A 57,671-nucleotide genomic window follows, 5' to 3' on the forward strand; every position below is an offset into this window, starting at 1 on the left:
ACTGGGGATTGGGTAATGGGTAATGGGTAATGGGTAATGGGTAATGGGTAATGGGTAATGGGGATTGGGGATTGGGAATTGGAGATAAATAACTTTTGACCCTTGACCCTTGACCCTTGACCTTTGACCTTTGACCCTTGACTCTTAACCAATGACAAACTAACTAATAATTAGCCGTACAGGTTTGTTTTGGAGTTGGGGAGTAATCAATTTCACTCGTTCAACTACAGAAATCATGTACTGGTAATCTGGGATTTTCCCATTGGGTACATATCCAACTTCTTGCGCTAATACTGAAGGAAACTCGCTCATGGCTTTGCGGATAAACTCTTGGCGGTTGCGTTCCACATTGGGGCCAATCAAAACTACACCCGGTGGTACATAGTGCGGGTCTGTGTAGAGTACGCGAAATTCAGTTTGTTGTAATTGTGATTTATAGAGATTAAATTCCGCAATTGACAGCGCACCAGCTGTAGCCTTACCTATAGCGACCCATTCCATAACGGTTTTGGGAGTAGGTGCAGAAACTACCTCAGCCAGTATCAATCCATAAAGATTAAATAGGGGGAAATAATATCCTGTGGCTGAACCCTGCTGACCTAAAGCTACTGTTTGACCTTGTAGCTGTTTCAAGTCCGTGATGGGGCTATCTTTGCGAACCACAAAAATCGAGCGCAAATTACTCACACCTACTAAAGGAAATAATGGCAAGTATTGATAACGCGCGATCGCAATTGCTGCTAACCCTGGTGGTGCAAATACTAAAGACCATGCACGGGATTCCAAGCGCTCAATAGCTTTATTCTCATTAAAAGCAGGCTCTAGCTTCACGTGTGATTTGGTTTTTTCAGCTAAGTAGCGATTAAATTTCGCGAATTGGTTAATTATTTCTTCACCGCCACCGTAGCTAATACTACCTACTGTTAATGAACCAGAAGGCTGCTGTTTTGATTGACATCCTTTTACTGCCAAAAACAGCATTTCTAACAGAAAAATTCGCCGATATAATTTACGAGACATTACTAATTTTGTTTATCAAGAAGTATTTTGATTTTTGGCTAAATTTCTCTAAATCTAGCCATAGAGTACTGTAAATTAATATTTGTTTACTTTTGAAGTATCTGCTCTAAACCAGTTATAAGTAAATTTAGAAGTAAGAATTAGCGGCGTTATCTTTAGGTGCTAATCTGTAAAATTTTGTATAGAAACAATAATTATGCTTGACAAAATTAAAAACTTAAAAATCGGTACTAAGTTTAATTTGCTGTTGATTATCGTTTTTATCATTAGCATTGTAGTCAGTGGTACTGCATTATCAAGTGTACTGCAGAGGAGAGCGCAGAATGAAGTTACTGATAAGGCACTAATTCTCATTAAAACCATGAGTTCAGTGAGAAAATACACACAGGATCGTGTTAATCCCTTACTAGCGCCTCGCCTGGAGACTGAACCAGTATTTATCTCAGAAACAATTCCAGCTTTCTCAGCAACGGAAGTATTTGAAAATTTGCGTAAGAATGAAGAATATAAAAATTTTCTTTATAAAGAAGCGACTCTGAACCCTACTAATTTACGCGATAAAGCTGATCCTTTTGAAGCTCAAATTGTGGAGCGATTCCGAAACAATCCTAAACTACAAGAAATTTCAGATTTTCGAGAGTTCCCTGAAGGAACAGTATTTTATATTGCACGGCCTTTAGCTGTAACACAACAGACTTGTCTGCGATGCCATTCTACTCCCGATCAAGCTCCTAAAAGCCAATTGGCTACTTATGGTTCGACTAATGGCTTTAACTGGAAACTGAATGAGATTGTAGCTGCTCAAATTATTTCCGTCCCTTCAGAAGAGGTTTTTAATAATGCTCAAAAAACTTGGGTTTTGCTGATGGGGCTGTTAATTGTTATCTTTGCTGTGGTAATTGTGCTCATTAACTTTTTAATCAAAAAAACTGTAATTGAGCGCATTAGAAGAATAGAAAGAATCGCTCAAAAAGTGAGTACAGGTGACATGGAATCTAATTTTAATGAAGATTATAAAGATGAAATTGGTGGATTAGCAGCAGCTTTTAACCGCATGAAATATAGTTTAAAAATTGCTATGGATATGCTGAATCAGCAAGGTCAGTAACCAAGTAAATTACTCAACATCAACAAAATAAACGCTGTTGAAATTCCAACGATTTTTGGCGATCGGGAATTTGTGCAGATAAAAGATTTACCAGTTCTAAAGGTGTAATATTTGGCGAAGATTTTATCGCTTTTTGCACAAGAAAAGCACCCATTGGGCCAATTAAATTTACTAATTCTTGCTCGCATTTGCGGACAAAACTATCGCTAATGGTTGGGGTGGTGGTTTGAGGTGCATTCTTCGGCTGAGATTGCGATTTATTAGTAGTTTCTCTCAGAATTAATCGAGACTTCTCTTCAAATTCAGTTTTCTGTTGTCCAGCAAGATGCTGGGTCAAATTATCTATTACCTCTTGGTAGCTATTTGCAGATGCAGCGATTTTCCTTAATAAAGTTGGTGCGAGAGGCCCGACAAGTTCTAACAGCATATCTTCTAAATGCTTCTGTTGTTCAGGAGTCAGAACTGAAGCTGTGGGCTGCTCAAATGTATTTTGTGATGATAAAATCTGCGGTAGCTGAATCGCTGATAATGGCGGTTGCGTGAATTGATTTTCGATTTCTGTATCACTATTAATCTCGAGATTGCGTAACGCCTCTAAAACTTCGGCAGCAGATTGATAGCGTTCTTTAAAATGGTATAACACCATCTTAGATAACACGGCAGCTAAACCAGGGCTGACGTTAGCTTGATTTTCCCAAAGAATTTCTCCTGTATTGGGATCTTCCTGAAGTTGTCTCGGATGTAACCCAGTCAAAGCTTGGATACCAATAATTCCCAAAGAATAAATATCACTATTAGGACGGGGTTTACCTTGTCCCTGTTCTGTAGCCATATATCCAGGGGTACCAATGGCAATTGTAGTTTCTACATGTCCTGTAATTGCTGTTCGTAATTGAGTTTGAATTTGCTTAACTGCGCCAAAGTCAATTAATACTAACTTAGAATCAGTTTGCCGTCTGATAATATTATCCGGCTTGATATCTCGATGAATAACTTGATGCCCATGAACAAAATCTAAGATACTCAAGATTTGTTGCAGAAGTTGAACAACTTGCTCTTCTGTCCAACGTCTACCTGGTAGCAGTTCTGCTTTCAAAGAATATCCTTCAATGAATTCTTGCACCAAAAAGAACTCTTGATTTTCTTCAAAGTAAGCTAAAAGCCGAGGTATTTGGTCATGATAACCCAGTTTTTCCAGGGTTTCTGCTTCGCTGGTAAATAAACGTCTAGCGGTGGTGAGGAATTCAGGATTTTGGGTAAAAGGTTTCAAATGTTTGACAACGCACCTGGGTGAACCTGGCCGATGAGTGTCTTGTGCAATATAAGTTTGACCGAATCCTCCTCCTCCGAGAACTTGGAGGACTTGATAGCGTCCGTCTAGTAAATTTCCTAACATAGTATGACTTGTCTAAGTCCTCACCTTAATCTTGACATAAGTACCACCTTAGGCAGCTCCTATTGAGCAAGAAGCCCCAGACTTGTATCGCTACTAAGTCAGTCAACCATCAAAATGCCAATTTTTTGGGCTTTTAACCTTTTTTAGTTAGTTTTGTGATCTTTCTGCAATGGTGATAGTTACGCAAACCATTCAAAATCAACAAAAAGCTTACTCTATCTTAATTTTGAATTTTGAATTTTGAATTTTGAATTCCGCCTTGCGGTACTAGCCTTTTTTTGAGTTTTCCCATGACGCGCATCCATACTATGACCACAGACAAACACAAGCTGCCAGATGCAACGTCTATCTCCATCATGGTAACCTCAAAAATTGTAGAGTGCGATCGCGTATTTTCTGCAAATGCATCACTTTTAATCTAATTTTGTGCTGGATATATGTAAATACTCAGCTAGGTTAATAAATATTATCTTATCTTGTAAATACAATCAATTATTAGCTTATTCACTAAAATCAATATTAGTTCGCGCTGCAAATGAACTAAATTGCCACTACCATTAAGTGTAGTTATTTTCTTCCCAAAAGAATATTGAAAAGTTGTGATATCGCATTAATAATTATACTTATGGTCTATATCCGCTCAGATATTGTCTGGAAGTTTAGCTAAAAATTAATCAGTTGATTATCTCGAGCAATACTTTTTTTACTGTTTTTCTTAAGCAATGCATCAAATTATTAATTCATAAATCTTATAAAAATATTTTCATATTAAATTTTCTGGGCAATTACTGGAGTCTCTCGACAATACCTAAAAAATAATTTTGAGTTTATTAATTTGTGATAGCTGAAAAGCTAGCTTTGCCCTATCCCCGTTAAAAAATCAAATTTATGTATCTTCAACCTCTATCAATAAAAAGGTTTATTTAGAACTAAGCATTGCTCCTCGGCAATCCGCTAGTTACAATGGTAAAGAACAGCTACATAGGAATAGATTTGCGGGAAAAATACTCACTATTATTGCAAATGCTTGGACGTTGAAGTAATCACAACACTGAGCACTATTCTTGGTGGCAACTGAAGAAGCTGGTTTACCAAATACTATTAAACTTTAACCAAATTATCTGAAAAAAAGAGTATCTTATTGTACAAAAATCAATTACTAGTATAAGTTTGCGTAAATAAAGCTACAATTTTAAATATGCATAAGCCGCGATATTTGACTACAAGGTGTTACTAGTTTGATACCCAGATATTTCTGATATTGGTTAACCAAATGCTTTAATAATTAGCATTCTAGAAATTAGCTTGCTATATTGTACTAAATAACTATTCTGGTGAGGTGGGGAAAGCTGTGCGGGATGATTTACAAGGGTTGGAGATTAGTCCGAGAGATCTACAAAACCTGACTAATCTGCCTGTTAAAGATGAACTCATAAATATCATTAATCCTCTGGGACGCTTTGCCAAGCAAGTTATAGAAAAAATTAAAGGCACTGAAGGCGCAACTGTAGTTTTTATTAGTTTTTCTATTTTGGTTGGTTGCTATCTAATATTCGATTTTATTATTAGATTATTTGACCTATGGCTGACTGCACCTTCTTGGTTAGTGTTTATTGTCTTGGGTTTCTGGGCTGGGGGAGTGACACAATTAGTTTTATATCTTGTGTGGAAAAGACGAGCTAAGTTCCTCAAAGCAAATATGACAAATTCTTTGCGGATTCTCTTAAATGATGTTGATAGATACAATGCCATTATTAAAGCTATAGATATTAATGACCAAATCGAAGATGCTGGTAATCCAGAGGTAACCATTCATCAAAGGCACAGAGTGATTGAAGCTTTAAAACTTACCAGAACCGATTTAGTACGTGCGCTCAAAACAGAAAAGGTTTTGAGAGAAAATAAAAATTTTATTCTCAAAAATAGCGAGCTTTTTGTGAATAATTTAGCCACTTTAACAGCAATGCAAGTAACCGAACAAGCTACTGAACATGGAAGATTACTCAATGAAGCTTTGCAAATTGCTTTAGATGTGCAACACGAAATGAAAAGGTTACAAAATCAGTCGGAAGGTTAATAAGGTTTGTCATTTGTCATTTGTCATTTGTCATTTGGTAATTGGTAATCGGTAATTGGTGTTTGTTATTTTTCCCCCTGCTCCCTGCTCCCTGCTCCTCTGCTTTTTCCCAGTCCCCAGTCCCCAGTCCCCAATCCCCATTACCCCTTATCCCCAGAGGGGGCCCCGAGTTCCCCAGTCCCCAGCTTTTTTACCCAAACGCACCATAGCGGCGATTCCCGTTTTAACATAAAGATGTGTTAAGTAAGCGATCGCCTATCGGCATGGACTGGAAAGAAATTCAAGGTAACTGGGTACTCGTCCCCCTCAATCCCATCGGTATCATCCATTTCCTCGGAGGTGCATTTGTCGCTACTGCACCTCATTTAACTTACCGTTGGGTACTAGAACAACTAGCAGAAAAAGGGTATGTTGTCATTGCTACACCTTTTGTTAATACTTTAGATCATATTGCGATCGCAAATTCTGTACTGCTCAACTTTGAGCGAGCCTTAGAACGTCTCCGCGATTCTTCTTCTTTACGCAAGCTGTATCTTCCTATTTATGGAATTGGACACAGTATGGGTTGCAAACTCCACTTATTAATTGGTAGTGTTCTGGGCGCAGAACGTGCAGGTAACATTCTCATATCCTTTAATAATTACGCTGCGAAAGATGCGATTCCTTTAGTGGAACAATTAAATTCTGCTTTAGCAATTGAGTTTACCCCCACTCCCCTAGAAACAAATAAGCTGGTGCAAGAACGCTACAATGTGCGTCGCAACTTACTGATAAAATTTAGCAATGACACCCTTGACCAATCAGCAGCATTAAGCAAAATATTACAAGAACGCTTTGCGGAGATGGTAACGGTACAAACCTTGCCAGGAACTCATACTACACCTTTAGGCCAAGATTTGAAATGGCAAACAGGAGCATCTTTCACACCTTTGGATGCTCTGGGACAATGGTTTAAGCAAGAAGCATACCGTGATTTGAATCAACTCAAAAATGCTATGCTTTTGTGGCTAAATCCGCTTTCGCCGCCATAATTTTTTATGGCTGTTAAAAGAGAATGAACCCTAACTTCATGAATTATTGATTGCTGTTAGGGGTTTGAGTCAATACAGTTAGGTTAAGGGGGAAAGGGAAAAGGGGAAAAGGATTGAATCCACCATTACCCTTTTCCCAGTTCCTGATTACAAAAATTATTCAGGAATTATATACAACTCATATTTAATTTTTGAAATCAACTCTATGTCCTTTTTGCTTATTACCTTTCTCCGCAAGTGATTTTAGCAACCATACATAATTGCTATAGCAATTACTAACTAGTGCTTCTTGCTTTTTTATGTTTAAAATACTAGTAATTGACGATGACTATTCAATAGTAACCTTCCTCAAAAGAATGTTACAAAAGCAAGGGTATGAGGTAGTCACTGCTAGTAATGGTGAGGAAGGAATTGCCAAAATACTAACTTTTCATCCGGCATTAATTATTTGTGATTGGATTATGCCTGGGTTGAATGGTTTAGAAGTATGTCATCGAATTAAAACAGATCCCAAGCTATCTACTATCTTTTTTATTCTCTTAACTTCTCTAGATTCAGTTGCCGATCGCGTCAAGGGTTTGGATGCTGGAGCCGATGATTTTATCTCTAAACCTATTGAGCAATATGAGTTACTAGCCAGGGTAAGAGCCGGATTAAGATTACATATATTGAGTCGCGATTTGCAAACTCAAAAGCAGCTGCTAGAAGCAGAATTGGCAGAAGCAGCAGAATATGTGCGATCGCTTCTACCGCTACCGCTAACGGAACCACTAACTATTAATTCCCGTTTTATTCCCTCACGACAACTCGGCGGCGATTGTTTTGATTACTACTGGCTTGATTCCGAGTCTTTAGCAATTTATCTATTAGATACAGCCGGACATGGACTCAAAGCCACCCTCCCCTCAATTTCTGTACTCAATTTGCTGCGATCGCGCGCTCTTGGTAACCTGAATTACTATCAACCAAGCTGTGTACTAAAAGCCCTCAATGAGACTTTCCAAATTAATGAGCAAAACGATAAATACTTTACTATTTGGTATGGAGTATACAACAAAGTTAAGCGACAGTTAATTTATGCAACTGCTGGACATCCACCAGCAATATTAGTATCTGGCAAATCTGTTAAGAATACTGAAGTTCAACTTTTGAGAACCCCTGGTATGCCAATTGGAATGTTTCCCGAGGCGAAATATATTGATGGGTTTTGTAATGTTGAAGCCTACAGTAATCTTTATATTTTTAGTGATGGTGCTTACGAAATTACTAAACCAGATGGGAAACTTTGGAGTTTAGACGCATTTATTCAGCTCATTATTAGCTTACGCAATAATGTTGAATCTCCTCTTGAGGAATTATTAAATTACCTCATGGCTTTGCATTCCCAAGAATCTTTTGAGGATGATTTATCTATTATTGAAGTTAACTTTGATTAATTTTTAGCCAGTAAAGTTTGATGAAATTCAGCCTGATTAGGAAATATTTCAAACACTTGATCCATACTTGTCAATTCAAATAATATTCTTACTTGCTCATTAAGCGAGCAAATAGCCAGCTTGCTATCTGAGGCTCTCAATGTTTTAAAAGCTAATACTAAAGTGCCTAAACCAGAACTATCCATAAATGTGACATCTTGAAAATCAACTAATATCGTTTTTGCACCCTTTTCTATTAATTGATTAAGACTTTGACGTAAATCTTGAGATGTCGCTGAATTAATAACACCACTAAGTTTAACCACTTCTACACCTGGTTTAAGCATGATATTTTTATCCTTGATTTTTGTAAAGAAAAGCGTTTGTTATTGTATATTATTATATAATTCTAAGTCATTTCATAACCTTTAAGACTGATTAATGACCATCAATTATCAATGATGGCTATCAGTAAAATCTGAATCTATAACTACAAATTATCAACAAATCAATAACTACTCGTCATAAGCTGCATACAACACCCCCAAATCTTAGCAGCCGGGGTCAAGGGTAGATTGCTTCTATATTTTATCTTTCCCAAAATTAGCAATTTATTTCAGAGGTTATCTGAAATTTTATAGATCTACTTGCTTGATTCTCTATCAAATAATCTAGTTTCATACAGTTAAAGAAAAATATACTCAAGTAAAAATTAAGTTAACCTATTGTTAACCGTTTGCCTATAATGCACGGAGATACAAGATTTTAAGGCTTTTCTCTTGCTATATAAAATTACAGTGATTTTTATTCCTCAATAGGGTTGACTTGAGCTCGATATAATAGTTTGTTGCCTTGTCGGTAACCAATGTTACAAACTTTAACTAGTTCTCCAGGTTGTGAACTTCCTTTTTTCAGTTGGTGCCATTGAGGATCGTAAGGTACTTCTTCATCTACAGATGCGATCGCTTCTATTCCCCAAAGTTGTAATAATTTTTCTAATGGCTTTTGCACCAATGGTACAACTTTAATAGCTGCTAGCTGCTGATTCTCCTTTGCTCTCTGTGCTGCTGTGGGCCATTGCAATAATAAAGGTTCTAAGATTTGTATACTCGTCTGCTGAAACTCTTGCTGCAATAACTCTCGCTGTTGTGCTAACGCTAGTTGCGATCGCTCATATTCTCTTTTTAAATTATCAATTTCCTGTAATAAATTTTGCTCATCAGTTCTCAGTGCTGAGTTATGATTCCTGAGTCCTGAGTTACTTGAATTTTCTTCTTGCTCGCTTGAAACTGAAAAACTATTTACTAAATCATTTAATGTAATTTGTAGTGCTTGCGACAATTTAAGCAGTATATCTACTCGCATCTGCTTTACCTTTCCCTGACGCAGTCGCAAAATTTGGCGCTCTGACACACCAGCAGTACGACTCAGCTCTTTAAAACTGGAAATACCCACTTGTTGCATTAAATCCTGCAACAAATGGGTGAAATTATTATTTGGCATTTGGTATTAGGTGTTTGGTGTTGGGTAATTGGTAATTGGTAATTGGTAATTGGTAATTGGTAATAGAAAGTTCTTCCTCATGTCCCTCATCCCCAGTCCCCAATCCCCAGTCCCCAGTCCCCAGTCCCCAGTCCCCAGTCCCCAGTCCCTATTCTTCCAACAAACTTCTCAGCATCCAAGCTGTCTTCTCATGTACTTGCATCCGTTGCGTTAGCAAATCGGCGGTAGGTTCGTCATTGACTTCATCGACTACAGGAAAGACAGAACGCGCAGTTCTGACTACGGATTCTTGTCCTTCTACTAAGAGGCGAATCATTTCTGTAGCTTTAGGAACTCCAGGAGTTTCAGGAATTGAACTAAGTTTTACATATTCACTGTATGTTCCAGGTGCGGGGTAGCCAAGTGCTCTGATGCGTTCGGCAATTAAATCCACTGCTAGGGCTAATTCTGTATACTGGGTCTCAAACATTAAGTGCAAGGTTTGGAACATTGGCCCAGTTACATTCCAATGGAAATTATGCGTTTTGAGATACAGGGTGTAGGTATCAGCCAACAGCCGAGACAATCCCTCAGCGATTTTAGCTCTACTAGCATCATCAATACCAATATTTAGAGTTTCTGGTTTAGATGGCATAATTTTCTCCTAATCGGTTATTAAATTTAGTTGTCTGTTGTCTCTTGCTGCTTTTTTTGATTACCCATTGACATTGAATCATGCTAAGTGCATCTTGAGAACGCTACGGGGAGCTTTACGGACTCTAGCTAAGATTGTTTCTTTACCTAGACGCTGGCAAGCTTCATACCTATGGCAACCTGAAAAGCCATAATAGAGTCCTTCTACTTCAAGGACATCAATAGGTTCTTGTTGTCCGATCGCAGCAATCGATTCCATTAAGGCTTGTACTTTCTGCGGATCGTTTCTCCGGGGCAACGGCCGCTTTATCTGGTTGAGTGGAATTTCTTGGATTTTAACCATAAGGGTTTGTCTAGCTAATTCCCTTCTGTGACTATATATAAATCATAGTCGTTATGACTTCGTTTTGCAACCTTTGGGGCAAAACCGGTAATGGTATCATTGGAGCAATCATGCGACAAAACCAATTCGTTACAAAGCAACGAGCAAACCTGCCCCAACGCCGCACAGCGAGGGATAATCAGCTTTCTCATAAGATTTTGTACTGGCATTTCCCCCGGACTCTACTAATAGGGTTTTGCCTATTAGGGCTAACTGCGGCATCTGGCTCTGAGAGTAGAAGCAAGGATGTAGTATTAAAAATTGGGATTGTGCAAAGGTTTGGAGAGCAACCCACAGCCAAGCTGCAATTAGAACCAAGTAAAGGCGATCGCTTAAAGCTGAGATTTAAGACAGGTAACCGGGAGCAAACTTTAGTTACCCAAAACCCTGTCAAGCTAGAAATAGCAATGCAAGCTTTACCCCAAGCAGCAGTTGATGAGGTATTAGTTTTAGGCACCTTCCGTACCTTTGAAACGGCTGAAGATAGCGCTCAAAAATGGCGCGAACAGGGAATAGAGGTAGAAATTGCCCAGCCGGAACGCTGGCAAGTTTGGGCAAAACGAGATGTTTACAATACTCCCTTACTAAGAAGGTTGCTATTGCAGAGCTTGCAAGCTTCCGATCAGAATAATCTGATATACCTGGATACCAAAGTTTCCCAAAAAACGCCGTTAGTGAGTTGGGTAATCAATGGCAACCGCTACAGCCGGAATAATGTAAAAATTAGCACTGATAAAAATTTAATTCGGGTAAATAAAACTGAAAATCCTGATCAGGCTCGGCTTTATGCTGGTGAGATGAACTTACAGCCTAACGCTTATGGTACGTATACTCTGGTTAATCTAGTACCATTAGAAACATATTTGCGGGGTGTTGTCCCTAATGAAATTGGTGCCAATGCACCAAAGGCATCTTTGGAAGCACAAGCGATTCTAGCTCGTACTTATGTTTTAAGGAATTTACGTAGATTTGCGGTTGATGACTACGAATTATGTGCTGATACGCACTGCCAAGTTTATTATGGGTTAAATGGCGTAGCACCCAATACGGATAAAGCGATCGCAGCTACTAGGGGTATGGTGTTAACTTATCAAAACCAGCTAGTAGATGCTCTCTATTCCTCCACTACAGGCGGCGTGACTGCTTCTTTTAGCGATATTTGGAATGGGGATGATCGTCCTTATCTCAAGCCAGTAGTTGATGCTTCTTTGAATATCTGGGATTTATCTAAACAGAATTTAGCAGATGAAAATAACTTTCAGAAATTTATTACTCTTGAAAAAGGATTTAATGAAAGCGAGTGGGATCTATTTCGTTGGCGCAAAGAAAGCAGCATAGAAGATATTACTAAGGACTTGCAGAAATTTTTGCGAGTGAAGAAAAGCCCCTACAGTAAATTGAAAAGTATTCAAGCCATGTCTGTAGTCAAGCGTTCTGCTAGCGGACGCATTCTCGATTTAGCCATCAAATCAGACATTGGTGTCTTCACTTTACATAAAGACGAAGTACGTAGCGCCTTTGCTGCTCCTATTAGCACGCTATTTTATTTACAACCCCTCAACAAAGGCAAACCAGAACTGTGGGGATACGCCTTTGTGGGTGGAGGATTTGGACATGGAGTTGGCTTGAGTCAGACTGGCGCGCAAAACCTAGCTAAGTTAGGTTGGTCAAACCAAAAAATTCTGCAATTCTATTATCCGGGAACGCAAGTCAAACTTCTCAGCGATGAAATTAAACCGTAAAACTGTTGTTGAGTAGAGACGCGATTAATCGCGTCTCTGCAACTTTTACCGCCTGAGTATTCATCTAGAGGCTGCGCGTTTGATTGCAGCACTAGATGAATGCGGGAATTAAATCAACCTTTTAACAGATTTGTGATTCAGGCGGCTAATTCTTAGTACAGTTCTTCTTCTTTGTGAGTTTCGATGGTGCAATCAGACGTTGGATAAGCGACACAGGTCAGAACATATCCAGCTTCAATTTGATCGTCATCTAAGAAAGACTGATCGCCTTGGTCAATAGTACCTTTTACGAGTTTACCTGCACAGGTAGAGCAAGCACCAGCGCGGCAAGAATAGGGTAGGTCAAGACCAGCTTCTTCAGCAGCGTCTAGAATATAAGTATCGCTATCAACGTCAATTGTTGTGTTAATGCCTTCAGCTTCGCTGACTAATGTTACTTTGTAAGTCGCCATTTCAGTAATCCTCTCTTTTTGCAAACGGCAGTATAAGTTATCCTAAAGCAAAGGTAGGCAAAGCCCACGGCTGCTCTTATGGGATTAGCCGCATTTAAAATTTGCTTCAATTCTGATACTACGAGAAAAAGAAAAGGATGTAACTGGAATTTGTCCGCGATTAGTAATGAAATTTAGTTATTTAATCCTAATAAGTTTTGCTTATATATTTAATCCCTTATTAAGGCTGTTATTAGAAAAAGTTATCGTTACTCTCAACAAAGATCAATGATTTGATGGCGGGGCATTGGGCATGGGGCATTGGGCATTGGGCATTGGGCATTGGGCATTGGGCATGGGAAAGACAGATTGTTAGGTATTTCCAAGGAATAAATTATTCCATCTTGTGGGGCGGGCATCTTGCCCGCCACATAAACTGGGCGGACAAGATGTCCACCCCACAATAAATACTGGGATATTTTTTTATTTGAAAGTCCCTTATGCTGGGTTGTGCAAAAGCTGACAATCGTTCCTTGATGGTATAAGCCCCCCTTTCCCTTTTCCCTCGCCCCACCTTTGGGTTTGAGTCCCACGCCACAGACATTCCCTGTTGCCCGTTAATCCAAAATCCTCTCTTGGAAAGTCTGAGCGGAGGTTTCCTCCGCTCAGACTTTCCGCAAAATCTAAAATTGTTTGACGTGGAGATACTCGGTTTTTTCAGGACTTCTACAAAACCTTGCTTTACGTCCAACCCGCAGGATATGGTATCGTTATTTGCGCCGTCTAAAATCTCTGTATGTAATTAGCTTTATAGGCGGAATAACTTTGAAGAGTGCTGAGTTAGAATACCGCCCACAAGGAAGTTTACTTTTATCCTGGGGTTCAGTAGTTCCCAATAACGGAAAACCCGTCTTTTGGGCTACTTCACTAATTACATGAGTTTGAGTACTTTTTCTGCACTCAGGACTCAGGACTCACTGCTCAGTACTGGCTTTACCCATACAGAAAAACTACAAACAGAACTAGTAACTGTCATGTACAATTCCGAGGCATCTTCAAAAACAGCAAAAGTGCGGGTAGGGCTGGTTGGTACAGGGTATGCGGCAAAGTTTCGCAGTGAGGCTTTGTTGCATGATGCGCGATCGCATTTAGTGGCGATCGCGGGCAATGAATTAGCAAATACGGAAGCCTTCGCGCAACAATACCAGGCTGAAGCTGTGAGTTCTTGGGAACAGCTAGTAGAAAGAGACGATATCGATTTGGTTATTATTTCCACCATTAACCGAGATCATGGAACGATCGCTCGTGCTGCCCTCACTCATGGCAAACACGTGATTGTAGAATATCCCTTAGCTTTGGATGTCGTAGAAGCTCAGGAAATTATCGCTTTAGCCAAAGCCAACAACAAAGTATTACACGTTGAACATATTGAAATTTTAGGTGGACTGCATCAAGCTTTACGGCAACACATAGAGAAAGTGGGGCATATCTTTTATGTTCGCTACAGCACAGTTACTCCACTGCATCCAGCACCCCGCAAATGGACTTATAACCATGAGTTTTTCGGTTTTCCGCTAATGGGTGCGCTTTCGCGATTACATCGCCTCACAGATTTATTTGGTGAAGTCTTTTCAGTGAATTGCCATCAACGCTTTTGGCAAACAGAAACAGACTATTTTCAAACCTGTTTTTGCATTGCACAATTGTGCTTTACTAGTGGATTATTAGCGCAAGTAGTTTATGGTAAAGGCGAAACCCTGTGGCAACAAGAACGCAAATTTGAAGTTCATGGTGAACAAGGCGGATTAATTTTTGAAGGCGAAAAAGGATTGTTTGTGCAAGCAGGGGAAACAACACCCATAGAAGTTGGAACCCGTCGGGGTTTATTTGCTAAAGACACTACTATGGTGTTAGATCATATTCTTGATGGCACGCCTTTATATGTCACTCCAGAACAGAGCTTATACACCTTAAAGGTTGCTGAAGCTGCCAGACGAGCTGCGGATACAGGCTTAACTATATTTATCAAAGATATTTAAGACATTAACTAAACTCTATGAGAACCGAAACAATCGTTATTTTATCTCAACGTGAAATCGAAAAGATGCGGAAGGCGGGACGTTTAGCAGCCCAGCTTTTACAGCATCTCGAACCAATGGTGAAGCCTGGGGTGAGTACTCAAGAACTTAATGATGAAGCCGAACGCTGGACACAAGCACATGGAGCCAAAAGCGCACCTTTAGGTTACAAAGGCTTTCCCAAATCTATTTGTACAAGTGTGAATGAGGTGATTTGTCACGGCATTCCCAATGTTAAACAAATTCTCCGGGATGGTGACATTATTAACATTGATGTTACGCCAATTGTTGATGGTTACCACGGCGATACATCGAAGACATTCTTAGTAGGTAATCCTGCACCAAAGACGAAAAAATTGGTAGAAGTGACAGAGGAATGTCTGCTGCGAGGAATTGCGGAAGTCAAACCAGGTGCGCGCATTGGCGATATTGGTGCAGCCATTCAAGAGTATGCAGAAGCACAAGGCTTTTCTGTAGTGCGTGATTTTGTCGGACATGGCATTAGTAACGTATTTCACACTGCGCCAGATATTCCCCACTATGGTACACGTGGCAAAGGTAAAAAGCTGAGAGCAGGGATGGTATTTACAATTGAGCCAATGATTAACGAAGGTACTTGGGAAGTTGAAGTTCTCAGCGATAAGTGGACAGCGGTGACGCGCGATCGCAAACTTTCAGCACAGTTTGAACATACGATTGCTGTGACTGAAGATGGTGTGGAGATTCTCACTGCACTTTAGGGAATTGGTAATTGGTAATTGGTAATTGGTAATTGGTAATTGGCTGTTTAGTCATTACCATTGCCAATTGAATTTAAGTAAGCATTGAGCTTAGGGGATAATTCTTCGATGATTGGTTTGAGAATATTTACTTGTTCATTTGTTAAGAGATTTCGCCTATAAGCTAGTCGCATCCAATGAATTGTTTCATTCATCGAACCTCTAGCAATTTTCACAAATCTTTTATTATCTTGAAAGTTATAACGTCCTCTTCCCTCTGCAATATTGGCTCCAATACTATCTGCTGCTCGTATAATCTGTTTGCCAATTGTATCTTTCGGAAAATTATCCCATCTTAAAACTATTTTCCAAATTTCATTACCTAACTTTTCAGATAATTTATAAACCTGTAAATCTTCAAAATCAGGCCGCCCCATATTATTTCTCCAATAACTAATCACCCATTGCACTACTTATAGTTTTCCCAGAAAAATACCTAATCTTGCCTCAGTATGCCCGTAAAATGAAAATTTATTTCAAGTAGTGGAAGGGGAAAAGGCAAGAGTCAAAGGGAAAATTGCAGAGGAGTCATCACAACTCCTCTTTACCAATTACCAATTACCAATTACCAATTACCAATTACCAATTACCAATCACCAATTACCAATTACCGCCCCAACTTATTAGGAATACCCTCACAACCGCCAGGAATTGTACTTCTAGATTGTTCGCCACACCAAGCGCAGCAATAATAACGTGCTGAATCAGTCATTCGCTGCACATCTGTAAAATCGGCATTTTCTACGACAGCGCCAGTGTGTTCGCCAGTGTGATAATTTGGCGGTTCGGTGCGGCTGCGGGGTGATGCTTTTTCTACTGAACCATAAAAGAGACGTACTCCGTTTAAATCGGCGTTGCGGAGTTTGGCATCATATAAAATGGTACGGGAAAGGTTGGCTTTGACTAAATCACAACCGCTGAGGTCGGCGCGGACAAGATTAGCTTCGCTGAGATCAGTCCAGCGTAAATCTGTACCAGCTAAATCTGCGCCAGCTAGCATTACGCCTAAATCGATGACACGCACACCTTCGAGACGGTCTTCAGCATATCCACCAATACCGTTAAGAATAGCTCTTCCCAAACGCCGATCGCGTTTTAGGGGTGTAAGTAATTTGGAACGGGAAAGAAAGCGGAGAATCTTCGCTTTTCCGCTACCATCAACACTACTAAAAATTGCGGCTGTGCGTCCTTCTGCAATTGACCTTTCTTGCGGCCAATCTTCTAATAGTCCTTCTTCATCTAAGACTAAATCGGAAATACCTTGAAAATACGAGTCGATTGTTTGCTGCTGAGTAATGATATTTTGTTGCACTGTCAGCAGATTTTGCTGAATTGTTAAGTCTTTGGAAATGACGTATTGTCGCCAAGCTACGTAAACAGCAATGATGGCGATGAGAATTTGTCCCAAAGCGCCGAACCATTCCGCCAAAGTTCCAGAAGCTTCCCAATTAATTTTGCGTCCGGTGGCTAATAAGCGATCGCCTAAACCCGAAAATCTCACAAAGCCAATGAGCGCTACAATTAGTCCGATAAACGCAATGAACAGCGTTCTATCTTGGGGTGTGAACCACTTGATGAGCAGATTTTGCACCCAAGGCCAGAGCATCGCTAGGGATAATATTAAGGTGATCAGCGTTCCGAAAGCACCAATAAACCAGTTATTCAGGATTAATCCCAGGATAGTAATTGCGATCGCTAATAAAGTAAGTACTAATGCTCTGGTTTTGACAGAAAATTGATTGCTCTTTGCTGGCTGGAAAAAAGAACGAGCTTGTTTAAGTGCTGCGGTATTTTGTGGCGATTGCAAAGCGGAAATTGCAGCTAAAGCCTGTTGTGTCGCCAATCCTTCTGGTGTCAGGTGATGCTCACCTGTACCACCATCAAAATCATCTGGTTGTAAATCATCTTCTGAGAAGGGTTCTGGGGTTGGGATGTCGGAAGAGTTGGAATCATTCGTCATTCTTTCTATTTTGCCCCACCATACTCAGTTCAGCGTGATATGCGTCTAGACAAATATTTTCTCGTTAGGGCTGTCCACGGTCAAGAGTCAAGAGTCAAAAGTCAAAAACTACACCCGTGAGTTGATCAACGAATACTATAGAATCGCGAATGAGGCTTTTTTGCTCGTCAACGAGGTTATTTTGCTCGTTAATGAGGTTATTTTGCTCGTTAATGAGGTTATTTTGCTCGTCAGCGAGGTTATTTTGCTCGTTAATGAGGTTATTTTGCTCGTTAATGAGGTTATTTTGCTCGTCAGCGAGGTTATTTTGCTCGTCAGCGAGGTTATTTTGCTCGTCAATGAGGCTTTTTTGCTCGTTAATGAGGTTATTTTGCTCGTCAGCGAGGCTTTGAGCTTCATTAGACTTCTTGCACAAATACAAAACTTACCCTCATCCCCCAGCCCCCAATACTGCTTGGTTAAGGATTTTCAACTCGGAATTTGGTTTGGGGAAAAGGTGAAAGGGTAAGGGTTAAAGGTTTTTCTTGCCCCTTTTCCCCTTCCCCTTTTACCCTTAACCGACAAGTATTGCCCCAGCCCCTTCTCCCGAAATTGAGAGAAGGGGAGTCGATATCAAAGTCCCTCTCCCATGCTTGAGAGAGGGATTTAGGGTGAGGGCAAAGATTCATGCAAGAGGTCTATTTTCAAGGTAAGGTGCGTTACGCCGTAGGCTAACGCACCAGAAATTCTCATGTTACTGGAAGCCAAAACAATCACATACCCAACAATTCCATTGTCTACCTAGATCTGAAAGTTTGCGATAATATGGCGCTAAAATCAGCAACTCAGATTTATGACGCAGGATTTTGCATTATTAAAGCGGATATACAATGCTTTTGACCCATTTCGCCCCTTACCCGCAGGAGATCCGGCTTATGTTGATTGTACAGAAGTGCGGGGAGATGGGGACATATTAGTAGAAGTCGGCAGAGAGATTTTATATTCAGATAGAATGACCTCGCAACTGTATGCAGGTCATCGCGGTGCGGGGAAATCTACAGAATTGCTGCGGTTACAAAAATATTTAGATGAGCAAGGTTGCTTTGTAGTTTATTTTGCCGCCGATGAACAAGATATTGAACCAGAAGATGCCCAATATACTGATATTCTGTTAGCTTGTACCCGCCATTTACTAGAAGCATTAAAAGATAGTACTTCTCCAGCTAGTTTGTTGAACTGGTTAAGCGAACGTTGGCAAGATTTAAAAGATTTAGCATTAACTGAAGTTTCCTTACAAAGCTTAAGTATAGAAGGACAAATTTCCCAATTTGCTAAATTAACGGCAAATTTGCGAACAGAACCCACCCAACGCCAAAAAATTCGCGAGCGTGTCAATCCGCATACAATTACTTTGATTGCAGCATTAAATGAATTTATTCAAGATGCTAAAAAGCATTTACCTGCAGGATATTCTCAACTTGTATTAATTGCTGATAACTTAGACCGGATTGTACCGATAGCTCAAGAAGATGGACGCAGCAATCACGACCAAATTTTTCTTGACCGTAGCGAACAACTGCAAGCTTTAGATTGTCATTTGCTGTACACAATACCCATTTCTTTGCTGTATTCCAATCGCGCTGCAGACCTAGCCAATATTTATGGTAATACTCAAGTATTGCCGATGATAATGGTGCAAACGCCAGATAATCAACCATATCAACGGGGAATTAATAAAGTTACAGAAATTCTGCAAAAGCGTCTGAGTTTAATCGACCCAAGCTTATCGATAGTCGATATGTTTGAGCAGCGAGAAGCTTTAGAAAGACTGTGCCTGATGAGTGGAGGTCATGTGCGAAATTTATTATTATTAATGAAGGAGGCGATTAAATACACTAACAGCTTACCCATTCCTACCAGAGCTTTACAGCGCTCATTTAGTGAGTTGCGAAATACTTATCGAAATACAGTTTTTGCTAATGAATGGGAAGCACTGACAAATGTGTATCATTCTAAAGAAATAGAAAACGATTCATTGTATCGAGGTTTATTATTTAATCGCTGTATTTTAGAATATCGTTATTTAAATGGAGATGGAGAAAGTCAAGTTTGGTATGATATTCATCCTCTCATTAAGGGAATTAAAGAATTTCAAGATACCTTTAATCGATTGTATCCAGCATAGAAATAAATACAGATGTTATGAACAATACTTTCACAAAAATGCAAGAACCTAGTACTAGCTGCAAGATCCCCGACTTCTTGAAGGATGCAGCTGGCGAATAGGGGGTAAGACCCCTCAAATAAACGATAAAACAAGGCTTTCAAAAGGCGATCGCATTATGAGGATTGCGTCTTAAACCCTATAAAATCGTGGTGGTGAGGGGTGTCACCTACCATTCGCCAGCTGTATCCTTGAAGAAGTCGGGGATCTGACCCCTCTTTACCCTATCAGGTATTACACAGCTAAGATTATGACCCTAAAACTGACTGATTGGGATGAGGATTTACCATCAGAAGAAGATGAAGAATATCAAGCTTTAGTCCGTACACTGAATTTTACAGAAAGTTTTGGCTTATTATTTGTCCGTTGCTCTCCGGCTGAAGGTGAGCAGTTAATTGCTAAAGTAAAAGAAGATATTTCCAATAAAAATATTGAAGTACTACGACTTGAACAAGACGTTGATAATTTATATGAAATAATTAATACTTTAGGCAATAAAGAACAAATAAATATTTTATTTATTACAGGGTTAGAGCATTCGTTTTATAAATATGAAGAATGCAAAAGCTTAATGGGTTGGAATAGTAGAGATATTTATTTATATAGTTGGAATGGTGTTCCGCCTGTTTTAATTAACTTAAACCAACAGCGAGAACGGTTTAAAGAGAACTTTAATATCTGTTTTGTGTTCTTGCTACCGATATTTGCAATTAAATATTTTATTCAACGTGCGCCAGACTTTTTTGATTGGCGTTCAGGCTTGTTTGAAGTTCCTATAGATTCAGAAACTTTAGAACAAGAGTCATCACGCATTATTCAGGATGGAAATTATGAAAAGTATCTCGCTCTAACTCCAGAAGAAAGAACTCAAGAAATACTAAAAATTCAAGAATTAATAGCACAAACCTATCAAACGCCTGATCGTCAATATTATTTACTGATTAACCTGGGGAGTTTGCACTTAGCTGGACAAGATTACAAAGAAGCGATGGATACCTACGAAAAAGCACTAGAAATTAAACCAGATGACCGCTATGCTTTAAACTTAAGAGGAATTGCGCTATTAAATTTAGGACGCTATGAAGAAGCAGTTGCATCCTATAACAAAGGCTTGAAGATTCAACCAGACCAGTATGCTTGGTATTTCAGGGGGAATGCGCTCAGGAATTTAGGACACTATGAAGAAGCGATTGCATCCTATGACAAAGCACTCGAACTTAAACCTGATTACCACCAAGCTTGGTATTTCCGGGGGAATGCGCTCAGGAATTTAGGACGCTATGAAGAAGCGATTGCATCCTATGACAAAGCACTCGAACTTAAACCTGATTACCATCAAGCTTGGTATTTCCGGGGGAATGCACTAAGTGATTTAGGACGCTATGAAGAAGCTATCGGCACTTACGAGCAAGCCATCCAGATTAAACCTGATTTACACCAAGCTTGGTACAACAAAGGCAATGTACTGTCTGCTATAGGACGCTATGAAGAAGCTATCGTATCCTACAACAAAGCATTGGAATTTCAACCTGATGATCACGCAACTTGGAAAAGCAGGGGAATTGCACTCCAAAATTTAGAACATTATGAAGAAGCAGTTGCATCCTACAAGAAAGTGCTAGCAATTAAACCTGATGACCACCAAGCTTGGGGCAATAGGGGAATTGCACTAATCCGTTTAGGACACAATCAAGAAGCAATCACATCATTCGATAAAGTATTGGAAATTCAACCTGATGACTACCGAGTTTATTACAATAAAGCTTGCTGTTATGCACTTCAAAGTAATATTGAGCAGGCATTAGAAAATCTGCGACAAGCAATTAACCTAAATCCTGATAAATATCGAGAAATGGCAAAAACTGACTCTGATTTTGATAGCATTCGAGATGATGAGCTCTTTCAAGCATTGATTCAAGGATAGCTAATGAGTAATGCATCTAATCTATAAGAGATAAAACCCCACCGCTACAATATAAATACAATCAACATTTTGCTAGTTACCTTATGACTCTCAAAGAACTAGAAAATCAAATCCTTGCACTACTGCCAACAGAAAAGGCGGCAATTATCCAAAGCCTAACTCAAAGCATCAATATTGGAGCAAAAGGTATTACTAAAACTCCTGGTGTTTGTGGTGGAGAAGCCTGTATCGCTGGAACTAGGATTGCAGTTTGGCTATTAGTCGAAGCACGCCGTTTGGGAATTACTGAAGTTCAAATTTTGCAAGATTATCCACATATCAGCGCAGCAGATTTAGTTAATGCTTGGATCTATGCAGATGCTTATCCTGAAGAAATTGAAGCAGCTATCCGTGCTAATGAGGCTGCTTAAATCATGGCACGTTTATATGCTGATGAAATGTTCCCTCAGCAAGTGAGTGAATTATTACGCACGATGGGGCATGATGTTTTAACAGTACAAGAAGCTGGTAATGCAAATTTAGGTATTCCCGATGAGGAAGTGTTAGCTTTTGCAATCAGCGATAATCGAGCTGTTATTACACTAAATCGTCAAGACTTTATCAAACTGCATAAAAGCTTACCAGAACATTTAGGTATTATTGTTTGTACAAATGATGCTGATAGGTCGCGAATGGCAACTCGAATTAGTGAAGCAATTAATCAAGAAGAAACATTAACAGGTAAGTTGATTCGCGTTGTACGCCCTAGCAATTGAAAGCGATATCAAATTTGCTCTCTCACCCATTTCCTAAATGCTCTTAATGCTGGACTTCTCCCCACAGTTCGGCTTTGTTCAACAAAACGAAGAATTGTTTCCACAATAGGCAAATTAGGAAAATTAGGACTAATTTCTGATTGAATATATTTACCATTCCGAAAAAGATTAATTTGTAACTTGCCATCTTCATATAACCAAAGTTCAGGAACTCTTAAAGCCTCGTAAGCCTCCAGTTGAGTTTTAGAAGTAACATCAACTTCAATTACTAAATCGGGTGGTGGATCAACTGTTAAATCGATGCGCTCTTTACCAATCATTTGAGCATGATTTTGAATGTAAAATGAATCATCTGGCTCTACACCACAAGCCATATCTTCACGTTTAAAGGTGGTTGAGCCAAAACTTTCGCAATCAATCTCTAACTCCTCTAGCAAAATTTTGACTAAATCCCCAATAATAACTTTAGCTACTTCATGCTTTGGTAATGGCATTCTCATCTCCAACGTTCCCTGGCTGTAAGCTAATCGCGCTGCTCGATGGTCGCCAAGTTCTTCTAAAATTGCTTGAAATTCTTGCCAATTAACATTGTGAAGTATCACTCTGTGTCCCGGCGGAACACTTAATTGTCGTAATTGAAGTGTTACCATTACTAACCACTAAATTGAAGTCGTAGGGTGTGTTATGCCGTATGCTAACGCACCATCCGAGATTTTCGGTGCGTTAAACTTCGTTATAACGCACCCTACTAAAATAAATCTCTTCAACAAATCGCCCTGCACTTATGAGCACAGGGCGATGATTTTAGATTAATTGTAAATCCCAACAAAATTATTTGCTGTTACCGTTACCGTTGCCGTTAGCATGACCATTGGTATTGCTTTGCAGTACACGTTCAGCGAGTTTTTCTGGTACTTCTTGCAGATGGTCATATTCCCAGTGGAAGGAACCAACGCCGAGAGTGAGCGATCGCAGTTCTACAATAAAGTCATGCATCTCTGCTTGGGGTAGGTATGCGGAGATATTATCCCAACCTTGCCAATCGTTTCTGCCTTCGTAACCTAAGATTTGCCCCCGTTTACCACTGAGTAGTTGCAAGGCTTTGGAGGTAAATTCGCTGGGTGTGGTTACTTGCACTTTCAAAATCGGTTCTAGGAGGGTAGGTTGGGCTTGGGGTACTCCTGTTTGCATTGCCAACCTAGCAGCTTGTTTAAAGGCTTGTTCGGAACTATCAACGTTGTGGTAGGAACCATTGGTTAGAGTTACCGCCACATCCACAACTGGGAAGCCCAAAGGCCCATGTGCTAGAAATTCTCGCACACCCATTTCCACGCCAGGAATATACTGTCTGGGAACGACACCGCCCACAATGGTTTCCCGGAAGTTAAAGCCTTCGCCACGGGGTAGGGGCTGAATATCTAGGAACACATCACCAAATTGCCCATGTCCACCGCTTTGGTGCTTATAACGCCCATGAACGGCTGCTACAGGTTTGCGGATGGTTTCTTTGTAAGGCACTTGGGGCATATGGGTAGTCATTGGCAGGTTATATTTCCGCCGCAGTCTATCTAAGGCGACTTGCAAATGAATTTCGCCTTGTCCCCACAGAATTACTTCATGGGTATCGCCGTGCTGTTCCCAATTGAGAGAAGGATCTTCCTCTAATAGTTTGGTGATGGCGCTGCTGAGTTTTACTTCATCGTTGCGCTTTTCGGGAGTAATCGCCAGGGCGTAAACGGGTTCTAACTGTTCAGCTTTCGGTAAATCTGCTTTTAACTGTGCATCTGGAGATAGAATATCTCCGGTTTTGATGCCTTCTAAACGGCTTACAGCTACAATATCGCCAGCTAAAACTTCATTAACTGACTGCTGTTGTTGTCCCATTAAGCGATAAAGCCCACCAGCACGCACGCCATTGAGGACAATGCCATCAGTTAATTTGCCTTGCCAAACACGGACTAGGGAGAGTTTGCCACCTTGGGGAGTGTAGAAAGTTTTTAATACTTGGGCAATTGGGCTATTGCTGGCTTTAGTTAAGCGACGTTCGGCTGTAGTTTCTGGTTCTGGTGCTTCCCGTACCAAAGCTTCTAATAAAGGTCTCACACCATAATCTTGTTCTGCCACACCAAAGAAAACGGGGACTACTAAATCTGCCCCTAATTCCATTTTTAAATCCTTGAGGATTTCTTCTTGGGGTGGTTCAATATCTTCTAAAAGTTCTTCCAATAAGTGATCGTCAAAATTTGCTAAAGCTTCGAGCATTTCTGCTCGTGCAGTATGTTCTTCTTCTTTTAAGTTTTCGGGGAACGGAATTAAGTCTGCTGGTGCGCCTGGATGATATTGATATGCTTGTTCACTCACCATATCAATAAAGCCTGTGAGCTGTTCCCCTTGCATGATGGGATATTGATGGGCAACTAGGGGACGGCTGGAAACGGCTTTGAGGGCGTGTAATGTTTCGAGAACATGAATATTTGCCCTGTCCATTTTATTAACAAAGACGATGTGGGGAATTTCCCAATCGTCTAGGAATTTAAATAGAGGAGCAAGGGTGAGGACGCGATCGCGGATGGGTTCGCAAACTACAATTGCCGCATCGACTCCCATTAAGGCATTATAAGTTTCTTGGGCAAATTCAACACTTCCGGGACAGTCCAGAAAGTTAAAGCGCAAGTCGTTATATTCAGTGCTAGCAGCGCTGACTTCTACACTCATGTGGCGATCGCGCGATTCGTTCGCACTATCTCCAACTGTGTTACCATCCTTAACACTGCCTTTACGGGAAATAGCCCCTGTGACAAATAACAAACTTTCTAATAAGGTTGTTTTTCCACTTAAATAAGGGCCGACAATTGCAACATTCCGCGAACCCGATTTTACTTTTTCGTTCATAAAACCTCCCTGGCGGTAAGTCACCACTAACCGCATTATCCTGTGTATTCAGGCATAGAAAATGGTTCTCTTTAAGTACGCAACTGGTACAGCTATCTTGTGGTTTAAGAGTCAAGAGTCAAGAGTCAAAGGTCAAGGGTCAAAAATTCATGTTTTTTGGACTTTTGACTGTTGACTTTGGACAGCCTTCACGAAAAAGATGTGACACTTGCGTAAGTCCTTAAGTTGAGAATCATCTCCTCTTTAATCAGTTATTATCCTCCCTTTAATCAATGCAACGAAAAATTGTAGCCTGTTGTAAGATTTAGCTAAAGAAAAGTTAATTAAATCAAACTTTAATACCAAGAGTTGAACTTTTGTAAAATCAATCCCTATCAGAAGAATCTTTGTGAAGAAAAATTAACTAAAGGCGGAATTATTCAGGATAAAGCATGAAAGATGAAACTAACAGACACAGCAGTTGTCATCAGTGGTGTAGGTAAAATCAAGAAAAGTTAATCTATAAAATGTTTTGCTATTTTAGGAAATACCAAAAAATCAATTATCCGGCAAGTAGGGGCATAATATCCACAGAATTTCGAGCAAATAGACCCTTACTCCCTGCCTTGCCTCTACAATTATTTATGTATTGTTTTAATAGTAAATCTCTGCAATCTTTATATAATTTCCGCCTAAGTATATTAATAACTTTAACTTTGCTCTGGGGTAGTTCTATCTATATTTCCACTAGTTTCGCCATCACCCCACCGGAGTTATTAGCACAAACTACTAGCCAAGGAGCAGTAGACTTATTAAATCAAGGCTTACAGGCAATTCAAGCTGGCAGAGTACAAGATGCGATCGCTTCATTTAGAAAAGCTATCCTGCTAGATCCCAAACTAGCCCCCGCCCACTACAATTTAGGGCTAGCATTGCGGCAGACTGGACAATTACAACCTGCAGCAGATGCATTTTATCAAGCAACCCAAGCAGATCCGAAATTTGCGCCCGCTTTTGCTAATTTAGGCGGAGCTTTATTAGAAGGGAATAATTTGCAGTTAGCGAATGATTACTTACAACGAGCAATCGAACTCGATTCTAAACTCGGTTTTGCCCACTATAACTTAGGATTGCTGCGAGAACAGCAACGAGATTGGGAAAGAGCGATCGCATCTTTTAAAAAAGCGATGCAATATAGCCAAAATGCCCCAGAGCCAGCCTATCATTTAGGATTAGTTTATCTGCAACAAGGCAAAGTTGATCAAGCTAGAGAAGCCTTTCGCCAAGCATTAAGAGTTAATCCCCAATATGCGGAAGCACATTACAATTTAGGTTCAATTTGGTTTCAACAAAGTAAATGGCAAGAAGCCTTAGAAGCCTTCAGAAAAGCAGCCACAGCTAACTCAAATTATGCCAACGCTTATTATGGTGCAGGTTTAGCATTTATGCAATTAAGGCAATATGCACAAGCCGCCCAAGTCTTTCAATATGCCAGAGATTTATACAATGCTCAAGGCAATCCTCAATGGGGAAAAAATGCCCAGCAATTGTTACAACAAGCACAGAATTTCAATTACCAACCTCGCTAAGGTGCGAAGGATAGATAGTAAGCAACAACAAAATTATCGGATGAACTAGAACACCGATTGCTTAATTAAAAATAAAGAATTCTGCGAGGATAGGCACTTTTAGGTATTACGTTTTCAGCCTAATGATAACTGGTGCCTACACTACAAGTTAAAGAATAATGAATCGATATTCTAGTTGGTAATTCTCAATCTGTCACCATTGTCATGGTATGCATATGCAAAAGCGCGTTAAAAGCCGATTTCTATTTTGCGATCGCTGGTTTGATCGCCATGCGATTGTTCGCAACATGGAGGCTTTTCAAGACTTAATTGTTATAGTCTTATGTTTAGGTTTATTTGCTGTCATGTTACTGCAATTATGGGGGATATTAATTGCAATTACACATCAACTTGACTACAAAATAGTGACAGCAAAAATACTATTTATTCTGATTTTGGTAGAGTTATTTCGGCTGCTCATGGTTTATTTACAAGAGCATAGTATTGCTGTTGGTGTCGCAGTCGAAGTCACAATTGTATCAGTTCTACGAGAAGTAGTTGTTCACGGTGCCTTAGAAATCTCTTCAATTCAAACAGCAGCAATTTGCGGCTTATTATTCATTTTGGGTGCGTTATTAATAGTGTGTGCAAAAACACCACACATGGATTGCATGAGCGCTAACACAAAATTTTGCCCTATTGTCTATCAAGGAAGTAGAGAAAAGCAAAATCTAGAGTTTCAATACTCACGTCGATGTGATGAAAATCAGCCTTTGGTGTAGGGGTTTGGCGTTTGTCATTTGGTAATGGGTAATTGGTAATTGGTAATTGGTAATGGGAATTTATATTCGTCTCCCAATCCCCAGTCCCCAGTCCCCAATCCCCAATCCCCAGTCCCCAATCCCCAATCCCCAACTCAGGAGTAATTTTTTCTACGCTTCTGGGAAGATGAAGCCTCCTTTGACGGTAGGTAGAAATTAGTTAAGAACCTAAAGGAGGGTAAATTTTATGGCTACAGGTAACGGACAATCTCAACAACCGATTAGCAACCTAGAGTACGATTTTGTGACTGTGCTGCACAATAAAGCAGAAGCAGTTAAAGCTTACGATGTTTACATTAAAGACGCGCAGGAAGCTAACTCTCAGCCCTGTGTAGAATTATTCCAAAAATTGCGGCAGTCTGATGTTGAGCAAGCTCAAGAAATCCGCAATCATCTGCAACAAGTAATGCAGCACGGTAAAATGTAATCTATTCGGGGCATAGGGGATAGGGCATGGGGCATGGAAAAGAATAAAAATACCCTGTCCCAAGTCGGCTTTCCTGCATTCTCTAATTAATAGACAGCAAGCCGCAGGCGCTATCAACTATGCTGATTCCCTGCGGCTTGTTGCACTTGTTGCACCGTCAAATGTCAAGCTTGGGCTAATTGCAATACTTGTCGGTTAAGGGGAAAAGGGTCAGGGGAAAAGGAAAAGAAAAAACCTTTAACCCTTACCCTTTCACCTTTTCCCAAACTAAATTCCGATGTTAGTTATCTTGAATTGCACTGACCTACTTAAGAGAGTTTTTTTATTTTAAGTTTTGCACCTTCGGCGACAATACAGGGATATAAATAAAAGCAAGTAGTTAAATATACTCTTGCTGGAGGATTTGCGATGAGCGATCGCCGGAAATATTTCACCTGGCTGCTGGTGTTAGTTCCTTTGTTTTCCTTACCTGCTTTACCTTTGGTTACGGTTACAGCACAGGCGCAAACTAATCTAACTCGCAAAGATGAGGCTGTAAAAATTTTTAACTTAGGTTGGCAACAGGCCGAGCGGGGTAACTATTCGGAAGCATTAAAATTATTTGAGCAAGCTTTAGCAATTCTGAGAGAAATTAAATATAGTGTCGGTGAAGCTACAGTTCTCAATGATATTGGCGAAATTTACCGCAGAGCTAATCAGTATCCCCAAGCTTTAAAAGTTTTAGAGTCAGCTTTAGTAATTGTTAAACAAATTGATGACAAAGCTGGACAAGCAGCAAATCTCAATAATATCGGCTTGGTTTATCGCGACATGGGAGAATATACCAAAGCATTAGAGTATTTTCAACAAGCGATCGCCATCAGCAATCAAGCTGGTAAAAAACAGCAGCAGGGCTCAATGCTGTCTAATATTGCATCAATATATAACAAATTAGGAGAGCAGACTAAAGCCTTAGATTATTTGCAGCAAGCTTTAGCTAATTACCAGCAATTAGGCAATAAAGAAGAACAAGTAATCATGCTCAATTTGATTGGTTTAAATTACCAAAACCGAGGAGAATATCCCAAAGGATATGAGTACTTTCAGCAAGGTTTAATCATTAGCAAACAAGCTGGTGATCAATCGGGTCAAGGCATATCTCTAAATAATATTGGCTCTTATTACTACAACTTAGGTCAGTATGCAAAATCTTTAGATTTCTTAGGACAAGCTTTAGCTATTCGTCAACAACTGGGTGATCAATCTGCCATCGCCGTCAATATTAGTAACATTGGGGAAGTTTACCGAATGTTAGGACAATATCCCCAAGCGCTACAAAATTTCCAGCAAGCTTTAACAATCCAAAAACAAATTGCAGATAAAGATGGAGAAGGAACTACTATCAATAATATTGGGCAGACTTACAGCGATTTAAAAGACTATAATCAAGCCCTCAATTATCTTCAACAAGCTTTAGCAATTCGTCAGCAAATTTCTGACCAGGATGGTTTAGGTGAAACTCTCAATAATATTGGCGACCTTTACCGCCAATTAGAAAATTACGATCGCGCTTTAGAATACTTTCAGCAAGCTTTAGCAGTTAACAGAAAAATTGGTAACAAACCTGGGGAAGCTGGCAATGTTAATAATATGGGCGAAGTTTACCGCACATTACAACAAGATGCAAAAGCTTTGGAGTCTTTTGAGCAAGCTTTAGCTATTGTGAAAACAATTGGTGACAAAGCTGGAGAAGCAAAAACTCTCCACAATATTGGACTAATTTATATTCATCAAGGTCAGTATCCTGAAGCAGAGAAAAACTTATTTGCTGCCATAGATATTTGGGAAGCTTTACGACCTGGATTAAGCGATGCTCAAAAAATTGCTTTCATCGATACCCAAGCAAATACTTATCGCTTTTTAATTCAATCCTTAATTGTCCAAAATAAAATTGAAGCTGCACTAGAAGTAGCCGATCGCACTAGAGCCAGAGCATTTGTGGATTTATTAGTCTTAAAGCAATTAGAAAAACCAAATGCTCAAATCAATATCAAACCTCTCAAGCTGGCAGAGATTAAAAATATTGCTAAATCTCAAAATGCTACTCTCGTAGAGTACGCTACAGTTGAGGAAGATAAACTTTATATTTGGGTAGTTAACCCTACAGGTAAAATTTCGTTTGAGCAAGTTAATTTAAAACAATCTCTCAAGAGTCCTTTACAAAAATTGGTGTTAGCTAGCCGTAATTCTTTAGGTGCAAGGGGTAGGGGTATTAATATTTCACCAATCAACGAACCCCCAAATTCCGGTAGCAAAAAAACCCAGTTAAAGAAACTCTATGAAATCCTCATTCAACCAATCGCCAAATATCTGCCTACAGATCCTCAATCTCGTGTAATCTTCATTCCCCAATCATCGTTGTTTCTGGTACCATTCCCTGCACTACAAGACCAACAAGGTAAATATTTAATCGACAAACATACTATCCTGACTGCACCAGCGATTCAAGTTTTAGACTTAACTGCCAAGCAACACCACAATATCCCCCAGTCTGAAAAAGATATATTGGTGGTTGGCAATCCTATCATGCCTAAGCTGCCGATAGCAAATGAGATATTGGAACCATTACCCGGTGCGGAAGCAGAAGCCAAGAAAATTGCCAGTTTATTCAAAACCCAAGCAATTATCGGTAGCAAAGCCACAGAAACATCAATGGTCAAGCAAATGAACCAAGCTAAAATCATTCATTTTGCTACCCACGGCTTACTTGATGATTTTAAAGGATTGGGCGTACCAGGTGCGATCGCTCTTGCTCCTACTCGTCAGGATGATGGTTTACTGACATCCGGTGAAATTTTGGATATGAAACTCAACGCCGACTTGGTTGTACTGAGCGCTTGCAACACTGGAGGTGGTAACATTACAGGCGATGGAGTGATTGGTTTATCACGTTCTCTCATTACTGCTGGGGTCAAGAGTGTAATTGTTTCACTGTGGTCTGTATCAGATACTTCTACCGCCTTTTTGATGACTGAGTTTTATCGTCATTTGCAACACAATCCCGATAAAGCTGCGGCGCTGCGAGCAGCAATGCTCACAACCAGACAAAAGTATAGTAATCCACTAGATTGGGCTGCATTTACTTTGATTGGGGAAGCAAAGTGAAACAATTTTAGATTTTAGATTTGTTTCATACTGGAATGCTTCTTTATTGGCTCGATAATTTATTCAATTTTTATCTCTAAAATTCACGATGCTGTGAAATAAAGAAAAATTTCAACCAAAGCACTGATTACCAAATACCCTAAAATATCATGAAAATTATTTTTAAATTGGCGATTTTGTCTTTTGCCAGCTTTGCCGTATCTATGCAAATTGTGTCGGCTCAAACTCCCAAAACTACAGGTGATGCGCGCATCAAAGATATTTTAGATAAGCTAGGGGCTAAATATGAGTTACTACCTGATGGAGATTTTAAATTATTAATACAAACCGAAAATAAACGCAACCAAGTAGTATTTATTGAATCCAGAACCGAAAAACTCGGCAACTTAGAAATTCGTTATATTTCATCTCCAGGATATGTAACTAAGGGAGCGATTCCCACGGAAATTGCTAACAAGCTACTAGAAAATAGTGGTTTAAACAAAATAGCTGCTTGGCAAGTTTTGACTAAAGAGCAAACTCACATGGCTATATTTACTGCCAAGATAGCAGCCAATAGTGAGGCGGAAACTGTGAAAAATACGCTTTTAGCTGTGGGCTATGGTGCAGATGCAATTGAAAAAGAGTTGACAGGTAAGGATGAATTTTGAATAACAAGGGAACAGGGACTTGCAAATCAAAAGTAGGAGGTGCAGGGGAAGCAGTAACAATAAAACTAATTTCACCGCATAGCGTCTTTGAAGGATTCACCTGTACCCCTACGCTTAACCAAGCTGGGCTTGCCGCAAGCATCTGAACTTCGGTGACTCAGCACTCTCAACTTAAGAGGCGAATTGTCTGTAGCTAGAACTTGGATAAATGGTATAAATACCTGATAAAAAAGCGATCGCACAAAATCCATTACCAGCTATAATGATTGATTTTCAAGAGTATGTATTCATGTGTGAGACGTATAAATACTTATATATCTTGTATATTTATTGCATTCTGACTATGTCTATACTGGATAATAAATCATCCAAATTTTATGAAAATTTTCAACAACGCCAATTCAACAAACCCAACGGGGTTGGGGGCTGGGTAACTCTGGCCCCACGACCGCAGGTAGTAGGGATTAGGGGTAATGGGAATTCGGAGAATGCAGACGCGAAGCCGTGAGCGACTCTGGTGGACGGGTTCCCCGGCATATAATGAACTGTAGGTATCCTCAGAATTCACCCATTCGCCTTAGCGTCTCTGAAACAGAAGGGCTTCCTGTAGGTTGGGAGATGAGGGGACAAGAGGAAATAATCATTACCCATTACTCATTACCCATTCTCATAATTAAAGATTTTCTTCACAAAAAAAATGCAAACTTTTAAGCGCATTAGCTGATTGCTGTAATTTTGAACCATGCCACAATACAGGTGTTATTGCGCGCACAATCTATTGTCTCCTGATCATCAATCTATTGAATGAAAGACTTCTGCTTCTTCTCACTTGAACTATAGATTAATCTCTAACCTATCTATATGTTAAGTAAGGTTTTTAACTTGATGGATATGGAGGTACAATCGCTTGTGAAACGCGATCGCGTTAACAATTGTGCTGTATGAGTCACCCCTCCCTACTAACTATTTTGCTAATTGACGATTGTGCTGAAGATCGGGTGACTTACCGTCGCTTTTTGCAGCACGATAACCGCTATATTTATCGCATTTTAGAGTTTGATACAGCAACCGCAGCAATGAACTGGTGTCACTACGAGACACCAGATGTGGTTTTGCTGGATTTTGCGTTGCCTAATGGTGACGGGTTGGACTTTATTCGGCAGTTTAGAGAACATCTAAGAAATACGCAATCGGCTGTGATTATGGTGACTGGGCAGGGAGATGAAACTATTGCTGTGCAAGCAATGAAAAATGGAGCCCAGGATTATTTACTCAAAAGCCAGCTGACAGCGACAATTTTGCACAGTGCCATTCATTATGCAGTAGAGCAGGTGCGCTTATTACGGCAGCTAGAACAAAGTCGAGAGCAACAACACTTAATTGCAGCAATCGCTTTAAGAATTCGCCAATCTTTAAAGCTAGAAGAAATATTGCGGATTACTGCCAAAGAAGTACGCCAGTTTCTGAAAGCAGATCGGGTATTAGTTTATCAATTTCATCCGGATATGAGTGGCACTGTGGTAGCGGAATCAGTGCTTCCTGGTTGGACGGTTTCTCTGGGGACAAAAATTCAAGATACTTGCTTTCAAGAAGGATATGGAGATAAATATTACCAAGGAAAAAAACAAGCAATCAATGATATTTATCAAGCGGGTTTAACAGATTGTTATTTACAGCTATTAGAACAATTTGAAGTCAAAGCCAATTTAGCAGTTCCCATTTTGGTGAAGGATAGTTTATGGGGATTATTAATTGCTCATCAATGTTCGAGAACGCGCAATTGGGAAGCGATGGAACTAGAGTTACTGGATCAGCTAGGGGTGCAATTATCACTGGCAATTCAGCAAGCAAATGCCTATGAGCAACTGCAGACAGAACTCACAGAACGAAAATGGATGGAAGCAGCGCTGCAAGCTAGCGAAGAAAAGCTGAAGCTTACCCTAGATTTTGCTCATATTGGCTATTGGGAGCGGAACTTTATTACCGATGAAATATTTGCTAGCGACAATGCCATTCGTTGTTTTGGCTATGAAAGAAAGAGCATCAACGTTACTAATGAAGAATGGTTGAGCTTTATTCATCCTGAGGATCAAGAATGGGTACAACAACAACTACAGCAAGCGATCGCTAACAAAACAGATTATGTTGTGGAATATCGAGTAGTATGGGCAGATAAAAGCATTCACTGGATATCTTCAAGCGGCAGGGCAGTTTACGACGATAACGGACTTCCATTAGTGATGCTAGGCGTTTTGATAGATATCAGCGATCGCAAACAAGCTGAAGAAAAACTCCGAGAAAGTGAAGAACGTTTCCGCAGCACCTTTGAGCAAGCAGCAGTAGGAATTAGCCATGTATCGCTGAGTGGGCAATTTATCCGCCTGAACCAAAAGTTTTGTGACATTACCGGCTATCCTTTAGCTGAACTCCAGAAATTAACCTTTCAGGATATTACCCATCCAGACGATGTGTTAGCTGGTTTACAGCAAAGTCAAAGACTAATCACAGGAGAAATTCAGACCTTTTCTTTAGAAAAGCGGTATATTCGCCAGGATGGAGCGATTGTCTGGGCGAATTTGACTTGTTCCCTAGTACGCGATCGCTTTGGCGCACCACAATATTTCATTTCTGTGATCGAAGATATTTCCCACCGCAAGCAAATGGAAGCAGAACTCCAACAGCATCAGGAGCGTTTGAATATGGCTCTAGAAGCTGCTGGTATGGGTAATTGGGACTGGAATATTGCCACAGGAGAAATTTATTGGTCGCCTAACCTGGAACGACTATTTGGTATAGTTCCCGGCACTTTCAACGGTAATTATGAAACCGTTGTGTCCATTATGCACCCAGAGGATCAAGAATCAGTTTTACAAGCAATTAATGCGGCTGTTTATCAAAAGCAAGAATATAACATCGAATTTCGCTTTATTAAACCTGATAGTACAATTCGCTGGGCACTGGGTAAAGGAAAAGTCTTTTATGACGAGCAAGGTAATCCTACCCGGATGATGGGGATTGATTTAGACATTACCGAGCGCAAACAAGCGGAAGCTACTCTCAAGGAAAGTGAAGAAAGATTCCGCCACATAGCAGACAGCAGCCCGGTGCTGATTTGGATGTCGGGAACTGACAAATTATGCCACTATTTCAATAGCAGTTGGTTAGAATTTACTGGCAGAACTTTAGAACAAGAACTAGGTAATGGTTGGCTAGAAAAAGTACATCCAGAGGAATATCAATATTGCCAAGAAACTTATATTAATGCCTTTGATAACCGCCAAGAGTTCCAAATTGAATACCGCCTGCAACGCTTTGATGGTGAATATCGTTGGATTTTAGATAAAGGAGTCCCCCGATTTACCAGTGAAGGCGAATTCTTGGGCTATATGGGTTCCTGCATTGATATTAGCGATCGCATTTTTGCAGAACAAGCATTACAACAACTCAATCAAGAACTCGAAGCCAGAGTAGAACAACGTACCGCCGCTTTAAAAGAAAGCGAAGAACGCTGGCAATTGGCGCTTAAGGGCAGCAATGATGGCATTTGGGATTGGAACCTCAAAACTAATGAGGTGTTCTTCTCAACTCGCTGGAAAGAAATGCGAGGCTTTACTGAGGATGAAATGGATTCCAATATCGAAGCATGGTGGAGCAGAATTCATCCTGATGATTATGAACGGTTTAAAATAGCATTGAATGAGCATTTTGCTCAAAAAACGCCATTTTTTGTGGATGAATACCGAGTAAAGCACAAAAATGGCTCCTACATTTGGGTATTAAACCGGGGTCAGGCTTTGTGGGATGAATTGGGTAATGTCATTCGCATGAGTGGTGCTACAAAGGATATCACCGAACGCAAACAAGCAGAAGCCGAGTTGTTGGCCCTGAGCAGTCTGCAACAGGCAATTTTGGATGGCTCTGATTATGCGATTATTTCCGTCAATTCTCAGGGCTTGATTCAAACCTTTAATAGTGGTGCCCAAAAGATGTTGGGCTATACAGCAGAAGAAGCGATTAATAACACTCCAGGACTGTTTCATGATTTGGTAGAAATTCAGGAACGCTCAGAAATTCTCTCAAGAAAGTTAGGTAGACCAATAGCCTCGCCTATAGAATTTTTTATCATCAAAAACCAAGATGGCACTTACGAAGACGAATGGACATACATCCGCAAAAATGGCGATCGTCTTCCGGTTTTGTTGTCAACAACTTGTTTGCGAAAACCAGATGGTGAAATTTGGGGATTTCTGGGCATTGCTAAAGATATCACCCAACAAAAACAGATGGAAGCGGAACTCAAAAAAAATGCTGCCCATCTTGCTAGCGCCCAGCAAATTGCTCGTTTGGGTAGTTGGGAATTTGACTTTCAAACGCAACAAATCTATTGGTCGGCAGAAAGCTTTGAGATTTATGGACGCGATCCTCAATCTGGTATGCCAACCTATGCAGAGTTACGCCAATTAATTCATCCAGACGATCTCTCTCTCCATGATGATGTGGTAGAGCAAGCCCGTCAACAAGGTACATCTTACGAGATAGAATATCGTTTTTATCACTCCAATGGCAGTTTGCGCCATGCACTAGCACGAGGCGAAGTCATTTTGGATGTCAGTGGCCAGCCAAAACAGTTTATTGGTACAGTTCAGGATATTACCGATCGCAAACTGGCAGAAGAACAATTACGCAACCTCAGTGATCGCTTATCTTTGGCACTGAAAGCAGGTGCAATTGGTACTTGGGATTGGGATATCATCCACAACCAAAACCACTGGGATGAGCGAATGTATGAGCTGTATGGTATTGTGCCAGGGTCTGAAGGTTGGGCACTGTATCAAGATTGGTTAAATGTCATACATCCAGATGATCGTGCTCAAACTGAAGCTAGCGCGGAAGCTGCGCTGCGGGGAGAAAAAGACTTAGATATAGAATTTCGCGCTATTCACGCCGATGGCAGCATCCGCTACATCAAAGCTGCGGCTATTTTGCAACGTAATCAGCAGGGTGAATTACAACGAGCAGTAGGTATTAATTATGACATTACAGAGCGCAAACAAATAGAAGCAGCCCTGCGTGAGAGCGAACGCCGCTATGCAACCTTAGCTGAAACATCACCAGTGGCAATTTTCCGCATTGATGCAGAAGGGAATTGCGTTTACATGAATGAACGCTGGAGCGAGATGACTGGTAGACCAACTGCATCGGCATTAGGAACGGGATGGTTAGATGCAGTGCATCCAGAAGACCGCGAATATATGCTTTTGCAAAGGTCACAATCATTATCAAAAACCCCAAGATTGATTCGCAACGAAAGCAGGCATTTACGTCCAGATGGCAGCATTACCTGGGTTTACGCCCAGTTAGTACCTGAAACTAATCCCGATGGTAACTTAATTGGGTATATCGGTACACTTACGGATATTACCAGTCGCAAACAAATAGAAGCCGCCCTGTGGGAAAGCGAACGCCGCTATGCCAGTTTAACAGAAGCCTCACCAGTAGCTATCTTCCGACTAGATGGGGATGGGCAATGTATGTATGTTAACGAGCGCTGGTGTGAAATGACAGGCAGACCAGCCGAAGAAGCAATGGGTTACAAATGGTTAAATGCTATCCATCCCGAAGACCGCGATCGCTTTCTTGGTAATATGTCTGATTCATCTGAAACACAAAGATTGCGGCAAGATGAAGGCAGACATTTACTTCCAGATGGCAGCATTTCCTGGTTTTACGTCCAAGTGATCACCGAAACCGACACAGAAGGTAAAATTATTGGTTATGTGGGGACATTAACAGATATCACTGCACGTAAAGAAGCAGAAATTGCCCAGCAAGAAAGTGAGAGGCGCTATGCAACTTTAGCAGAAGCTTCTCCAGTAGCTATTTTCCGCTTTGATCCTCAAGGTAAATGCCTTTATGTCAATGATCGCTGGAGTGAGATGACAGGCAGACCAACTAAAGATGCGATGGGGTTCAAATGGTTACAAGCTATTCACCCAGACGACCGCGATCGCGCATGGCAGGAATGGTATCGATGGTCACAAACATCTCAGCTAGGAGAAATCTACCGTAGTGAAGGCAGACATCTGCAACCTGATGGCACTATTACCTGGTATTACTGCTATGTACTAGCAGAAACTAACTCCGAGGGCAGCATCATCGGTTACATTGGCACTTTGGCAGATGTCACCGCGCGCAAAACAGCAGAAATTGCCCAGCAGGAAAGCGATCGCCGCTATGCCACCTTAACCCAAGCTGCGCCAGTAGCGATTTATCAATTAGATTCTGAAATGAACTGCATTTATGTGAATAATCGCTGGAGCGATATCACAGGTAGACCAACTGAAGATGCGATGGGTTTAAAGTGGTTAGAAGCTATTCATCCAGACGATCGCGATCGCATGGGTAAGGAATGGGCAGCATGGGCACAAACATATAAACCAGGAGAAGTGTTCAAAAATCGAGGTAGACATCTTTGTCCTGATGGTATCATTACCTGGTTTGACTCCTATATGCTACCGGAAACTAACCAAGAAGGTGAGATTATTGGTTACATCGGTACCATTGTCGATATTACAGATCGTAAAGAGGCAGAACTTGCCCTCCAAGAAAGCGATCGCCGCTATGCAGATTTGGCACAAGCAGCACCAGTAGGCATTTATCGGTTTGATGCCGAAGGTAACTGTGTGTATGTCAATGAGATCTGGAGTGAGATGACAGGGAGACCTACACAGGAAGCATTAGGCAAAGAATGGATCAAAGCATTGCACCCAGACGATCGCGAGCAACTTTTAACGGCTACATCAACATCTTTTGCACAAAAAAGCAGGAAAACTAGTGAAGGTAGACATCTGAAACCCGATGGTAGCATTAGCTGGTTCTATAGCCAAATGGTGCCGGAAATTGATGCCAATGGTAATTTACTAGGTTATATTGGCACACTCACAGATATCACTGTTCGTAAAGAGGCAGAAATTGCCCTCAAAGAAAGCGAACGCCGCTATGCCACCTTAGCAGAAGCAGCACCAGTAGCGATTTTTCGCTTTAATGCTGAAGGTGAATGTATATATGTCAACGATCGCTGGAGTGAGATGACAGGCCGAACAGCCGAGTCTGCATTGGGTATGGGATGGGTAGATGCCTTACACCCAGAAGACCGCGATCGCATCTCACAGGAATGGGATAACGGCTTTGACCAAGGAAAATTTACTCAACATGAAGCCAGGTATCTTCACCCCGATGGAACTATAATCTGGCACTACTGCCAAGCAGTACCTGAAATTAGCGAAGATGGTAGATTAATGGGCTATATTGGCACCATAACAGATATTACTGACCGTAAAGAGGCAGAAATTGCCCTCAAAGAAAGCGAACGCCGCTATGCCACCTTAGCAGAAGCAGTGCCCGTGGGGATTATTCGATTTGATGCAGAAGGTAATTGTATCTACGTCAACGAGCGCTGGTGCGAGATGACAGGACAGCCAATACCAGCAGCATTGGGAATGGGATATTTAGATGTCTTGCACCCTGAAGATCGCGATCAACTTTTGATGGAATGGTCTCAATGGAGGCAATTATCTCAGCCCAGAAGACTTTTCCAAAGAGAAGGCAGGTATATTCGCCCAGATGGTAACATCAACTGGTTTTCTGGTTATGCATTACCCGAAATCAATCCCGATGGTATCGTTGTGGGGTATGTTGGTACACTCACAGATATCACTGAACGCAAGCGCAATGAAGATAAACTGCGAAAATTGTCGGATAGGCTGACCTTAGCAGTTCAATCGGGCGGATTCGGCATTTGGGAATGGGATATCGTCAATGATGTGCTGTTCTGGGATGAGCGGATGTACGAACTTTACGGCGTGCAACCTTCTGAGTTTGATGGAGTATATGAAACTTGGATTCAACGCATTCATCCAGAAGATCGCGCTGCATCTGAAGAATTTAGTGAGCGAGTACGCCAGGGAGAGATGGAATATAATACGGAATTTCGTGTTGTTCATCTCGATGGCAGCATCCGCTATATTAAAGCCTACGCTCTGATCAAAAGAAATCAACAGGGTGAGGCACTCAGAATGGTGGGTGTCAATTATGACATTACAGAACGTAAATTAGCGGAACTAGAACTTATCCGTAACCGAGACTTACGGGAAGTAATTTATAACGAATCTACTGATGCCATCTTTCTCGTAGATCCGCAAACTCTACTAACTATTGATTGTAATCGCCGGGCTGTAGAATTGTTTACTGCTCATCATAAAGGAGACCTGATTGGTATTGCTGGACACACACTTCAGCACCAGCCATTTTCGGAAGACGAACTAGCAGCTATTGCAGCGGAGATGGAGTCAAAAGCCTTCTGGAGCAGAGAAGTTGAATATGTCAATTATCAAGGCGATCGCTTTTGGGGAAACATCGCTTCCAAACCAATTACCGTAGCAGGACGGAGACTAAATTTAGTCCGCATCACAGATATTAGCGATCGCAAACAAACAGAAGAAATACTGGCAACATATACACGCGAGTTAGCAGATTTATACAACAATGCCCCCTGCGGCTACCATTCTCTTGATGTTGACGGTCGATTTGTCAACATCAACGATACAGAGCTGCAATGGTTGGGCTACACCTATGAAGAAATCATCGGACAACACTTTATTGACTATATTACAGAAGCCAGCCGCCCAGTATTTTTAGCCAGCTATCCGCAATTTAAAGAACGCGGCTGGGTGAAAGACCTAGAATTTGACATGATTTGCAAAGATGGCACAATTTTGCCAGTGCTGCTGAATGCAACTGCTGTCAAAGATGAAGATGGTACTTTTATCTCTAGCCGTTCCAGCATCTTTGATATCCGCGATCGCAAACAAGCAGAACGAGAATTGCAAGAATCCCGTACAATGCTGCGCTTGGTACTAGATACAATTCCCCAACGCGTATTTTGGAAAGATTGCGAATCGCGTTATTTAGGCTGTAATCCTAGTTTCGCCAACGATTGTCAGCAAACTCCCGATGCAATTATTGGCAAGACAGACTTAGACTTAACTTGGTCAGAATTCGCATACCTCTACCGTGCAGATGATGCCTTTGTCATCAACACCAAAACCGCCAAACTAGGCTATGAAGAACCAACCGTCAATCTCAATGGTGAGCAAATATGGCTGCGAACCAGTAAAGTACCCTTAACTAATAGCACAGGTGAAGTCATTGGTATTTTGGGTTCTTACGAAGATATTACTCAACGTAAACAAGCCGAAGAACAACTGCAGCATACAAATCAGCAGCTAGCACACGCTAACGTCGAATTAGCTCGTGCTACCCGCCTGAAAGACGAATTTTTGGCAAATATGAGCCATGAACTGCGAACCCCACTTAATGCTATTTTGGGAATGTCTGAGGGTTTGCAAGAAGGCGTGTTTGGCGAAGTCAATGAACGACAAATTAAAGCCATCTCTACCATTGAGCGCAGCGGCAAACATTTGCTTGAACTGATTAATGACATTTTAGATTTATCTAAAATCGAATCTGGAAAACTAGAACTGCAACTGAGCGATGTTCCTGCCAGAACTCTGTGTGATGCTAGTATCAGCTTCATCAAACAGATGGCTTTGAAGAAAAATATCGGACTCAGTACTCGGATTGCCGACAATCTGGGCAATATTTATGTAGACGATCGCCGTTTGCGTCAAGTCCTGATCAACCTCCTCAGCAACGCCATTAAATTCACTCCCGAAGGCGGTTCAGTCAGATTAGAAATCTCTCTGGAAGAAGCAGAGGAAGCTAATTCCCCCTCATCCCCCCACATCTGCTTCTCCGTCATTGACACTGGTATCGGCATTTGCATAGAAGATATCAATAAGTTATTTCAGCCCTTCATCCAGCTTGACAGCAGCCTCAACCGACAGTACAATGGCACGGGTTTAGGATTGGCACTTGTACAGCGGATTGCTACCTTACATGGCGGAACTGTCTCAGTGAGCAGTAAAGTCGGGGAAGGTAGTTGTTTTACTGTTCGTATTCCCTACAACACCAACGATCCTTTGTCCACAATGCAAGTAACGGCTCCATCACCCAGCCATCGCCTTCCTGCGGATAATACTCAAGTTTTAATTATTGAAGACTCCATTCCTGCTGCCGAGCAAATTACTCGCTATCTCACAGAAATGGGGATGCAACCTAATGTCTATCCACGCGGCGAAGGCTCTGTAGATGAAGCACTACGCATTCAGCCTGCTTTCATCCTTTTAGACTTGCAATTACCAAACCTTTCCGGTTGGGATGTGCTCAATCAACTGCAAAACAACCCACAAACTAAAGAGATTCCAGTCATCATTATTTCTGTAGTAGACGAGCGCACCAAAGGATTGGCTCAAGGAGCTGCGGAATATATAGTTAAGCCAATTACTCGCCAACAGTTTCAAGCAACCCTAGAGAAACTGCAATATATTCCCAGTCATGATTCCACAGCGTTGATTGTTGCCCCACAAGCAGCTGCTAAATCGCCGCTAATTCTGCTGGCAGAAGACAATCAGGCAAACATTGATACAATGTCCGGTTATCTAGAAAGTCGTGGCTATCGCCTAATTTTGGCAAAAAATGGTCAACAAGCCCTTGAAGTTGCCAAATTTCAACAACCTGATTTAATAGTAATGGATGTCCAAATGCCAGTTATGGACGGAATAGAAGCAATGCGCCATCTCCGTCAAGACCGGCAATTTGACCATGTGCCGATTATTGCATTAACAGCTCTTGCTATGCCAGGCGATCGCGAAAATTGTTTAGATGCAGGAGCAAACGAATATTTAAGTAAACCTATTAAACTCAAGCAGCTAGCAGTCACAATTCAACAACTTTTAGGAAGGTAACGGAAATTGCCGATGGATACTAAAGCTTCTATTTTGGTAATTGATGATGAACCCGATAACTTTGATGTTGTTGAAACACTGCTAGACGGTGAAAATTACCAGCTATATTACGCACCTAGTGGAAAGCAAGCCTTAGAACGCCTCGAAAGTTTTCATCCCGATGTCATCTTACTAGATGTGATGATGCCAGAGATGGATGGCATGGCAGTCTGTCGTCATATCAAATCCGATCCGCAATGGCAAGCTGTGCCAATTATTATGGTGACAGCATTAACCGATAAAGAAGATTTAGCGCGTTCTTTAGCAACGGGTGCAGATGACTTTATTAGTAAACCAGTTAACGGTGTCGAGTTACGCGCTAGAGTGAACTCTATGTTGCGGATTAAGCAGCAGTACGACAATTTGCAATCCTTGTTGAAACTGCGAGAAGATATGGTGAACATGATCGTTCATGATATGCGTAACCCGCTATCTAGTATCTTTCTCTCCACTGATATTCTCCGGTTACCAGGTTTAACACCACAGAAACTGCAACGTAAACTCGAACAAATTGCGATCGCTTCCCAGCAACTACAATTATTAATTGATAACTTGTTAATCATGGCCAAGTTAGAATCTGGCAAAATGATTCTTAACTATTCAGAAGTAGATATAGGCGATCTGTGTTTGTTAGCTGTCGCTGATGTAGAAGCAATTACTGCTCAAAAGAACTTGAATTTAGTGACAGAATTACCTAAATTTAAAGACAATATCAAAGTCGATGCCTCTATTTTTCGGCGAGTACTAGATAATTTGCTCTCTAACGCCATTAAATTTTCACCTTCCAACTCAGAAATTATTTTGCGGGCAGAGTATTTAGAATTAGGTGGAGTAAAAGTACAAGTTGCTGATTCCGGCCCTGGAGTTGCCAAAGATTTAAGGCAGAGTATTTTCGAGAAATATGAGATAGGCAATCTCATGCAAAATGTTTCGCAAATTGGTTTAGGGTTAGCCTTTTGCAAAATGGCAATTGAAGCACATCAAGGCAGTATAACTGTTGAAGATAATCATCCTCGCGGTACTATCTTTACAGTATTTCTCGCTAACAATGCCCAATAAAATGCTTGAGCAGATTTCATAGTTAAAGTAGGATGCGTTAGCGATACGTTAGCGATAGCGTAACGCATCATTGCCAAAGCTGAGATTTTTCACAAATCAAATCGGATTCCTATAGTTAGTTCAGTAGGGTGCATTATCAGAGAGTATGGCACCGAGAAAGATGATGCCCTGCGGCTAAGTCCCACTTTCTTAAGTTCCGAAATCATTGCAGTTTATAAATAGCCTTTTAACCGGATAATCTCTTATCTTTAACTTGGTTAGAAGTAGCTTCTAAAAAATCAGTAAAAACCTGAATAAACTTATGTATTCCCTCACTACCGCCAGCAATTAAACCACCAGTTAATAAGGCATCTAAACAACGAAATATACTTATTTGAATAGGGTTAGTTGTATCAATAATAATTAGTGGTTCGATGCAGCGAATACCGATAGCACTGATTAATAGACCGCATAATAAAGATGTCCATAGAGCGATTATTCTAGTATCTGACTTGTAAGCTAATCGTTTGCGCTCTTTTTCATTTACATCTTTAATTCTGGTAGTTAAATCATCAATATGGGGTTGTAACTTTGTCAGTACATCTGCTGGAGTTTGACTAAAATTTTGGATTAGTTGCTGTTCTAACGTACTTCCGCCTGACTCATTCACAATAATAGGGTTAGGGTCTAAAGGTGGTATTTGATTTTCTGCTTGCTGTTCTGGAATCAGCTTCTTTCTTTCGGCAATGATGGCATTTTGTTGTTGAATACTCATTTCTAACTGTTCTGTAGTTGGCCCGCGCCAGGTAGTAATAAAAACTTCTAAAGAACGCTCCAATAAAAGAGAAATGAACAGAGGTAAAGTGAGTACCTGTACAACATCTTCAAAACCAAAAGATTTCAATAGCAATGGTTGTGGTGATAGCCAAGCAGTAAAAGTTACTAACAGAAAACTAATAGTTATCAATAAGAAAAATAGCGGAGATTCCAGAGAAATTTTGAGCAACATCCCTATAGTCCTGTTCTACCCACAATACCTAAGACACAGGGAAATGGAGAATAGCAGGAAGAAATGGGGACTGGGGATAAGGGACTGGGGACTGGGGACTGGGGACTGGGGACTGGGGACTGGGGACTGGGGATAAGGGAGATGAGGGAGATGAGGGAGAAACATCAAACACCCAATTACCAATTACCAATTACCAATTACCCATTACCAAATGACAAATGACAAATTTAGATTCCCGCACCATCTAAAAAGTCTTCGATGACGCGATCGCTTTCGGTTGTGCTGGGGTGAGGTTCGGGAATATGTACGTGAATGGGCGAAAAGTTGGACTCGGCTTGCAATTGTTCTAGCTGTTTCTCTAAAGATTTTACTCTTTCAAATAAGGCGCGGATGGCTTCTGCTTCTACGTCGCGGACTTTACCGTGGGCGAGAATATCGCCACTAAGATTGTTTTGGCGGGTTATCCTTCCGGGTATACCGACGACAGTACTATCGCTGGGTACGTCTCGCAGTACTACAGAACCTGCTCCTACACGCACGCGATCGCCTAATTGAATATTTCCTAAAACCTTAGCACCTGCGCCTACAACTACATGGCTACCTAATGTGGGATGGCGCTTACCGCTTTCTTTTCCAGTCCCACCAAGGGTTACGCCTTGGTAAATCAAAGCATAATCACCGATGATTGCTGTCTCGCCAATTACTACTCCCATACCGTGGTCGATAAATACACCTTTACCAATCACTGCACCTGGGTGAATTTCAACCCCAGTCAGAAACCGACTGATATGGGAAATCAATCTCGGGATGACAGGAAGCCCGATTTTATAGAGCCTGTGGGCTAGGCGATGAAATAGCAAGGCTTGCAGCCCAGGGTAACAAAACAATACCTCTAGCCAGTTACGAGCTGCGGGATCGCGCTCATAAATTGTTCGCAAATCAGTTAGCAACATACATCAGTTGTGGATGAGATGGTTATTCAGAGGCAGGGGTGCAGGGAGCAGGTGAACCAGCGCGGTCTTGGGGGTTTCCCCCATGAGCGACTGGTGAACCCGAAGGGGAGCAGGGGGAAGCAACGAGTACTGCTTGTAACTGCGGAATGACTCTACAGCAGTCTCCGTTGCTCCGTTCTCTACTCCTTGCTGTTTCATGGGTAGGGTTCTGAAATTTTTCTGAAATATTCAGACTATTTATCAAAATTTTATAAGATAATCTACGGTAAGTCGATAAAATTATGAGTATTTGTGAAACAAGTTACGTTGCGTTTAAGCAGTAATATTTAGTTTCACATAAATCCCGGTAAATCCATCGACCAACGGTAGTATATTGAGTACAGACTTGAATAGCCAAAACTACGCTCTCCTGGATCTGTCTTCCAAAGTTGAATACGCTCTGCTGGCACTTTTAGAGTTAGCAAGCAACCACAGCAAAAAAGTTCCTCTCACAATGAGCGAAATCACCGCCAAACAACCCATCCCAGAACGTTATCTCGAACAAATTTTGACCAACCTGCGGCGTGCTGGTGTGGTGCAGAGTCAACGTGGCTCGAAAGGCGGTTTTATTTTAGTTCGTGAGCCTTGGCAAATTACCTTACTGGAGATTGTCACGGTGGTGGAAGGTGAGCGCAAAGACAAAGACAGCTCCACATCTCCCACTCTGGAAAGGAGTTTAGTGCTGGAAGTTTGGGAGCAAGCTAATACAGCCTCAATACAGGTTTTAAATAGCTACACACTCCAAGACTTATGCCAGCAAAGAGAAGCTCGTTTACAGCAGAGTCCCATGTATTACATTTAGTTACGCAGGAGTACCCCTTATGCGGATAGCCAAAGATATTACACAGTTAGTCGGACGGACTCCTTTAGTTCAATTAAATAAGATTCCCCAAGCTGCGGGCGCGCTTGCTCAGATTGTGGTGAAGCTAGAAAGCATGAACCCAGCTGCTTCTGTTAAAGACAGAATTGGTGTCAGCATGGTGGAAGCGGCGGAAAAAGGCGGTTGGATTGAGCCAGGAAAAACCATTTTGGTAGAACCAACCTCCGGTAATACAGGGATTGCTTTGGCAATGGTAGCCGCCGCTAAGGGTTACCATCTTATTCTAGCGATGCCTGATACGATGAGCCAGGAACGCCGCGCTATGCTCAAAGCCTATGGCGCGCAATTAGAATTAACGCCTGGAGTTGAAGGGATGCGGGGAGCGATCGCGCGGGCTGAGGAAATTGTTGCCAACACGCCTAACGCCTATATGTTGCAGCAGTTCCGCAACCCTGCTAATCCCAAAGTTCATGCTTTGACTACCGCCGAAGAAATCTGGGCTGATACAGATGGACAGGTAGATATTCTCATCGCCGGAGTTGGTACTGGCGGGACAATTACAGGCGTTTCTGAAATTATTAAACAACGTAAGCCCAGTTTTAAAGCGATCGCAGTTGAGCCTACCAACAGCCCTGTCTTAGCAGGTGGTAAACCAGGCCCCCATAAAATCCAAGGAATTGGCCCTGGATTTGTCCCAGCAATTTATCGTCCAGATCTCGTGGATGAAGTGATTCAAGTTAGCGATGAACAGGCGATATCTTATAGCCGGCGGTTAGCTAAAGAAGAAGGATTACTATCAGGTATTTCTGCAGGTGCAGCTTTATATGCAGCCCTTGTAGTCGCCCAGCGTCCAGAAAATGAGGGACGTTTGATTGTGATGGTGCAGCCTAGCTTCGGCGAACGTTACCTCAGCACCTCATTGTTTAGAGATCCAGAGGAAAGCGAATGGTTAAGTAAAGTCTAAATATCATATCCGTTTGAGGACTTATCATATTTGTGAAGGTCGGTAATTGGTAATAGGTAATGGGAAAGAAAAATACAGTTTAACAATTACCACTTCCCAGTTCCCAATGACCAACAAGACCAAGCATATCGTAAGTAATTAGCCGGACTTGATATAGTGCCTAATTTTTGTCAACTTCTTGGGCATTTTCATGATTTTTTAACAAAATCGTCAAACAAAGACAACTTGCACCTAGCTTTATTAGGCTTAAAGCTTGACTCTTCAATACAATAAAAGCACCTAATCCCATCAGAACAAAAGGCACGATGTTGTTGCCATAGTGAATTAAGAAATTCGCTATTATTTTCTGATGGGTTAGTTGGTATGTAGCGTAACACCATATTCCCAAAAGCAGAAAGAAAATAGCAATCATTATCAGTAAATTTTCTAAATTATTGTTAGCAAATAAAGGTACATAAACACTAATATTATCGCTGCCATTAGCAACAGTCAGCGATGCCACAATTGCCATATTAGAATCTTCAAAGTCGGCAATTGCTGTTACTACTTCCTCTGTCTGTTTTGCTTGCCAATTTACCAAGCTACTAATACCAATAGATAGGGGAAGTAAGCCAAGTAAGCCAATCCAATTTGGTGGTAGAACTAACCCTCCAAAAAAGCCAGGAAGACTGATAATGATTAATATAGTGAAGCCTAAATATTGCCCAAAAATTATATGACGAGGACGGAAATTAGGATTAATTTGGGCAAAAAAGAGCAACAAAATTACAATATCATCTATGTTTGTGGCGCTAAAAGCAGCAATTGCGGTGCTAATTGTTGTGGTTAACTCACTCATATATTTAGGGATATAACCCAATACGGTTCAGTTAAGAAAATTAATTGACAACAAAACCAAAAAACTAGTTACTCAACAAAAAACTCAACAATAATTTTGGAGGGGGTTTGGGGGACGCAACCGTCACCCAATCGGGGGTTTGGGGGAGAATCCCCCAATTGAGCTAGCTGTTTCCACAACTGACAAATCAGTCACGAATAATCTTATCTGAACTGTATTGGGATATGAGCAAAATCCTAACTACGAGAGTATTTTATTAGACTTTTAGGAGTTCTTAATTTGGTATGGTGTAAATTGTATCTTTTTATCAGCCACCATGAGCCAGCTTGGTACAGCTTTTACACAAGGAATAATCGCTTTTGCAGCTACAAATATCGATGACATACTAATCTTACTGCTATTTTTTTCGCAAATAGATAGTAACTTTCGACGGCGACATATTTTTATTGGTCAGTACCTTGGTTTTGCGGCGATTATCCTGGCTAGCTTACCAGGATTTTTTGGTGGTTTAGTCGTATCGAGAGAATGGATTGGATTACTGGGAATACTACCAATCGTCATTGGTATTAAGCACTTATTAGAGAGAAACGAAGATACTACAGAAGTGCAAACAGTATCTCATGATTTTACACAAACATCACCCCATAACCGCATACTTGCTCTTATTTGGAGTATTCTGCATCCTTATACCTATAAAGTTGCAGCCGTGACAATTGCTAATGGTGGCGACAATATTAGTATATATATTCCTTTATTTGCTGGTCAGAGCCTGAGCAGCTTAGGAGTGATTTTAATAGTCTTTTTTGTAATGGTAACAATTTGGTGTGCGATCGCTTACTTTTTAAGCCGTCATCCTGCCATTGCATATATTTTAAGTCGCTACGGCAAGCACATCGTTCCTTTTGTATTGATTGGCTTGGGGGTATTTATTATGTACGAACGCGGTACATTCAGCTTACTACCTTGGTTTAAGTAAAGTATGCTGTCCCTCAAGAGTCATCGCCTGCGATTTTTTGGGAGAATTATTTAGTTTTCAAATTGTATTGATCAATTAATTGAGTGTGAGATTACAGTCTCCACCAATATAAGGAATATTGACTGTAAATATTGTTCCTTGCCTGACTTGACTACTAACAGTAATTGTACCTTTATGTAAATCTACACACCGCTTGACAATTGATAAACCTAAACCAGTACCGGAGATTGTACCTACATTCCGCGCTCGCTGGAAAGGCTGAAATAAGTTCACTTGGTCTTCCTGCGGAATACCTACTCCGTAATCTTGAATTTGAAAAATAATATCACAATCTTTGACTATTATTTGAAAATCAATCATACTCTCTGGCAAGGAATATTTGAGAGCATTATTCAACAGATTAGTCAGTATTTGACGAATCAGTTTTTGGTCAATTTTAGTAGTCAAAGTTGTAAGTTGCTGATGGTTTTTAGTAGCAGTAAAAATAATTCTATGCCCGTAGCTATTGGCTTCTAAATCTGCTACTAAATCATGGCAAAATTTTACTAAATCTAATGTTTCTAGATTTAACTGCAACTGCTCAAGGTCGGCTAGATTAAGCATCAATACATCATCAAGCAACTGAGTCATATGTTTAATGGCTTTCTCGATGCGTTCTAAATGTTGCTGTTGCTTTTCTTGGCTGACACGATAGCTATAAGCTGCTAGGTATTCAGTAGAGGAGGCAATAATAGTTAAAGGGGTACGAAATTCATGGGATGCTGTAGAAATGAATCGCGCCCGCATTTGGCTAAGTTCTTTTTCTTTCCGCAAAATTTGCATCCGCTTGATGGCATATTCAACCGTTTTGACTAATAATTGGGATGAAATTTGTCCTTTGACTAAATAATCTTGTGCCCCCACAGCTAAGGCTTCTAGAGCTAGTTTTTTATCTGGCAATCCGGTGAGAACTACAATTGGCAGATGTGGAACTGCTGCTTGCATTTGAATAACAGTATCTAGACCTTGCGAATCGGGTAATGAGAGGTCTAAAAGAATCACATCAAATTCGCTATCTTGTAGTTGTTGGAGTGCAAGATGCAACCGTTTGAAATGAGTTATCTGCCAGGACTGAGCATCACTATCCTGTAATATTTCTGTCAATATTGCCACATCAGCAAGATTATCTTCTACAAGCAGAACCGCGAGTATATCACTTTCCATAAATTATCTCACCCAGACCATCACAAATTTTCCAGTCCTAAAATAACAACTATTTTTTAATAGAAATATAATTCACCAAAATTAAAATTTAATTTTTAATTTTGCTTGTGCAGATAATCATCTTGCAATCTCAAATTGGCAATTTCAATTATGCTGATGAGCGGGTAACTCAACAAGTGCTAACCAAAAATACTCGATTGATCTGACAACCTGGATAAATTGCTCTAGATCAACTGGTTTGACAAGGTAGCAATTAACGTTGAGCTGATAACTCTTGAGAATGTCAGTTTCAGCCGAGGAAGTGGTCAAAATTACAATAGGAATACTTTTGAGATTGTCATCTGCTTTGATTTCTGCTAGTAATTCTCTACCATTTTTCTTTGGTAAATTTAAATCTAGCAGAATTAAATCAGGGCGATTGACATCTGTATATTTTCCGCGCCTATATAAATAATCGCTGGCTTCGGCTCCATCTCGCACAATATTTAACTCATTGAGGAATTTACTTTCGCTCAGAGTTTCTGCTATCAAGACGGCATCACTTTTGGAATCTTCGACAAGTAAAATTTGGAGTACTTTGAATCGATTGTAAGATGACATATTCAATTCTAATTACCAATGGGAACTGTAAAGTAAAAAGTAGCTCCTTGTCCAAGTTGCGACTCTACCCAAATTCTCCCACTATGCCGTTCTACAATCTTTTTGCAGATGGCTAATCCTAAGCCAGTACCAGAGTACTCATCACTAGCATGAAGCCGTTGAAAGATTCCGAATATTCTTTCGGCGTACTGTGGTTCGATGCCAATTCCATTATCTTGAACAGTGAATACCCATTCTTCCTGGGAACTCGCAGAAAGCGGGCTGCAATTTTCAGGGAAATGTTGCTCTGTCAATGATAATCTATTTTTATGAGCAGAAATATATACCTTTGGGGGGAATTCACTACGGTATTTCAAGGAATTGCCAATTAAGTTTAGGAACAAATTTGACAGTTGGGTGGGATCGGCAAGCACAGTGGGTAAAGGATCTGCGGTAATTGTGGCTTGAGTTTCAGTAATGGTGATTTGCAAATCTTTTTTAACCTGTTCGAGTAAGGCATTACAATCAACTGATTGTAACTTTGGTTGATAGCGACCGGCTCTAGAGTAGGTTAATAAATCCCTGACGAGTTGCTGCATCCGGATTGCGCCATCGACAATAAACTCGATATACATATCTGCTTTCCCATCGAGTTGTCCTTGATAACGCTTTGCTAGCATTTGTGTAAAACTAGTGACGGCTCTGAGCGGTTCTTGTAAATCGTGAGAGGCGACATAAGCAAATTGTTCTAGTTCTTGATTGGAGCGTTTCAGTTCTTCTGCTAGTTTTCGGGATGATTCCTCAGCTTCTCTGAGTTCAGTAATATCGCGAGAAATTGTCATAACAGACTCAACTTCACCATTTACTCCCAACTCTGGAACTACGTAAGTTTGGTAAACTTTCCACTCATCTTGGTGAGGAACTCGAAATTCATCTATCTGCATTTTGCCTGTGGTAAAGACAGTTTCTAGGGATGCTGTCCAAAAATCAGCAATTTCTTGGGGATAGCCTAAATCTACTGGTGTTTTACCCAGATAGGTTGTGACTGGAATTCCCGACTGTTGTGTACTAGCAGGGTTGACATAAAGATAACGATATTGGCGATTATGCCGGCTAATGACATCGGGTGTATTTTCTACTAATGTCCGAAATTCTTGTTCCCGTTTTTGCAGAATTGCATTAGTTTCCAGCAGTTGCTTGGTACGTTCTTGAACTTGCAGTTCTAGTTCATCCCGTGCCATTTTGAGTGTTTGCTCTGCTTGCTTTTGCAGAGTAATGTTCTGCGACATGGATAAACCTGCAAATATTTCTCCTTGCTCGTTGAATAGGGGGAGTGTATGGATTTGATAAATAGACTCGCCAAAGGAAAGTTCAAAAATTGTGGTTTCTCCTGCCAATGCAGCTCGATAGTGTGGTTCTAAAACCGCACTAGTTTCTGGTGGTACGGTTTCCCAGAGAGTATGTCCCTCAAGTTGTGCTTTTGTCATCCCAACTTTGGCTATTTCTGTACCATCAGATAGCAGATAGCGTAAATCACGGTCAAAAATGTTAACTCCACCATTGGGGAAGTTGTGAGCTAGGGTGCGATACAAATATTCACTCTGACGCAGTGCTTCTTTGGCTTGTTTTTGTGGTGTAATATCATCACCAAAAATGATAATGCCACCAATTTCACCTGTAGCGGTATGCCAAGGATGAATTTCCCAGCTAATCCACTGCTGGGTACCATCGGCGCGAATAAACAAATCTTCATCGCATTGTTCACTGGCTCCAGCTAAACAACGTTGATGGATTTGTCGCCAGTTCTCGGGAATTTCGGGAAAAATTTCGTAGTGCGATCGCCCAATTAGAGATTCCACTGTATCGAGCTGATAGCTATCTACCCATCGTTGACTAGCTATGAGGTAGCGCATATCTCTGTCCAACATGGCAATCCCAGCCGGTGCATACTGGGCAAATAGGCGTAAAGTGGCTTCGCTAGCTTGCAAACTCTGTTCTGCTTGTTTGCGTTCGGTAATTTCTTCACACACTATACTGATACCAATAGTGCGTTCGCCATCTTTCAATGGTAGAAAGCTTTCTAACCAAGTCCGTTGCACACCGGGTTGAGCTGGAGTTTCCCCAGTTATTTCTATATTGAGTACAGGTTTGCCTGTTGTCAAAATGGAGCGTAACAGTTGTTCTGCGGCATCTGCTATATTAGGTAGCAGCTCTTTTACTGTCCGACCGATATGTGCATCAATCGGAAAACCATTGATTTGGGCTAGGCGTTCATTAATCCGCATAAAGCGCAAATCTGGATCTAAAACACTTAAGCCAATGGGGGCTGATTGGTAGATAGTTTCAATTTCTGCTAGTTGACGCTGCAGCTGAATTTGATTTTCCCTTAAGGCTGCTTCTGTGCGTTTGCGTTCGGTAATATCTCGACAAACACAGAATCGCAGAACATCTCCTTCCCATTCCACAATATTAAAGCTAATTTCCACATCGTAGACTGAGCCATCTTTGCGGCGATGCTGAGTTTCTAAAATCCCACTGTCGTAATTCCGGCAGTTTTGCATCATAAGCTGTAGTTCTGCATGGGTGTAGTGAGCATCCCAATCAAAAATACTGATTTTGGCAATTTCTTGGGAATTATAACCTAGCATTCCTGCAAATCGGGGATTGGCATCTAAAACGTTACCTTGTTTGTCTAAAATGACAATGCCATCAAAGGAGGTTTTAAACAGGGTTTGAATCCGCAGAGATTCTTTAGCTAACCTTTGTTCAGCTTGTTTCCGCTCCGAAATATCTTCAAAAGCGCTGACAGTGGCGATAATTTGCCCATCTCGATCCATAATTGGCGCTGCACTCACAGATAACAGGGTGAATGTGCCATCACCTCGGCGGTAGCGTATTTCTTCACCTTTAATGATTTCACCAGAAAGCAGCGAACGGGCTAGGGGATACTCTTGGGGTTGATAGGGTTGCCCATCTTCGTGAATTGCACCGTAGTTAATGTACTCTTGGTAAGTCTGGGCTTGTAATAAAGGATGCCGCAACAGCCTGACGGCTTCTTGATTGTGAAACAGTTGTTTTCCTGAAGGAGCCTCTGCGATCGCCACACCTAAAGGCATTTGTTGCAGGACTTGTTCTAAGCGGCTGCGTTCCGCTTCTAACTGTTGTAGTAGTTGATTGCGTTCAGTTTCGGCTTTTTTGCGCTCAGTAATATCTCGTACTGCCGAAATCCTCACACTCCGCCCTTGATACAAGCTTTGTTTACCTACTACCTCTAATTGAATGAGGGTGCCATCTTTTTTAATCCCAGTAATTTCATAAGGCAGTTCATACTGGTTCTCAATATGATGCAACAAAGTTTCTCCAGATTCCGGCGTGAGAAAATCGGTCGCTGATTTACCGAGCACTTCTTCTAAGGTATAACCAAACATTCGGGCGAACCCAGCATTGGCTTCAATAATTTTCCCCTGCTCTTTCATCAAAATGCCTTCAAACATGGCATCTACTAAAGCAGAAAATCGCATTTGGCTTTCTTGAGATGCTTGTTCTGCTCTTTGACGTTCTGCAATTTCTCGGCGCAGGGACTCATTAACGACGGCTAACTCCTCACTGAGTTGGCGTAATGCTGCTTCTGCTTGCTGGCGTTCTGTAATGTCTCTGCTGGTAGTAATGACTGCCTCAATTTCTCCGTTATTTCTTTCAATGGGAGAAATCACATATTCATAGTACCTAACTCCATTAATCGTGGGGAAACGAGTTTCACCTCGGATCGGAATTCCCGTCTGCAATACAGATCTGCGTTGCAAATCGTATACTTCCATAATGTCAGCTGGAAATCCTAACTCTTGCCAAGTTTTACCTAGCAATTGCGCCTGTTCCAAACCCAAAGCTGCTAACCCTGCGGGACTGGCATAAACATAGCGTAAGCTGCGATCGCTAATGTAGATATGATCGGTAGAAGCTGCCAAAACCCGATCTATCAGCCCGATCTGCTCTGAGAAAATAGAATTCTCTTCGCTTGCCATACAGTATCCTCAAAAGTTTCGCCGGTAAGCTAATACACATCTAGATTGCATATTTTTTTGTTCGGGTTGTCAAGGGGTCACGTCGCTGCGCTCCGAATTCAAAATTCAAAATTCAAAATTGGTTTTGGGAAAAGGTGAAAGGGTAAGGCTTAAAGGTTTTTTCTTGCCCCTTTCCCATTCCCCCTTCCCCTTTTCCCCCTTCCCCCTTCCCCAACAACTCTTGCTACATTCCAGAGGCGAAAAATTTCTATCTCTTAATAAATCAACCAACTCTGCAAAATGATTGAGTATAATTGCATACTATGTTTTGGCGTTGGGAGAACCCGCTCATGGATAAATCAATTGTGCAGTTGGTTGACGAATTACCAAGTGATAATATCAGCATCAAGGTTTTAAACGCTCTCAATTATGTTGCTCCCGGACAGTGGAACAACCTGGTAGGTTTTGACAATAGTGTACGTGCAATTACGGGGGAGACTGACCCAGCAGTTATTCAAAGAATCCGCGATCGCGCTGTTTCTCTCTATCACGATCCGCAAAATGGCTATCAGATGGCGGTGAAACTATATCAAACCATCGATAAAGCCGACACAGCTATGGCGACAGCAGCTTTAGCGAATAAAGTGGGTGAAAAAATCGGTTTTCTGTCTTTTTTAAGTAACATTACTCCCAAAGCAGACGTAACTCAAACTATAGATTTAGTTTTAAAAATTGCGATTGAAATTATTGCCTTCTCGAAAATAAATGGTATTCCTAGTCCTAATCCCCAAGAATTTGCTAAATCTCTAGCCGACAACTATCAAGATGCTTCCCTGATGCGGATGATAGCCTTAGTCTGCATAGATGGACTACTACCATTAGGGCCTGATTTTCTGGGCAAAATTCACAGCATTCTTACTGGTGCTGATGTCGGCGCAGTCGCGCAAAATCCTGTATTCTTAGCAGTTAATACCGCTTTGCCTGGTAATAATCCCTCCGAGAAATTTGGTTTTATTACTCAAGCTTTCAACTCCGTACAAGGCTGGATGAATGGCTTAGTAGCTAAGACAGGTTTAACACCGCAATCGATTACTAGCCATTTAGGTAACTTTATTCAGATTGCTGATGATAACTTAGATTTTGTCGCCGCATTCTTGGATCAAACCACCAATTACTTCGAGCATACAGGCATTCAATCAGTAGCACGCGCCATAATTTTGCGATCGCACTCCTTAGTGAAAGCCGAAACTCCCCCACCAGCACTACAGGCTAGCACAGCACCCTCATCGGCGGCTAAATCAGGTACTAACCAGTATGGAGTCAGCAAAAATGTAGAAGTTTGGGACGAAGAGGAAGAAGATTGGTATCAAGCCACAATTGAGAAAGTCGAAAATGACCAATTCTTTGTCAATTACATTGGCTACGGTTCATCCTACAACGAATGGGTAGGCGAAGATGAAATTCGCATTCGCGAACATGGCTCATCCGATAGCAATGGATTTGCTGTGAATCAAAAAGTCAAAGTTTGGGATGAAGACAACGAAGATTGGTATTCCGCCAGTATTCAGAAAATTCAAGGACAGCAATATTATGTGCATTACCTAGATTATGATTCTTCCTATGATGAGTGGGTGGATTTGGAAGAAATTAGGTAATTCGTAATTCGTAATTCGTAATTCGTAATTAGATACCCGACTTTTTCAAAAAGTCGGGTATCTTTTTGTTGATGAAGCAGATGGCGATCGCCTCAATAATTAAGACCAATTTGAAAAAAGAATGCAAAATATTGTAGGGGCACGGCAGTGCCCATTGGTATCAACTTCAGCTAAAAGCTATATACGGCGCGTGTTGTACAAAAACTCTCGCCCTCATCCCCTTACCCCTTCTCCCCCTGGAGAAGGGGAATTAAATCTCTTGCTCCCCTCTCCTGGTGGGAGAGGGGTTGGGGGTGAGGGCAAAACCTTGCAACCAAGCGGGTTTCACGTTAATTTGACACCACTGGGCATTGCCTGCCCTCTAGAATATTATTGATGTGTCGCAAACATTATTTATCCAACTCCGCTAAAAAGTCTTTCACAGAACTGTATGTGATTCCACCTTCTGCAACCTCTTGGCGAATTTCTTGGACTTCTTCTAAAAGCTGCTGGCGTTGTTTTCTATGCAAGCGTTTTGCTAAAATTTCCAGTAATAATTGCTGTTCTGCTAACGATAAGGCTTCCGCAACATCGATTGCCTGTTGCAGTCGAGAAGTTTGGGAAATATCTGTCATTTTTGGCGCAAATTAGGTTAGTCAGACTAATTTAATCATAGTTGCTACTTTCTAAAATCGCTCACCAATATCCCAATTCTGGGCGATCGCTCTATTTATCACCAAACAAAAGAGCAATCGCCAGAATCATACAGTTAACCAATTAAGGTAAAACAACAGA

General features: G+C 41.0%; 42 protein-coding genes (1 of these 42 running past the window's edge). 22 read left to right on the plus strand and 20 right to left on the minus strand.

The window, feature by feature from the left end:
* Nucleotides 1-159 precede the first annotated feature (159 nt).
* Nucleotides 160-1,020, minus strand: coding sequence for a phosphate/phosphite/phosphonate ABC transporter substrate-binding protein (locus AACU25_RS14120; protein ID WP_096576580.1), 861 nt, complete (start codon nucleotides 1,018-1,020; stop codon nucleotides 160-162).
* Nucleotides 1,021-1,216: 196 nt separating this feature from the next.
* On the opposite strand from AACU25_RS14120, the gene AACU25_RS14125 reads away from it, so the two are divergent.
* On the plus strand, nucleotides 1,217-2,128 hold the full coding sequence (locus AACU25_RS14125; RefSeq protein WP_096576582.1) for a c-type heme family protein: 912 nt from the start codon (nucleotides 1,217-1,219) through the stop codon (nucleotides 2,126-2,128).
* 19 nt (nucleotides 2,129-2,147) lie between these two features.
* On the opposite strand, the gene AACU25_RS14130 is transcribed toward AACU25_RS14125, so the two are convergent.
* Nucleotides 2,148-3,524: a serine/threonine-protein kinase gene (locus AACU25_RS14130; RefSeq protein WP_096576584.1), complete on the minus strand. Its 1,377-nt coding sequence runs from the start codon at nucleotides 3,522-3,524 to the stop codon at nucleotides 2,148-2,150.
* 1,351 nt (nucleotides 3,525-4,875) lie between these two features.
* Between AACU25_RS14130 and AACU25_RS14135 the strand changes: the two genes are divergently transcribed.
* The 3 genes from AACU25_RS14135 to AACU25_RS14145 all read left to right on the plus strand — a co-directional run bounded on the left by AACU25_RS14135 (nucleotide 4,876) and on the right by AACU25_RS14145 (nucleotide 8,068).
* Nucleotides 4,876-5,601 (plus strand): hypothetical protein, encoded by a 726-nt coding sequence (locus AACU25_RS14135; RefSeq protein WP_321206734.1) that lies wholly within the window; start codon nucleotides 4,876-4,878, stop codon nucleotides 5,599-5,601.
* A 263-nt stretch (nucleotides 5,602-5,864) separates the two neighbouring features.
* The gene (locus AACU25_RS14140) at nucleotides 5,865-6,632 is read left to right on the plus strand and encodes a DUF1350 family protein (RefSeq protein ID WP_096576588.1); all 768 of its coding nucleotides are present in this window, start codon (nucleotides 5,865-5,867) and stop codon (nucleotides 6,630-6,632) included.
* Between the two features lie 299 nt (nucleotides 6,633-6,931).
* Nucleotides 6,932-8,068 carry a SpoIIE family protein phosphatase gene (locus AACU25_RS14145; RefSeq protein ID WP_096576590.1) on the plus strand — a complete coding sequence of 379 codons (1,137 nt, stop codon included), beginning with the start codon at nucleotides 6,932-6,934 and terminating at the stop codon, nucleotides 8,066-8,068.
* Here AACU25_RS14145 and AACU25_RS14150 read toward each other — a convergent pair.
* The 4 genes from AACU25_RS14150 to AACU25_RS14165 all read right to left on the minus strand — a co-directional run bounded on the left by AACU25_RS14150 (nucleotide 8,065) and on the right by AACU25_RS14165 (nucleotide 10,526).
* Nucleotides 8,065-8,394 carry an STAS domain-containing protein gene (locus AACU25_RS14150; RefSeq protein ID WP_081584031.1) on the minus strand — a complete coding sequence of 110 codons (330 nt, stop codon included), beginning with the start codon at nucleotides 8,392-8,394 and terminating at the stop codon, nucleotides 8,065-8,067. The two genes, AACU25_RS14145 and AACU25_RS14150, sit on opposite strands and share 4 nt — an antisense overlap.
* 457 nt (nucleotides 8,395-8,851) lie before the next feature.
* Nucleotides 8,852-9,550 (minus strand): nucleotide exchange factor GrpE, encoded by a 699-nt coding sequence (grpE, locus tag AACU25_RS14155; protein WP_096576592.1) that lies wholly within the window; start codon nucleotides 9,548-9,550, stop codon nucleotides 8,852-8,854.
* Nucleotides 9,551-9,698: 148 nt separating this feature from the next.
* Nucleotides 9,699-10,184: a Dps family protein gene (locus AACU25_RS14160; RefSeq protein WP_096576594.1), complete on the minus strand. Its 486-nt coding sequence runs from the start codon at nucleotides 10,182-10,184 to the stop codon at nucleotides 9,699-9,701.
* Nucleotides 10,185-10,262: 78 nt separating this feature from the next.
* Nucleotides 10,263-10,526, minus strand: coding sequence for a ParB N-terminal domain-containing protein (locus AACU25_RS14165; protein WP_096576596.1), 264 nt, complete (start codon nucleotides 10,524-10,526; stop codon nucleotides 10,263-10,265).
* A 110-nt stretch (nucleotides 10,527-10,636) separates the two neighbouring features.
* On the opposite strand from AACU25_RS14165, the gene AACU25_RS14170 reads away from it, so the two are divergent.
* Entirely contained in the window at nucleotides 10,637-12,307 is a 1,671-nt protein-coding gene (locus AACU25_RS14170) for a SpoIID/LytB domain-containing protein (RefSeq protein WP_096576598.1), read from the plus strand.
* Nucleotides 12,308-12,459: 152 nt separating this feature from the next.
* Here AACU25_RS14170 and AACU25_RS14175 read toward each other — a convergent pair whose 3' ends face one another.
* Nucleotides 12,460-12,759, minus strand: a complete 300-nt coding sequence (locus AACU25_RS14175; RefSeq protein WP_096576600.1) for a ferredoxin — start codon at nucleotides 12,757-12,759, stop codon at nucleotides 12,460-12,462.
* A 1,013-nt stretch (nucleotides 12,760-13,772) separates the two neighbouring features.
* Here AACU25_RS14175 and AACU25_RS14180 point away from each other — a divergent pair.
* A complete protein-coding gene (locus AACU25_RS14180) occupies nucleotides 13,773-14,777 on the plus strand; it encodes a Gfo/Idh/MocA family oxidoreductase (RefSeq protein WP_096583746.1) in 1,005 nt (334 codons plus the stop codon).
* 17 nt (nucleotides 14,778-14,794) lie between these two features.
* Nucleotides 14,795-15,556 carry a type I methionyl aminopeptidase gene (map, locus tag AACU25_RS14185; protein WP_096576602.1) on the plus strand — a complete coding sequence of 254 codons (762 nt, stop codon included), beginning with the start codon at nucleotides 14,795-14,797 and terminating at the stop codon, nucleotides 15,554-15,556.
* A 47-nt stretch (nucleotides 15,557-15,603) separates the two neighbouring features.
* Here map and AACU25_RS14190 read toward each other — a convergent pair whose 3' ends face one another.
* The 3 genes from AACU25_RS14190 to AACU25_RS14200 all read right to left on the minus strand — a co-directional run bounded on the left by AACU25_RS14190 (nucleotide 15,604) and on the right by AACU25_RS14200 (nucleotide 17,970).
* The gene (locus AACU25_RS14190) at nucleotides 15,604-15,972 is read right to left on the minus strand and encodes a four helix bundle protein (RefSeq protein ID WP_096576604.1); all 369 of its coding nucleotides are present in this window, start codon (nucleotides 15,970-15,972) and stop codon (nucleotides 15,604-15,606) included.
* A 230-nt stretch (nucleotides 15,973-16,202) separates the two neighbouring features.
* Complete coding sequence (locus AACU25_RS14195) at nucleotides 16,203-17,555, minus strand: pentapeptide repeat-containing protein (RefSeq protein WP_096576606.1); 1,353 nt, start codon at nucleotides 17,553-17,555, stop codon at nucleotides 16,203-16,205.
* Nucleotides 17,556-17,649: 94 nt separating this feature from the next.
* A complete protein-coding gene (locus AACU25_RS14200; protein WP_096576608.1) occupies nucleotides 17,650-17,970 on the minus strand; it encodes a hypothetical protein in 321 nt (106 codons plus the stop codon).
* Nucleotides 17,971-18,387: 417 nt separating this feature from the next.
* Here AACU25_RS14200 and AACU25_RS14205 point away from each other — a divergent pair, with 417 nt between their 5' ends.
* From AACU25_RS14205 to AACU25_RS14220, 4 genes are all read left to right on the plus strand, one after another.
* Entirely contained in the window at nucleotides 18,388-19,719 is a 1,332-nt protein-coding gene (locus AACU25_RS14205; protein WP_096576610.1) for a P-loop NTPase family protein, read from the plus strand.
* Between the two features lie 289 nt (nucleotides 19,720-20,008).
* On the plus strand, nucleotides 20,009-21,682 hold the full coding sequence (locus tag AACU25_RS14210; protein WP_096576612.1) for a tetratricopeptide repeat protein: 1,674 nt from the start codon (nucleotides 20,009-20,011) through the stop codon (nucleotides 21,680-21,682).
* Nucleotides 21,683-21,765: 83 nt separating this feature from the next.
* Nucleotides 21,766-22,092 carry a DUF433 domain-containing protein gene (locus AACU25_RS14215; protein ID WP_096576614.1) on the plus strand — a complete coding sequence of 109 codons (327 nt, stop codon included), beginning with the start codon at nucleotides 21,766-21,768 and terminating at the stop codon, nucleotides 22,090-22,092.
* Nucleotides 22,093-22,095: 3 nt separating this feature from the next.
* Complete coding sequence (locus AACU25_RS14220) at nucleotides 22,096-22,437, plus strand: DUF5615 family PIN-like protein (RefSeq protein WP_096576616.1); 342 nt, start codon at nucleotides 22,096-22,098, stop codon at nucleotides 22,435-22,437.
* Nucleotides 22,438-22,445: 8 nt separating this feature from the next.
* On the opposite strand, the gene AACU25_RS14225 is transcribed toward AACU25_RS14220, so the two are convergent.
* Complete coding sequence (locus AACU25_RS14225) at nucleotides 22,446-23,087, minus strand: Uma2 family endonuclease (protein WP_096576618.1); 642 nt, start codon at nucleotides 23,085-23,087, stop codon at nucleotides 22,446-22,448.
* A gap of 181 nt (nucleotides 23,088-23,268) precedes the next feature.
* On the minus strand, nucleotides 23,269-25,329 hold the full coding sequence (locus tag AACU25_RS14230) for an elongation factor G (RefSeq protein ID WP_096583748.1): 2,061 nt from the start codon (nucleotides 25,327-25,329) through the stop codon (nucleotides 23,269-23,271).
* A gap of 623 nt (nucleotides 25,330-25,952) precedes the next feature.
* Here AACU25_RS14230 and AACU25_RS14235 point away from each other — a divergent pair.
* From AACU25_RS14235 to AACU25_RS14265, 7 genes are all read left to right on the plus strand, one after another.
* Nucleotides 25,953-26,897 carry a tetratricopeptide repeat protein gene (locus AACU25_RS14235; RefSeq protein ID WP_096576620.1) on the plus strand — a complete coding sequence of 315 codons (945 nt, stop codon included), beginning with the start codon at nucleotides 25,953-25,955 and terminating at the stop codon, nucleotides 26,895-26,897.
* 209 nt (nucleotides 26,898-27,106) lie between these two features.
* Complete coding sequence (locus AACU25_RS14240; RefSeq protein ID WP_096576622.1) at nucleotides 27,107-27,658, plus strand: phosphate-starvation-inducible PsiE family protein; 552 nt, start codon at nucleotides 27,107-27,109, stop codon at nucleotides 27,656-27,658.
* 226 nt (nucleotides 27,659-27,884) lie between these two features.
* Nucleotides 27,885-28,124, plus strand: a complete 240-nt coding sequence (locus tag AACU25_RS14245; protein WP_096576626.1) for a hypothetical protein — start codon at nucleotides 27,885-27,887, stop codon at nucleotides 28,122-28,124.
* A gap of 408 nt (nucleotides 28,125-28,532) precedes the next feature.
* A complete protein-coding gene (locus AACU25_RS14250) occupies nucleotides 28,533-31,268 on the plus strand; it encodes a CHAT domain-containing protein (protein WP_096576628.1) in 2,736 nt (911 codons plus the stop codon).
* 149 nt (nucleotides 31,269-31,417) lie between these two features.
* A complete protein-coding gene (locus tag AACU25_RS14255) occupies nucleotides 31,418-31,918 on the plus strand; it encodes a hypothetical protein (protein ID WP_096576630.1) in 501 nt (166 codons plus the stop codon).
* A gap of 941 nt (nucleotides 31,919-32,859) precedes the next feature.
* A complete protein-coding gene (locus AACU25_RS14260) occupies nucleotides 32,860-42,783 on the plus strand; it encodes a PAS domain S-box protein (RefSeq protein WP_096576633.1) in 9,924 nt (3,307 codons plus the stop codon).
* Nucleotides 42,784-42,795: 12 nt separating this feature from the next.
* A complete protein-coding gene (locus AACU25_RS14265; RefSeq protein WP_096576635.1) occupies nucleotides 42,796-43,881 on the plus strand; it encodes a hybrid sensor histidine kinase/response regulator in 1,086 nt (361 codons plus the stop codon).
* 226 nt (nucleotides 43,882-44,107) lie between these two features.
* Here the strand turns inward: AACU25_RS14265 and AACU25_RS14270 are convergent, their stop codons facing one another.
* Entirely contained in the window at nucleotides 44,108-44,869 is a 762-nt protein-coding gene (locus AACU25_RS14270; RefSeq protein WP_096576637.1) for a hypothetical protein, read from the minus strand.
* A gap of 227 nt (nucleotides 44,870-45,096) precedes the next feature.
* On the minus strand, nucleotides 45,097-45,822 hold the full coding sequence (gene cysE / locus AACU25_RS14275) for a serine O-acetyltransferase (protein WP_096576639.1): 726 nt from the start codon (nucleotides 45,820-45,822) through the stop codon (nucleotides 45,097-45,099).
* A 385-nt stretch (nucleotides 45,823-46,207) separates the two neighbouring features.
* Between cysE and AACU25_RS14280 the strand changes: the two genes are divergently transcribed.
* Nucleotides 46,208-46,663, plus strand: coding sequence for an RrF2 family transcriptional regulator (locus AACU25_RS14280; RefSeq protein ID WP_321206735.1), 456 nt, complete (start codon nucleotides 46,208-46,210; stop codon nucleotides 46,661-46,663).
* A 19-nt stretch (nucleotides 46,664-46,682) separates the two neighbouring features.
* Nucleotides 46,683-47,645: a cysteine synthase A gene (gene cysK / locus AACU25_RS14285; RefSeq protein ID WP_096576645.1), complete on the plus strand. Its 963-nt coding sequence runs from the start codon at nucleotides 46,683-46,685 to the stop codon at nucleotides 47,643-47,645.
* Nucleotides 47,646-47,805: 160 nt separating this feature from the next.
* On the opposite strand, the gene AACU25_RS14290 is transcribed toward cysK, so the two are convergent.
* The gene (locus AACU25_RS14290; RefSeq protein WP_096576647.1) at nucleotides 47,806-48,483 is read right to left on the minus strand and encodes a cadmium resistance transporter; all 678 of its coding nucleotides are present in this window, start codon (nucleotides 48,481-48,483) and stop codon (nucleotides 47,806-47,808) included.
* Nucleotides 48,484-48,799: 316 nt separating this feature from the next.
* Here AACU25_RS14290 and AACU25_RS14295 point away from each other — a divergent pair, with 316 nt between their 5' ends.
* Complete coding sequence (locus AACU25_RS14295) at nucleotides 48,800-49,459, plus strand: cadmium resistance transporter (protein ID WP_096576649.1); 660 nt, start codon at nucleotides 48,800-48,802, stop codon at nucleotides 49,457-49,459.
* Between the two features lie 75 nt (nucleotides 49,460-49,534).
* On the opposite strand, the gene AACU25_RS14300 is transcribed toward AACU25_RS14295, so the two are convergent.
* The 3 genes from AACU25_RS14300 to AACU25_RS14310 all read right to left on the minus strand — a co-directional run bounded on the left by AACU25_RS14300 (nucleotide 49,535) and on the right by AACU25_RS14310 (nucleotide 55,263).
* A complete protein-coding gene (locus AACU25_RS14300) occupies nucleotides 49,535-50,662 on the minus strand; it encodes a hybrid sensor histidine kinase/response regulator (protein WP_096576651.1) in 1,128 nt (375 codons plus the stop codon).
* Nucleotides 50,663-50,806: 144 nt separating this feature from the next.
* Nucleotides 50,807-51,262 (minus strand): response regulator, encoded by a 456-nt coding sequence (locus AACU25_RS14305; protein ID WP_096576653.1) that lies wholly within the window; start codon nucleotides 51,260-51,262, stop codon nucleotides 50,807-50,809.
* 8 nt (nucleotides 51,263-51,270) lie between these two features.
* Entirely contained in the window at nucleotides 51,271-55,263 is a 3,993-nt protein-coding gene (locus tag AACU25_RS14310) for a PAS domain-containing sensor histidine kinase (protein ID WP_096576655.1), read from the minus strand.
* A 329-nt stretch (nucleotides 55,264-55,592) separates the two neighbouring features.
* Here AACU25_RS14310 and AACU25_RS14315 point away from each other — a divergent pair, with 329 nt between their 5' ends.
* Nucleotides 55,593-56,897 carry an agenet domain-containing protein gene (locus AACU25_RS14315; protein ID WP_096583750.1) on the plus strand — a complete coding sequence of 435 codons (1,305 nt, stop codon included), beginning with the start codon at nucleotides 55,593-55,595 and terminating at the stop codon, nucleotides 56,895-56,897.
* 389 nt (nucleotides 56,898-57,286) lie between these two features.
* Here AACU25_RS14315 and AACU25_RS14320 read toward each other — a convergent pair whose 3' ends face one another.
* Nucleotides 57,287-57,511, minus strand: a complete 225-nt coding sequence (locus AACU25_RS14320; protein WP_096576659.1) for a hypothetical protein — start codon at nucleotides 57,509-57,511, stop codon at nucleotides 57,287-57,289.
* Nucleotides 57,512-57,653: 142 nt separating this feature from the next.
* Nucleotides 57,654-57,671 carry the 3' portion of a hypothetical protein gene (locus tag AACU25_RS14325; RefSeq protein WP_096576661.1) on the minus strand. The gene runs 405 nt beyond the window's last position, so 18 of the gene's 423 nt are visible here — the last part of the coding sequence; the start codon falls outside the window, past its right edge; it ends in the stop codon at nucleotides 57,654-57,656.

This window comes from Tolypothrix tenuis PCC 7101 (assembly GCF_963874875.1).
Taxonomy (GTDB): domain Bacteria; phylum Cyanobacteriota; class Cyanobacteriia; order Cyanobacteriales; family Nostocaceae; genus Aulosira; species Aulosira tenue.

Excerpts from the sequence above, each read along its gene's own strand:
- AACU25_RS14120 (WP_096576580.1), bottom strand. The coding sequence starts at position 1,020 with ATGTCTCGTAAATTATATCGGCGAATTTTTCTGTTAGAAATGCTGTTT.
- AACU25_RS14125 (WP_096576582.1), top strand. The coding sequence starts at position 1,217 with ATGCTTGACAAAATTAAAAACTTAAAAATCGGTACTAAGTTTAATTTG.
- AACU25_RS14130 (WP_096576584.1), bottom strand. The coding sequence starts at position 3,524 with ATGTTAGGAAATTTACTAGACGGACGCTATCAAGTCCTCCAAGTTCTC.
- AACU25_RS14140 (WP_096576588.1), top strand. The coding sequence starts at position 5,865 with ATGGACTGGAAAGAAATTCAAGGTAACTGGGTACTCGTCCCCCTCAAT.
- AACU25_RS14145 (WP_096576590.1), top strand. The coding sequence starts at position 6,932 with ATGTTTAAAATACTAGTAATTGACGATGACTATTCAATAGTAACCTTC.
- AACU25_RS14150 (WP_081584031.1), bottom strand. The coding sequence starts at position 8,394 with ATGCTTAAACCAGGTGTAGAAGTGGTTAAACTTAGTGGTGTTATTAAT.
- grpE (WP_096576592.1), bottom strand. The coding sequence starts at position 9,550 with ATGCCAAATAATAATTTCACCCATTTGTTGCAGGATTTAATGCAACAA.
- AACU25_RS14160 (WP_096576594.1), bottom strand. The coding sequence starts at position 10,184 with ATGCCATCTAAACCAGAAACTCTAAATATTGGTATTGATGATGCTAGT.
- AACU25_RS14165 (WP_096576596.1), bottom strand. The coding sequence starts at position 10,526 with ATGGTTAAAATCCAAGAAATTCCACTCAACCAGATAAAGCGGCCGTTG.
- AACU25_RS14170 (WP_096576598.1), top strand. The coding sequence starts at position 10,637 with ATGCGACAAAACCAATTCGTTACAAAGCAACGAGCAAACCTGCCCCAA.
- AACU25_RS14175 (WP_096576600.1), bottom strand. The coding sequence starts at position 12,759 with ATGGCGACTTACAAAGTAACATTAGTCAGCGAAGCTGAAGGCATTAAC.
- AACU25_RS14180 (WP_096583746.1), top strand. The coding sequence starts at position 13,773 with ATGTACAATTCCGAGGCATCTTCAAAAACAGCAAAAGTGCGGGTAGGG.
- map (WP_096576602.1), top strand. The coding sequence starts at position 14,795 with ATGAGAACCGAAACAATCGTTATTTTATCTCAACGTGAAATCGAAAAG.
- AACU25_RS14190 (WP_096576604.1), bottom strand. The coding sequence starts at position 15,972 with ATGGGGCGGCCTGATTTTGAAGATTTACAGGTTTATAAATTATCTGAA.
- AACU25_RS14195 (WP_096576606.1), bottom strand. The coding sequence starts at position 17,555 with ATGACGAATGATTCCAACTCTTCCGACATCCCAACCCCAGAACCCTTC.
- AACU25_RS14205 (WP_096576610.1), top strand. The coding sequence starts at position 18,388 with ATGACGCAGGATTTTGCATTATTAAAGCGGATATACAATGCTTTTGAC.
- AACU25_RS14210 (WP_096576612.1), top strand. The coding sequence starts at position 20,009 with ATGACCCTAAAACTGACTGATTGGGATGAGGATTTACCATCAGAAGAA.
- AACU25_RS14215 (WP_096576614.1), top strand. The coding sequence starts at position 21,766 with ATGACTCTCAAAGAACTAGAAAATCAAATCCTTGCACTACTGCCAACA.
- AACU25_RS14220 (WP_096576616.1), top strand. The coding sequence starts at position 22,096 with ATGGCACGTTTATATGCTGATGAAATGTTCCCTCAGCAAGTGAGTGAA.
- AACU25_RS14225 (WP_096576618.1), bottom strand. The coding sequence starts at position 23,087 with ATGGTAACACTTCAATTACGACAATTAAGTGTTCCGCCGGGACACAGA.
- AACU25_RS14230 (WP_096583748.1), bottom strand. The coding sequence starts at position 25,329 with ATGAACGAAAAAGTAAAATCGGGTTCGCGGAATGTTGCAATTGTCGGC.
- AACU25_RS14235 (WP_096576620.1), top strand. The coding sequence starts at position 25,953 with ATGTATTGTTTTAATAGTAAATCTCTGCAATCTTTATATAATTTCCGC.
- AACU25_RS14240 (WP_096576622.1), top strand. The coding sequence starts at position 27,107 with ATGCATATGCAAAAGCGCGTTAAAAGCCGATTTCTATTTTGCGATCGC.
- AACU25_RS14245 (WP_096576626.1), top strand. The coding sequence starts at position 27,885 with ATGGCTACAGGTAACGGACAATCTCAACAACCGATTAGCAACCTAGAG.
- AACU25_RS14250 (WP_096576628.1), top strand. The coding sequence starts at position 28,533 with ATGAGCGATCGCCGGAAATATTTCACCTGGCTGCTGGTGTTAGTTCCT.
- AACU25_RS14255 (WP_096576630.1), top strand. The coding sequence starts at position 31,418 with ATGAAAATTATTTTTAAATTGGCGATTTTGTCTTTTGCCAGCTTTGCC.
- AACU25_RS14260 (WP_096576633.1), top strand. The coding sequence starts at position 32,860 with ATGAGTCACCCCTCCCTACTAACTATTTTGCTAATTGACGATTGTGCT.
- AACU25_RS14265 (WP_096576635.1), top strand. The coding sequence starts at position 42,796 with ATGGATACTAAAGCTTCTATTTTGGTAATTGATGATGAACCCGATAAC.
- AACU25_RS14270 (WP_096576637.1), bottom strand. The coding sequence starts at position 44,869 with ATGTTGCTCAAAATTTCTCTGGAATCTCCGCTATTTTTCTTATTGATA.
- cysE (WP_096576639.1), bottom strand. The coding sequence starts at position 45,822 with ATGTTGCTAACTGATTTGCGAACAATTTATGAGCGCGATCCCGCAGCT.
- cysK (WP_096576645.1), top strand. The coding sequence starts at position 46,683 with ATGCGGATAGCCAAAGATATTACACAGTTAGTCGGACGGACTCCTTTA.
- AACU25_RS14290 (WP_096576647.1), bottom strand. The coding sequence starts at position 48,483 with ATGAGTGAGTTAACCACAACAATTAGCACCGCAATTGCTGCTTTTAGC.
- AACU25_RS14295 (WP_096576649.1), top strand. The coding sequence starts at position 48,800 with ATGAGCCAGCTTGGTACAGCTTTTACACAAGGAATAATCGCTTTTGCA.
- AACU25_RS14300 (WP_096576651.1), bottom strand. The coding sequence starts at position 50,662 with ATGGAAAGTGATATACTCGCGGTTCTGCTTGTAGAAGATAATCTTGCT.
- AACU25_RS14305 (WP_096576653.1), bottom strand. The coding sequence starts at position 51,262 with ATGTCATCTTACAATCGATTCAAAGTACTCCAAATTTTACTTGTCGAA.
- AACU25_RS14310 (WP_096576655.1), bottom strand. The coding sequence starts at position 55,263 with ATGGCAAGCGAAGAGAATTCTATTTTCTCAGAGCAGATCGGGCTGATA.
- AACU25_RS14315 (WP_096583750.1), top strand. The coding sequence starts at position 55,593 with ATGGATAAATCAATTGTGCAGTTGGTTGACGAATTACCAAGTGATAAT.
- AACU25_RS14320 (WP_096576659.1), bottom strand. The coding sequence starts at position 57,511 with ATGACAGATATTTCCCAAACTTCTCGACTGCAACAGGCAATCGATGTT.